Origin of the sequence: Pseudarthrobacter defluvii (assembly GCF_030816725.1) — a bacterium.
Taxonomy (GTDB): domain Bacteria; phylum Actinomycetota; class Actinomycetes; order Actinomycetales; family Micrococcaceae; genus Arthrobacter; species Arthrobacter defluvii_A.
Genome location: NZ_JAUSYG010000001.1, coordinates 2283816 through 2341486, shown reverse-complemented (window position 1 = coordinate 2341486; position 57671 = coordinate 2283816). Strand labels below are relative to the sequence as shown.

48 protein-coding genes and 3 pseudogenes (1 of these 51 only partly in view) are annotated in these 57671 nt (G+C 63.6%); 16 read left to right on the top strand and 35 right to left on the bottom strand.

Translation table 11 applies throughout. From position 1 onward, the window contains the following. Positions 1 to 15: 15 nt before the first annotated feature. Together aceB and aceA are read right to left on the bottom strand one after the other, a co-directional pair. Positions 16 to 1668: a malate synthase A gene (gene aceB, locus QF031_RS11005; RefSeq protein WP_307427763.1), complete on the bottom strand. Its 1653-nt coding sequence runs from the start codon at positions 1666 to 1668 to the stop codon at positions 16 to 18. Between the two features lie 261 nt (positions 1669 to 1929). Next, positions 1930 to 3246 (bottom strand): isocitrate lyase, encoded by a 1317-nt coding sequence (gene aceA, locus QF031_RS11000; RefSeq protein ID WP_307427761.1) that lies wholly within the window; start codon positions 3244 to 3246, stop codon positions 1930 to 1932. A 656-nt stretch (positions 3247 to 3902) separates the two neighbouring features. On the opposite strand from aceA, the gene QF031_RS10995 reads away from it, so the two are divergent. Further along, positions 3903 to 5408: a CoA-acylating methylmalonate-semialdehyde dehydrogenase gene (locus QF031_RS10995; RefSeq protein ID WP_307427759.1), complete on the top strand. Its 1506-nt coding sequence runs from the start codon at positions 3903 to 3905 to the stop codon at positions 5406 to 5408. 53 nt (positions 5409 to 5461) lie between these two features. On the opposite strand, the gene QF031_RS10990 is transcribed toward QF031_RS10995, so the two are convergent. Next, on the bottom strand, positions 5462 to 7051 hold the full coding sequence (locus QF031_RS10990; RefSeq protein WP_307427758.1) for a PucR family transcriptional regulator: 1590 nt from the start codon (positions 7049 to 7051) through the stop codon (positions 5462 to 5464). 123 nt (positions 7052 to 7174) lie between these two features. On the opposite strand from QF031_RS10990, the gene QF031_RS10985 reads away from it, so the two are divergent. Continuing rightward, positions 7175 to 8521 (top strand): aspartate aminotransferase family protein, encoded by a 1347-nt coding sequence (locus QF031_RS10985; protein ID WP_307427756.1) that lies wholly within the window; start codon positions 7175 to 7177, stop codon positions 8519 to 8521. Between the two features lie 90 nt (positions 8522 to 8611). On the opposite strand, the pseudogene QF031_RS10980 reads toward QF031_RS10985, so the two are convergent. From QF031_RS10980 to QF031_RS10970, 3 genes and pseudogenes are all read right to left on the bottom strand, one after another. Further along, positions 8612 to 8803, bottom strand: a pseudogene (locus QF031_RS10980) (flavin reductase family protein); the annotation flags it as partial. Between the two features lie 276 nt (positions 8804 to 9079). Next, positions 9080 to 9733 carry a response regulator transcription factor gene (locus QF031_RS10975; protein ID WP_307427754.1) on the bottom strand — a complete coding sequence of 218 codons (654 nt, stop codon included), beginning with the start codon at positions 9731 to 9733 and terminating at the stop codon, positions 9080 to 9082. Next, positions 9726 to 11063: a sensor histidine kinase gene (locus QF031_RS10970; RefSeq protein WP_307427752.1), complete on the bottom strand. Its 1338-nt coding sequence runs from the start codon at positions 11061 to 11063 to the stop codon at positions 9726 to 9728. The genes QF031_RS10975 and QF031_RS10970 overlap by 8 nt, the downstream gene beginning before the upstream one ends. A 175-nt stretch (positions 11064 to 11238) precedes the next feature. Here QF031_RS10970 and QF031_RS10965 point away from each other — a divergent pair, with 175 nt between their 5' ends. Both QF031_RS10965 and QF031_RS10960 read left to right on the top strand, forming a co-directional pair. After that, on the top strand, positions 11239 to 12372 hold the full coding sequence (locus tag QF031_RS10965; protein ID WP_307427750.1) for an ABC transporter permease: 1134 nt from the start codon (positions 11239 to 11241) through the stop codon (positions 12370 to 12372). Positions 12373 to 12435: 63 nt separating this feature from the next. Beyond that, positions 12436 to 13134, top strand: a complete 699-nt coding sequence (locus QF031_RS10960; protein ID WP_307427748.1) for an ABC transporter ATP-binding protein — start codon at positions 12436 to 12438, stop codon at positions 13132 to 13134. Positions 13135 to 13352: 218 nt separating this feature from the next. On the opposite strand, the gene QF031_RS10955 is transcribed toward QF031_RS10960, so the two are convergent. The 3 genes from QF031_RS10955 to QF031_RS10945 all read right to left on the bottom strand — a co-directional run bounded on the left by QF031_RS10955 (position 13353) and on the right by QF031_RS10945 (position 16702). Next, positions 13353 to 13919: a recombinase family protein gene (locus QF031_RS10955; RefSeq protein WP_307427746.1), complete on the bottom strand. Its 567-nt coding sequence runs from the start codon at positions 13917 to 13919 to the stop codon at positions 13353 to 13355. Between the two features lie 476 nt (positions 13920 to 14395). Next, a complete protein-coding gene (locus tag QF031_RS10950) occupies positions 14396 to 15439 on the bottom strand; it encodes an NAD(P)-dependent alcohol dehydrogenase (protein ID WP_307427744.1) in 1044 nt (347 codons plus the stop codon). Between the two features lie 45 nt (positions 15440 to 15484). Then, positions 15485 to 16702, bottom strand: coding sequence for an MFS transporter (locus QF031_RS10945; RefSeq protein ID WP_307427742.1), 1218 nt, complete (start codon positions 16700 to 16702; stop codon positions 15485 to 15487). A gap of 210 nt (positions 16703 to 16912) precedes the next feature. Here QF031_RS10945 and QF031_RS10940 point away from each other — a divergent pair, with 210 nt between their 5' ends. From QF031_RS10940 to QF031_RS10920, 5 genes are all read left to right on the top strand, one after another. After that, positions 16913 to 17812: a helix-turn-helix domain-containing protein gene (locus QF031_RS10940; protein ID WP_307427740.1), complete on the top strand. Its 900-nt coding sequence runs from the start codon at positions 16913 to 16915 to the stop codon at positions 17810 to 17812. 195 nt (positions 17813 to 18007) lie between these two features. Continuing rightward, positions 18008 to 19879 (top strand): beta-glucoside-specific PTS transporter subunit IIABC, encoded by a 1872-nt coding sequence (locus QF031_RS10935; RefSeq protein ID WP_307427737.1) that lies wholly within the window; start codon positions 18008 to 18010, stop codon positions 19877 to 19879. A gap of 70 nt (positions 19880 to 19949) precedes the next feature. Continuing rightward, entirely contained in the window at positions 19950 to 21359 is a 1410-nt protein-coding gene (locus QF031_RS10930; RefSeq protein WP_307427734.1) for a glycoside hydrolase family 1 protein, read from the top strand. Positions 21360 to 21435: 76 nt separating this feature from the next. Next, on the top strand, positions 21436 to 22278 hold the full coding sequence (locus QF031_RS10925; protein WP_307427731.1) for a PRD domain-containing protein: 843 nt from the start codon (positions 21436 to 21438) through the stop codon (positions 22276 to 22278). Between the two features lie 102 nt (positions 22279 to 22380). Then, positions 22381 to 22662 carry an HPr family phosphocarrier protein gene (locus QF031_RS10920; protein ID WP_307427729.1) on the top strand — a complete coding sequence of 94 codons (282 nt, stop codon included), beginning with the start codon at positions 22381 to 22383 and terminating at the stop codon, positions 22660 to 22662. Between the two features lie 406 nt (positions 22663 to 23068). On the opposite strand, the gene QF031_RS10915 is transcribed toward QF031_RS10920, so the two are convergent. The 13 genes from QF031_RS10915 to QF031_RS10855 all read right to left on the bottom strand — a co-directional run bounded on the left by QF031_RS10915 (position 23069) and on the right by QF031_RS10855 (position 36371). Beyond that, positions 23069 to 24160 (bottom strand): alpha/beta hydrolase fold domain-containing protein, encoded by a 1092-nt coding sequence (locus QF031_RS10915; RefSeq protein ID WP_307427727.1) that lies wholly within the window; start codon positions 24158 to 24160, stop codon positions 23069 to 23071. Between the two features lie 504 nt (positions 24161 to 24664). Further along, on the bottom strand, positions 24665 to 25081 hold the full coding sequence (locus QF031_RS10910; RefSeq protein WP_370874507.1) for a nitroreductase family protein: 417 nt from the start codon (positions 25079 to 25081) through the stop codon (positions 24665 to 24667). A 7-nt stretch (positions 25082 to 25088) separates the two neighbouring features. Continuing rightward, positions 25089 to 25445, bottom strand: coding sequence for a hypothetical protein (locus tag QF031_RS10905; RefSeq protein WP_307427725.1), 357 nt, complete (start codon positions 25443 to 25445; stop codon positions 25089 to 25091). 37 nt (positions 25446 to 25482) lie between these two features. Then, on the bottom strand, positions 25483 to 25686 hold the full coding sequence (locus QF031_RS10900; protein WP_307427723.1) for a DUF6480 family protein: 204 nt from the start codon (positions 25684 to 25686) through the stop codon (positions 25483 to 25485). Positions 25687 to 25816: 130 nt separating this feature from the next. After that, a complete protein-coding gene (locus QF031_RS10895; protein WP_307427721.1) occupies positions 25817 to 27154 on the bottom strand; it encodes an MFS transporter in 1338 nt (445 codons plus the stop codon). Between the two features lie 250 nt (positions 27155 to 27404). Then, the gene (locus QF031_RS10890) at positions 27405 to 29234 is read right to left on the bottom strand and encodes a glycoside hydrolase family 15 protein (protein ID WP_307427719.1); all 1830 of its coding nucleotides are present in this window, start codon (positions 29232 to 29234) and stop codon (positions 27405 to 27407) included. Further along, positions 29234 to 29851 carry a hypothetical protein gene (locus tag QF031_RS10885; protein WP_307427717.1) on the bottom strand — a complete coding sequence of 206 codons (618 nt, stop codon included), beginning with the start codon at positions 29849 to 29851 and terminating at the stop codon, positions 29234 to 29236. Before QF031_RS10885 ends, QF031_RS10890 begins: the two co-directional genes overlap by 1 nt. Positions 29852 to 29872: 21 nt before the next feature. Beyond that, a complete protein-coding gene (locus tag QF031_RS10880; protein WP_307427715.1) occupies positions 29873 to 30628 on the bottom strand; it encodes a ZIP family metal transporter in 756 nt (251 codons plus the stop codon). An 82-nt stretch (positions 30629 to 30710) separates the two neighbouring features. Beyond that, a complete protein-coding gene (locus QF031_RS10875; protein ID WP_307427713.1) occupies positions 30711 to 31817 on the bottom strand; it encodes an enolase C-terminal domain-like protein in 1107 nt (368 codons plus the stop codon). Positions 31818 to 31820: 3 nt separating this feature from the next. Continuing rightward, positions 31821 to 33611 (bottom strand): thiamine pyrophosphate-requiring protein, encoded by a 1791-nt coding sequence (locus tag QF031_RS10870; protein ID WP_307427711.1) that lies wholly within the window; start codon positions 33609 to 33611, stop codon positions 31821 to 31823. 2 nt (positions 33612 to 33613) lie between these two features. Then, positions 33614 to 35269: a GMC family oxidoreductase gene (locus QF031_RS10865; protein ID WP_307427710.1), complete on the bottom strand. Its 1656-nt coding sequence runs from the start codon at positions 35267 to 35269 to the stop codon at positions 33614 to 33616. Then, complete coding sequence (locus tag QF031_RS10860) at positions 35266 to 35907, bottom strand: gluconate 2-dehydrogenase subunit 3 family protein (protein ID WP_307427708.1); 642 nt, start codon at positions 35905 to 35907, stop codon at positions 35266 to 35268. Before QF031_RS10860 ends, QF031_RS10865 begins: the two co-directional genes overlap by 4 nt. Continuing rightward, a complete protein-coding gene (locus QF031_RS10855; protein ID WP_307427706.1) occupies positions 35904 to 36371 on the bottom strand; it encodes a hypothetical protein in 468 nt (155 codons plus the stop codon). Before QF031_RS10855 ends, QF031_RS10860 begins: the two co-directional genes overlap by 4 nt. 85 nt (positions 36372 to 36456) lie before the next feature. Between QF031_RS10855 and QF031_RS10850 the strand changes: the two genes are divergently transcribed. Then, positions 36457 to 36957, top strand: a complete 501-nt coding sequence (locus QF031_RS10850; protein ID WP_307427703.1) for a MarR family winged helix-turn-helix transcriptional regulator — start codon at positions 36457 to 36459, stop codon at positions 36955 to 36957. Between the two features lie 121 nt (positions 36958 to 37078). Here the strand turns inward: QF031_RS10850 and QF031_RS10845 are convergent, their stop codons facing one another. From QF031_RS10845 to QF031_RS10820, 6 genes are all read right to left on the bottom strand, one after another. Then, positions 37079 to 38047, bottom strand: coding sequence for an aldose 1-epimerase family protein (locus QF031_RS10845; protein WP_307427701.1), 969 nt, complete (start codon positions 38045 to 38047; stop codon positions 37079 to 37081). Next, positions 38044 to 39114, bottom strand: a complete 1071-nt coding sequence (locus tag QF031_RS10840) for a glucose 1-dehydrogenase (RefSeq protein WP_307427699.1) — start codon at positions 39112 to 39114, stop codon at positions 38044 to 38046. The genes QF031_RS10845 and QF031_RS10840 overlap by 4 nt, the downstream gene beginning before the upstream one ends. A 104-nt stretch (positions 39115 to 39218) precedes the next feature. Beyond that, a complete protein-coding gene (locus QF031_RS10835) occupies positions 39219 to 39878 on the bottom strand; it encodes a phosphatase PAP2 family protein (RefSeq protein ID WP_307427696.1) in 660 nt (219 codons plus the stop codon). Positions 39879 to 40043: 165 nt separating this feature from the next. After that, complete coding sequence (locus tag QF031_RS10830; RefSeq protein ID WP_307427693.1) at positions 40044 to 40343, bottom strand: DUF4193 domain-containing protein; 300 nt, start codon at positions 40341 to 40343, stop codon at positions 40044 to 40046. 123 nt (positions 40344 to 40466) lie between these two features. Further along, entirely contained in the window at positions 40467 to 40778 is a 312-nt protein-coding gene (locus QF031_RS10825) for a low affinity iron permease family protein (protein ID WP_307427692.1), read from the bottom strand. A gap of 93 nt (positions 40779 to 40871) precedes the next feature. Beyond that, entirely contained in the window at positions 40872 to 42224 is a 1353-nt protein-coding gene (locus QF031_RS10820) for an SDR family oxidoreductase (RefSeq protein ID WP_307427690.1), read from the bottom strand. Between the two features lie 305 nt (positions 42225 to 42529). Between QF031_RS10820 and QF031_RS10815 the strand changes: the two genes are divergently transcribed. Continuing rightward, positions 42530 to 43195 carry a DUF6789 family protein gene (locus tag QF031_RS10815; RefSeq protein WP_307427686.1) on the top strand — a complete coding sequence of 222 codons (666 nt, stop codon included), beginning with the start codon at positions 42530 to 42532 and terminating at the stop codon, positions 43193 to 43195. Between the two features lie 38 nt (positions 43196 to 43233). On the opposite strand, the gene QF031_RS10810 is transcribed toward QF031_RS10815, so the two are convergent. Next, positions 43234 to 45342: a transglycosylase domain-containing protein gene (locus tag QF031_RS10810; protein WP_307427684.1), complete on the bottom strand. Its 2109-nt coding sequence runs from the start codon at positions 45340 to 45342 to the stop codon at positions 43234 to 43236. Between the two features lie 833 nt (positions 45343 to 46175). Between QF031_RS10810 and QF031_RS10805 the strand changes: the two genes are divergently transcribed. Together QF031_RS10805 and QF031_RS10800 are read left to right on the top strand one after the other, a co-directional pair. Beyond that, complete coding sequence (locus QF031_RS10805; protein WP_307427682.1) at positions 46176 to 46646, top strand: hypothetical protein; 471 nt, start codon at positions 46176 to 46178, stop codon at positions 46644 to 46646. 659 nt (positions 46647 to 47305) lie between these two features. Further along, positions 47306 to 48373, top strand: coding sequence for a S1C family serine protease (locus QF031_RS10800; RefSeq protein ID WP_307427680.1), 1068 nt, complete (start codon positions 47306 to 47308; stop codon positions 48371 to 48373). Positions 48374 to 48638: 265 nt separating this feature from the next. On the opposite strand, the gene QF031_RS10795 is transcribed toward QF031_RS10800, so the two are convergent. From QF031_RS10795 to QF031_RS10780, 4 genes are all read right to left on the bottom strand, one after another. Further along, entirely contained in the window at positions 48639 to 49265 is a 627-nt protein-coding gene (locus tag QF031_RS10795) for a TIGR03086 family metal-binding protein (protein WP_307427678.1), read from the bottom strand. Positions 49266 to 49303: 38 nt separating this feature from the next. Next, positions 49304 to 50038 (bottom strand): CPBP family intramembrane glutamic endopeptidase, encoded by a 735-nt coding sequence (locus QF031_RS10790; RefSeq protein ID WP_307427675.1) that lies wholly within the window; start codon positions 50036 to 50038, stop codon positions 49304 to 49306. A 30-nt stretch (positions 50039 to 50068) separates the two neighbouring features. Beyond that, entirely contained in the window at positions 50069 to 50602 is a 534-nt protein-coding gene (locus QF031_RS10785; RefSeq protein WP_307427673.1) for a hypothetical protein, read from the bottom strand. Between the two features lie 139 nt (positions 50603 to 50741). After that, positions 50742 to 51422: a response regulator gene (locus QF031_RS10780; RefSeq protein ID WP_307427671.1), complete on the bottom strand. Its 681-nt coding sequence runs from the start codon at positions 51420 to 51422 to the stop codon at positions 50742 to 50744. Between the two features lie 100 nt (positions 51423 to 51522). Between QF031_RS10780 and QF031_RS10775 the strand changes: the two genes are divergently transcribed. Continuing rightward, positions 51523 to 52662: a sensor histidine kinase gene (locus tag QF031_RS10775; RefSeq protein ID WP_307427668.1), complete on the top strand. Its 1140-nt coding sequence runs from the start codon at positions 51523 to 51525 to the stop codon at positions 52660 to 52662. Between the two features lie 704 nt (positions 52663 to 53366). Here the strand turns inward: QF031_RS10775 and QF031_RS10770 are convergent. Then, on the bottom strand, positions 53367 to 53519 hold the full coding sequence (locus QF031_RS10770; RefSeq protein WP_307427666.1) for a hypothetical protein: 153 nt from the start codon (positions 53517 to 53519) through the stop codon (positions 53367 to 53369). A gap of 21 nt (positions 53520 to 53540) precedes the next feature. Here QF031_RS10770 and QF031_RS21485 point away from each other — a divergent pair. Next, positions 53541 to 54094: pseudogene (locus QF031_RS21485) on the top strand (LysR family substrate-binding domain-containing protein); the annotation flags it as partial. A gap of 45 nt (positions 54095 to 54139) precedes the next feature. Here the strand turns inward: QF031_RS21485 and QF031_RS10755 are convergent. Then, positions 54140 to 54960: pseudogene (locus QF031_RS10755) on the bottom strand (glycoside hydrolase family 15 protein); the annotation flags it as partial. A 335-nt stretch (positions 54961 to 55295) separates the two neighbouring features. Between QF031_RS10755 and QF031_RS10750 the strand changes: the two are divergent. Further along, positions 55296 to 57671 carry the 5' portion of a molybdopterin oxidoreductase family protein gene (locus QF031_RS10750; protein WP_307427659.1) on the top strand. Its footprint extends 114 nt past the window's final position, so the window shows 2376 of its 2490 coding nt (coding positions 1-2376); its start codon is at positions 55296 to 55298; its stop codon lies off the right edge, out of view.

Here is a 57671-nt window from a genome sequence, read left to right as displayed (position 1 = left end):
GGGACGGAAGTCTGGTCACGCCAAGGCGAGCTCTTCCGGGGTGGCCTTTTCCCGGGCTTCGGTGAGGTAGCGGGCGTAGGCGGGCAGGGTGAGGAAAGACGGGAAGTCGCGGGCGAGTGTGACTTCTTCGAAGATGTCGCGGGCGTCTTCGAAGCGGTCGCCGTCGAAGCGTTCGAGCCTTGCGAACTCTTCGTCGAGGAGTTCTTCGATCCAGTGGTGGGTGACGATTTCACCTCGGTCAGTGATGGCCTGGGCGTAGATCCACTGCCAAAGCTGTGAGCGGGAGATTTCTGCGGTGGCGGCGTCCTCCATGAGGTTGTGGATGGCCACTGCGCCGTTGCCGCGGAGCCAGGATTCGATGTAGCGGATCCCTACTTCGATGTTGTTCCGGATCCCTTGTTCGGTGATGGTCCCTTCGGTGGCGGCCACGTTGATCAGGGCCCGGTCGTCGGGGGTGACGTCCTCGCGGGTGCGGTCCAGCTGGTTGGGCTTCTCGCCGAGGATGGAGTCGAACACCTCGCGGGCAACGGGCACGAGGTCGGGGTGGGCCACCCAGGAGCCGTCGAACCCGTCGTTCGCTTCGCGGGTTTTGTCGGCGCGGACCTTGTTGAAGGCGTTGGCGTTCGCTTCGGGGTCTTTGCGGTTGGGGACTGCTGCTGCCATGCCGCCGATGGCCATGGCGCCGCGCTTGTGGCAGGCCCGGACCAGCTGTTCGGTATAGGCGCGCATGAAGGGCTGGGTCATGGTTACCTGGCCCCGGTCGGGGAGGACGAAGCGGGGGCCGCGGGTGCGGAAGTTCTTAATGAGGGAGAAGATGTAGTCCCAGCGGCCGGCGTTCAGGCCGGCGGCGTGGTCGCGCAGTTCGTACAGGATTTCTTCCATTTCGAAGGCTGCGGTGATGGTTTCGATCAGTACGGTGGCGCGGATGGTTCCCTGCGGGATGCCGAGCAGGTCCTGGGCGAGGATGAAGATGTCGTTCCAGAGCCGGGCTTCGAGGTGGTTTTCAATCTTGGGCAGGTAGAAGTAGGGGCCTTTGCCCTGGGCGAGCAGGCGGCGGGCGTTGTGGAAGAAGAACAGGCCAAAGTCCACGATGCCGCCGGCAATCGGGGCGCCGTCGATCAGCATGTGCTTCTCGGGCAGGTGCCAGCCGCGGGGACGGACCACGATGGTGGGCAGTTCGCCGGCGGGGCGAAGCTTGTATTCCTTGCCCTCGGGGGTGGTGAAGTCGATCCGGCGTTCCAGGGCGTCGGTGAGGTTCAGCTGGCCCTTGATCACGTTGCGCCAGGTCGGGGTGGAGGAGTCCTCCATGTCCGCCAGCCACACCTTCGCGCCGGAGTTCAGCGCGTTGATGGTCATCTTCTGATCCACCGGCCCGGTAATTTCCACCCGCCGGTCCTCCAAACCCGGTGCGGGCGGAGCGACCCGCCAGGACGGATCGTTGCGGATGTGCTCGGTCTCCCGCAGGAACCGCGGGTCGGCACCGGCGGCAATGTCGGCGCGGCGGGCCCGCCGTGCCTGCAGCAGCTCCTGCCGGCGGTCAGCAGTAGCCCGGTGCAGCCCGGCAATAAAAGAAAGGGCATCCGGAGTAAGCACCTCGTTTTGCCGGTAAACCGGCTGCGCGTTCAAACTGATGTCATTGACAGTGAAGCTGTCAGTAAAGGAATTCATTTCGTTTGCTCCTTAAAGCAAGAAGAGAAAGTTCGCCGGCGGCTGGTGAGTATGCACAGGCGGCGAACCGGGCATCCGACAGCGTGCGTGAAGGGGGCCCTGCCGCCGGCTTCGTCCTCGCCCAGCGAGGTAAGAAGCTGGCCACAGCGCATAGCACGCAGAGGATGGTCCGGTTCATCGACGAAGGACAACCGCCGTCGCAAGTGGGCCCACGGCCGCCAGGTTCCCTCGCGAGCTTGCGAGTGGAGGGGCGGCCGGGGATCAGTGGAACTGGCCCTCTTCGGTCGATCCGACCAAGGCGAGGGTGGACGCGTTCGGGTTGAGCGCGGTGGAGATGGTGTCGAAGTAGCCGGTGCCGACTTCGCGCTGGTGCTTGGTTGCGGTGTAGCCGCGGGACTCGGAGGCGAATTCCTTTTCCTGGAGCTCGACGTAGGCGCTCATGCCTTCACGGGCGTAGCCGTGGGCGAGGTCGAACATCGAGTAGTTCAGGGCGTGGAAGCCGGCCAGGGTGATGAACTGGAAGGTGAAGCCCATGGCGCCGAGTTCACGCTGGAACTTGGCGATGGTGGCATCGTCCAGGTGCTTGCGCCAGTTAAACGACGGCGAGCAGTTGTAGGAGAGCATCTGGTCCGGGAACTCGGCCTTGACCGCTTCGGCGAACTTGCGGGCCAGCTCCAGGTCCGGCGTGCCGGTTTCCATCCAGATCAGGTCCGAGTAGGGGGCGTAGGCCTTGGCCCGGGCAATGCAGGGCTCGATGCCGTTGCGGACCTTGTAAAAGCCCTCCGCGGTACGCTCACCGGTAATGAATTCCTGGTCCCGTTCGTCCACGTCCGAGGTGATCAGGGTTGCTGCCTCCGCGTCGGTGCGGGCGATAACCACGGTGGGGGTGCCGGCGACGTCCGCCGCGAGGCGGGCGGCGTTCAGGGTCCGGACGTGCTGCTGGGTGGGGATCAGGACCTTGCCGCCCAAGTGGCCGCACTTCTTTTCTGAGGCGAGCTGGTCTTCCCAGTGAACGCCCGAGGCGCCGGCCTGGATCATGGATTTCATGAGCTCGTAGGCGTTCAGCGGCCCGCCAAAGCCGGCCTCGGCGTCGGCGACGATCGGCACCAGCCAGTCCTCCACGCTCTGGACGCCTTCGGCGAACTCGATCTGGTCGGCCCGGAGCAGGGCATTGTTGATCCGGCGCACCACCGTGGGGACCGAGTTGGCCGGGTACAGCGACTGGTCCGGGTAGGTGTGGCCCGAGTTATTGGCGTCCGCGGCGACCTGCCAGCCGGAAAGGTAGATCGCACGGAGACCGGCCTTGACCTGCTGGACTGCCTGGTTGCCGGTCAAGGCGCCCAACGCGTTGGTGTACTTGCCTTCCTTGTGCTCCTCGGTGAGCTGCTTCCACAGCTTCTCGGAGCCGCGGCGGGCCAGGGTGTGCTCTTCGGAGACGCGCCCGCGGAGACGGACGACGTCGGAAGCCGAGTAGTCCCGGGTCACACCTTCCCAGCGGGGGTTGGCGGCCCACTCGAGCTCCAGGGCGGCGGCCAGTTGTTCGGGCGTCTGCTGGGTCAGCTCAAATGCTGCAGTCATCGTCGATCTCCTTAATTGAGCTCCGGTAGTTACTGCCGGGCGGAACTGCTTCTTTGCGGTCCCAATCAGCTGATCCGGTGCGGTGTCCTTTTTCGAATGTTCATTACTTTTCAGTATTTCCAACACCTATTTCCAGTCGCGGCCATTGGAAACACTTGCCTCTTCCGCCTGTGCAAATTTGAACTAAATCAGCACGTCGCTTTAACCTGTGACTCCAGTGCGACAGGGTCCCGGGACCAGCTAGGTCATTGGCTAATTTCGCTGGCACCTAGAGGGAGGGTGAGCCGCCCACTGCTGGCATTACGCTTCCCTGACCCACAAAAAGAAAGTTTGGCCCAGGCCCGGCAAGTTGCTGCTGAACCGACTGCCACCAGCCAGTCTTGGTGCAGTGCTCGCTAGTGCGGACTACGAGGGTCTGCGCCTGAGGTAATCAGGGGACTTGGGCGGGCGTTTTCTCATGGCATTCTCCTCCCTACTAAGTAGCAGATGGCAAAACCGTAGCGCGGTCCATCATCCATTTGGCATATACATATGTTGATGGTCTCCCCACGTTCGGGACAAACGTCGACGCCCTCATATGTTGCCGCCAAACTAGGCTTGCCTTTCAGGCCACTCCCGGCATTGCCGAACGAACAACCCCGAAAGCGAGAAGAAGCGTGTCCGTAAACCAGGAACTTCCCGTGCTGTCCCATTGGATCGGCGGAGCCGAATTCCTCTCATTTGGCGACCGCACCGCCCCCGTCTTCGACCCCGCCCGCGGCATTGAAACCAAGCGCGTGGCACTGGCCAACGCATCTGACATCGAAGCTGCGGTCTCCTCGGCGCAGAAGGCTTTCCCCGCTTGGCGTGATCTCTCCATCACCAAGCGCCAGCAGATCCTTTTCCGCTTCCGCGAGCTCCTGAACGAGCGCAAAAGCGAACTCGCGCAGATCATCACCGCTGAGCACGGCAAGGTGGTGTTAGACGCACTGGGAGAAATCACCCGCGGCCAGGAAGTCGTGGAACTGGCCACCGGGTTTCCGCATCTGATCAAGGGCGAGTACTCCGAGAACGTCTCCAGCGGCGTGGACGTGTACTCCACCAAGTCTGCGCTCGGCGTCGTAGGGATCATCAGCCCGTTCAACTTTCCCGCAATGGTGCCGCTGTGGTTCCTCCCGATCGCCATCGCCGCCGGCAACACTGTCGTCCTCAAGCCCAGCGAAAAGGACCCGACAGCTGCGAACTGGCTCGCTGAACTGTTCACCGAAGCTGGCCTGCCGGACGGTGTCTTCAACGTCCTTCACGGCGACAAGGAAGCCGTCGATGGACTCCTTGAACACAAGGACGTCAAGGCCATCTCGTTCGTTGGCTCCACCCCGATCGCCCAGTACATCTACGAGACCGCCGCACGGAACGGCAAGCGCGTACAGGCCCTCGGCGGCGCAAAAAACCACATGCTGGTCCTGCCCGACGCCGACCTCGACTTGACCGCCGATGCCGCCATTAACGCCGGCTTCGGTTCCGCCGGCGAACGCTGCATGGCCATCAGTGTCATAGTCGCCGTCGAGCCCGTAGCCGACGATCTGATCGAAAAGATCACCTCCCGCATGGCCACGCTGAAAATCGGCGACGGCCGCCGCAACTGCGACATGGGCCCGCTGGTCACCAAGCAGCACCGGGACAAGGTTGCGTCCTACATCGAGGTATCCATCGAGGACGGCGCCAAGGTGGTGGTGGACGGGCGCGGCATCAACGTCGACGGTGACGAGAACGGCTTCTGGCTTGGTCCTACGCTGATCGACGAAGTTCCGGTCACGTCCAGCGTCTACACCGATGAAATCTTCGGCCCGGTCCTGTCTGTCGTCCGCGTCCGCACCTACGAAGAAGGCCTGGACCTGATTAACTCCAGCGCCTACGGCAACGGCACGGCAATTTTCACCAATGACGGCGGCGCGGCCCGCCGCTTCCAGAACGAAGTTGAAGTGGGCATGGTCGGCATCAACGTGCCCATCCCCGTCCCCGTGGCCTACTACTCCTTCGGCGGGTTCAAGGACTCCATCTTCGGCAGCTCCAAGGCCTACGGGCTGCAGGGCTTCCAGTTCTTTACCCGCGAAAAGGCCATCACCTCCCGCTGGCTCGACCCCAGTCACGGTGGCATCAACTTGGGCTTCCCGCAGAACTAGGAACCCATAGCTTTAAAGTGGGCGCCCGGCGGTCACGCCGGGCGCCCCTACCTTTACTTCTGCGCCTCCTCCACGAACTGGACCGCGGCAAAGAGCTCCAACCGGTCCCGCATGCCGTCCAAGTTCAGCCCCAAAATCCGCCCGGCGGCGTCGATCCTGTTGCGAAGCGTATGCCTGTGCACCCCCAAGCGGCGTGCGGTCTTGTCCCAAACGCAGTTGTTGGCAAACCACTCCTGAACTGTCGCCAACAGTTTGGTGTTTTCCGTAGCGTCGTAAGCGATCAGCGGCTGCAACAGTCCCCTGGCCACTGGCCCGGCTTCTTCCTCCCTCAACAGTCCGAGCATCCCGCTGTCGGACAATTCCGAGAATTCGACGACTGCGCTACCGACCTCCGTTGCACGTCGCAAAGCACGCGCAGCTTCTTCGAGTGCATCCGGCAGAGTCTCGGCGGTCGCCTCTCTGGAAACGCCGCAGACTGCTCCGTGGCGCTGCAGGAGTTCCAGGACCTTGTCCTGGTGGGCCTTCCCTGACAGGACAACCAGCAACTCACCGCGCACGGCATAAAATACAGCCCCGCGATGGTCATCAGCCAGCAGTTCCAAGGCTTCAAGCAGGTTCGGCGCAGCGTTTTCCTGCCGCGACGCCGTCACCAGCAGAGGGTCTCGCGGTAACTGGCCCCAAACCTGCCGGGCCGTCCGAAGGGCGACGTCGGTGCTGCCCGCCAGCAGCTGCTCAAAGACACCGGCGCGAAGGTGCCGCCGGGCGGTATCAAGGGTGCGGGCCTGTTCCAAAGCCAGGCTCGCGAGGCCAATGACGCTGTTGACGATGTCCGCCCTGGCAGGGTCCAAAGGCTCGATAGCGCCGAGCACCAACGCGCCGCGTAAACTGCCCTTCCTGCCAAGGGTCTGCAACGTCACCAACTGCCCGCCAACCTCCAGGTGTGACGCCGAGCGCGTGCCCAGGTCCAGAGCACTCCGCACCCGTTGCGCAATTTCTCGGGAAATGCCAGAGGGAACTGGACGGTTGCGAGGCATGCGGACGTAGGTCCCCGAAGCATCGTATAGAGCCACCCAGCTGTGCAACTGCCGCTCAAGCTCCCCAAGGATCGAGGTCAGGCCGTCCGGCCGGAGGGCCGCGCGGGAAATGGCACGCTGCGCCTGTAGCGACCACTCAGCCCTCGCGTGCGCTTCAGTGGCAAGATGATCAGCCACCATCCGGATAATCGCTATGAACGGAGTCCGGTCCGGTACCTCCAGCAACGGCAGATTCTTGTTCCTACATGCCTGTTGCAGCCCGCGAGGCAGTGTCCCGTGGATCACCTGAGTCGCGAAACCTAAACCCACGATGCCGTGATCCACCAGCCGCCGTACGTACTCCTCATAGGCCTGACTGGTTGGAAACTCGGATAACGGGCGCTCTGCACCAGCCTGCGCCGTAGTCGTACCTAATGGCGGCTCTACCGGAAACTGGGTACCGTCTGTGAGAAGAAACTGACCTTGGTCCAAGAAAGGAGTGGGGTCCTCGAGATCGGAGCTGTGAACCCAGCTGATGGGGTCCTCCAGCTGCGGGGCGCCCAGGTCGGGCACCACGAGGCGGAGCTTTAGCGAGCGGCTGCGGATCAAAACATTCAAATTCGGAGGCATAAGGAACCCTGGTATGAAGACGGCGAACTGAGCTGAATTATTTGTACAAATGTATACCGCTCTCTGCACTCAACTAATCGGATGATGGAGGAAGTTACCAATAAGCCATCGAGAGGAACCGCCATGGTCGCAAGCCCGGCAAGCCTGGACGCCGCAGCTATCACTGCAGCCGTCAGCAACGCCGACGTCGTCGCCCTAGACCGCGCCAACGTTTTCCATTCCTGGTCAGCCCAGAAGTCACTGAACCCCGTTGCGATCGCCGGCGGGTCGGGCAGCACCGTGTGGGACCACAACGGCAACACATACTTGGACTTCTCCAGCCAACTGGTCAACACCAACATCGGCCACCAGCACCCCAAAGTCATCGCGGCCATCGCCCAGCAAGCCTCCAGCTTGGCCACCGTTGCACCCGGCGCGGCGAACCACGTGCGCGCCAAAGCAGCAGTCAAGATCCTGTCGCACGCCCCGACCAACATGAAGAAAGTGTTCTTCACCAACGGCGGTGCTGACGCCAACGAAAACGCTATACGCATGGCGCGCCTGCACACCGGCCGCGAGAAGGTCATCTCCCGGTACCGTTCTTACCACGGCAACACCGGGGCGGCGATAGCAGCGACCGGTGACTGGCGCCGCATCCCCAACGAATACTCCCTCGGGCACGTCCATGTCTTCGGCCCCTACCTGTACCGCTCGGATTTCTGGGCTGAAACCCCCGAGCAGGAAACGGAGCGGGCGCTGCACCACCTGCGCCGCGTCATACAAGCCGAAGGTCCCCAGTCGATCGCCGCAGTCCTGATGGAAACGATCCCCGGCACCGCCGGCATCCTTGTCCCCACGCCCGGCTATCTGGAAGGAGTCCGTGTACTGTGCGACGAATACGGCATAGTCATGATCCTTGACGAAGTCATGGCCGGCTTCGGCCGCACCGGCGACTGGTTCGCGCTGGACGCCGTCAACGTCACCCCCGACCTGATCACCTTCGCCAAGGGCGTCAACTCCGGATACGTCCCGGTTGGCGGCGTCATCATTTCCAGCGAGATCGCCGCCACGTTCGACGAAAGAGTCTTCCCAGGGGGCCTGACCTACTCCGGCCACCCGCTCGCTGCCGCCTCCGTGGTTGCCTCAATTGAGGCCTTCGAGGAAGAAGACATTGTCGGCAACGCCGCCCGGATCGGCCGTGACCACCTAGAGCCAGGTCTGCATGCGCTTGCGGAGAAGCACGGCGTCATCGGAGAAGTGCGTGGGCGCGGCGTCTTCTGGGCGCTCGAACTCGTCCAGGACCGTGCCACACGCGTGCTGGTCACGGCTGAGTACATGGGCCGCCTCAAAGCCGAACTCCTGCGTCTGGGCCTGCTGCCCTTCCTCGCCGACAACCGCATCCACGTGGTGCCACCCGCCGTCGTCACCCCTGAAGAAGTAGCGCAAGCACTGGCCATCTACGACCAGGCACTCACAGCCATCCGTCTCTAGGATCTTCACCTAGAGCAGACCAAGAATCCCTGCTCCCCGAAAGCTTGACTGAGGAATTCGTTTCAAATTTCTTGGGAGCAGTTTTATGCGTGCACGTAGTTCAGTGTCCTTCCTCCTGCCGTCCGGGTACTGGTTCGCTGAAAACATCACCATGGGTGGGTCGAATGTCAGGTTCTGCCACTGGCTGTACTGAGCAAGGTTCTGCACGCCATCAGGGCTGACGGAGGAAAGCCAGCCCATGGGCCGCGGGACGGTGCAACTCTTGAAAGGGGGGTACGGCAGCGGGCTGCGCTCGTGCGCGGGATCGTACTTTACAGTGTTTCCTCAGTGGTGATGGTTGCAGCTGCGGGGACGGTGACTGCACTACAACACTGCGCCTTCAGCGCTCCAGTAAGCACATCGGCTTTCGGAAAACCGGGGCGGCAGCGAAACGGTCCGAATCATGCAGCAAAGCAGGGTGCACCGGCAGCTCCATTGGGGAATCAACTGCAGAATCAAGGCAGGGAGCGAGAGGTCTCCACTTACGGAGCTTGGTTTTGAATCTGTTTGGTGCAGTTTCTACTGGCCAGGGGATCGGATAATGCGTCGCTGGGTTGCGGCTGCGATGGCTGCCGTGCGGTTGTCCACACCGAGTTTGGCATAGATGTGCACCAGGTGAGTTTTGACGGTCGCCTCGGAGATAAAGACTTGTTTGGCGATTGCCCGGTTGGACAAACCTGTCGCCAGCAGCTCAAGCAATTGTATTTCCCGCGCCGTGAGAGTGGGGACCGGGTTGCTGATCCGGCCCATGAGCAGGGCGGCAACTCGTGGTGCCAGTGCGGTCTGGCCGGCGGCTGCTGCCAGCACGGCCTGGTGGATCTGTTCCGGTGGGGCATCCTTGAGCATGTAGCCGCTGGCTCCTGCTTCCACGGCGGCCAGGATGTCCGCATCCGTGTCGTACGTTGTCAGGATCAGGACCGGCGGAGCATCGTTCAACAGCCTAATCTGCGCGGTCGCGGCGACTCCGTCCATGCCCGAACCCATCTGCAGGTCCATGAGCACGACATCGACCGGCTCACCCAGGATCTGCAGCCGCCGTAGTTCCGTTAGTGCTGCGTCGCCGTCGGCCGCTTCGGCTGCGACAGAAATGCCCTCGAATTCGGTGAGCATGGCCCGTAACCCGGCCCGGACCACGGGATGGTCATCGACCAGCAGGACCCGGATGTCATTCATTGTTCTTCCCCCCAGGTTCGTCATTCAGCGGCAGACGGACGGCCACTACCGTACCCTCCCCGGGAGCTGATTCGAGTTCAAGAGTGCCTTTGAGTGCCGTCACCCGTTCCTGCAGTGACCGGATCCCGTAACCGCTTCCATCGGTTCGGTCATTCCTATGAGCGGCGGACCCGGTGGGGTCGAAGCCGATACCGTCGTCATAAATGTCCAGGGTGACTTCATTGCCCAGGAATGCGAGGGTCACGACGGCGGTGGCGGCTTTGGCATGGTCTGTGACGTTCGCGAGGCTGGCCTGGGCCGCCCGAAGCAATGTGACCTTGAGCGGTTGCGGCAGATCGAGCGGGTCCCCGTCCATTTCAAACCGGCACCGCAACCCGAGGCCCCGGGCCGCCGCGCTGGTTTCCGTTGTGGCGCAGAGCCTGCGCAGACTTTCCACCAAGGAGGTTTCCTGCAGTTGCGGGGACGTGAGTCCCCGGACGAAATTCCTGGCTTCGGCCAGGTTCTCTGAGGCTGTTTGCTCCACGAGCGCGAAGCGGGCTGCGGCGGTGGCGGTATCTCCGTCTGCCAGCGATTTTTCGGCTGCGCGGGCCATCAGCACGATGCTGGAGAACCCTTGGGCGAGCGTGTCGTGGATTTCCCGGGCAAGCCGTTCGCGCTCGGCCAGGACGCCGGCATCGTGCTGGGATGCTGCCAGTTCCGCCCGGGTCCGGCGGAGTTCATCGGCGGCACGGCGCTGGTTTTCCGCTTCGCGGTAGAGCGCCTGATAGGCCAGCCCGGTAACGACAGAGAACGCGGCACCGAACAGCGGTCCCAGGACTGCCGCCAGATGCGGGACCGGCAGGCCGCTGGCGAGCCACTGGGATGCAATGACCGCGGCCGTCATCAGCGCGATCGTGAGCATCGCAATGCGGCGCGGCAACAGGTGCAGGTGCAGGAAGAACAGAGGGAAGGCCAACCAGGCGAAATCCGAACTTCCGGCCAGCAGGATGGCCCACAGGGCGGTGACGAGTCCCAGCCACAGGGGGCCATAACGGCGCGGATCAAAAGCGGTGCTGCCGCTGGCGAAGCGCTTTTCCAGGATGGTTCCCATGAGGTAGACCCCGGCCAGGACCAGCGCGATTCCGGCCCAGACATATTGCAGGGGGCCCCCGGCACCGGATAGCAGCAACCTCAGCACAGCGACACCGAGCAGGGCGGCGAAACCGACGTGCAGCGTCAGCCGCAGGCCGCGCAGGATCGCAACGGAGGGCGCAGCGTCCAGGCCGCTGAGCGGGTAGGCCTTGTCGAGGCCGGCCTCGGGCAGGGGCCGGAGTGGTTCCGTGGCAGGCATTGGATCAGCTTATGCGCACCCGCCATGGGCAGGATCAACCGAATGGTTGACCGTGGGGTCAACCATTCTTCCACCGCCTATCAACCAACTGCGCGATGGTGCCGGCGCCCGTGCGCGGGAGGCTGAATATAGGGCCTTTTGGCCGCCAGCTTCACCTCATGAAAGAAGAACAGTCGTGTTTCTTGCTATCCGCGATATCCGCTTTGCCAAGGGCCGGTTCGCCCTGATGGGCGGCGTTGTCGCCCTGATCACCCTGCTGTTGGTCATGCTCTCCGGCCTAACTTCCGGCCTGGGCGATCAGTCAACCTCGGCCATTGACAAACTCGGCGCTGTCAACGGCACCGGGGTCGCGTCAAAGGCCGTAGACAGTATCGTTTTCGGCGCCCCCGGAACCAATGAGCCCAAGGCCTCCTACACCGAAAGCGAAGTCACCGCCGCGCAGGTTGACAGCTGGAAATACCGGGACGGGGTTCAAGACGCCGAAGCCCTGGGCATCAGCCAGACCCGGTTCCAGGCTGTGGCCGCCGATACCGGGGCCGGAACCGGCACGACCAATGTCGCCGTCTTCGGCGTCGAACCTGACGGCCACCTGGCGCCCTCCCGTCTCACCCCGGACACCGTCGTGATCGGCAAGACCGTAGCGGAGGCCCTTTCCCTGAGTGCGGGAGACAAGGCAAGCGTCGGAGGGCTCGAACTGACCGTCCGCGCCGTCGTCGAGGACCAGTGGTACTCCCACACCAGCGTCGTATGGACCGCCCTGCCTACTTGGTCGAAGCTGGCGCACCTGACCGACCCGGAGCAGCGCGGAACCGTCGCTGCCGTCACCTACGAGGACGGTGCCAAGGTCGACGAGGCCGCCGCCAACATCGCAGCCCACACCGTCAGCACGTCACGCACCGGGTCCTTTCAGGCCCTGGGCTCCTACAAGAGCGAGAACGGATCCCTGACCCTGATGCAGGCTTTCCTATACGGGATCTCCGCCCTGGTCATCGTCGCCTTTCTGACCGTGTGGACCGTCCAGCGGACCCGCGATATCGCCGTCCTCAAAGCCATGGGTGGATCCAGCACCTACATTCTGCGCGATGCCATTACCCAGGCCGCGATCGTCCTGGTGCTGGGCGCGGGGATCGGCGGCGGAATCGGCGTCCTAGGCGGCTTCTTCGCAGCGCAGGCGGCTCCGTTCCTGGTCAACCCGGCAACAACGCTCCTGCCCGTCTTCGGCATCATCGCCCTTGGTTTGGCCGGAGCGGCGCTGGCCGTCGCTCGCGTTACCAAGGTCGACGCCCTGATCGCCCTCGGCGGGAACTAGACCCTCCGTTACCCGCCGGCCCACCACCCATGTCACATCACCCTGCCATAAGGAAGTACCACCATGTCCTCCATCCACAGTCCGCTGAACCTCGTGAATGTCACCCTCGAATACCCGGACGGGGACGGAACGATAAAAGCCTTGGACGCAGTGAATCTCAGCGTCCAGGCGGGCCAGATGGTCTCGCTCGTGGGTCCCTCCGGGTCCGGTAAATCCAGTCTCCTGGCCGCGGCAGCCACCCTCGTGCGCCCCACCCACGGACTGGTGCTCATCGACGGGACCGACGCCACCGGGCTCGGCGACAAGGACCTCACCGCGCTTCGGCGGGAGAAGGTCGGGATCATCTTCCAGCAGCCGAACCTTCTCGCGTCCCTAACCGCTGTAGAACAGCTCATCATCGGCGATCACCTGCGCGGAAAGCCCCTCAAGACTGCCCGCGCCAAGGCCGCCGAACTCCTCGACGTCGTCGGACTCAGCTCCAGCGCCCACAAACGGCCGCACCAGCTTTCAGGCGGCCAGCGTCAGCGGGTCAACATCGCCCGCGCCCTGATGGGCAACCCCAAGGTCCTGCTCGTGGACGAACCCACCGCGGCCCTGGACCATGAACGCAGTGACTCCATCGTCCGGCTCCTGCGTCGCGTCACCGACGAGTTCATGGTAGCCACCGTCATGGTCACCCACGACACCGAGTTCGTGCCCCTGACCGACTCAGTGGCCACCATGCGCGACGGCAAACTCACCCCCTTGCTGGCAACGGCCTGAAATCCAACACCCCGGCATCGTTCAAGAACCGCGGCCCGGAGGCTTCGGCCTTCACCACATCAAGCCCTGCCGTGAACCAGGCGCTGGCCGGCCAGTTTTGAACCTAGAACGTTTTCTAGCCGCTCCCCGGCCATTTTTTTAAGCGCCGATAACCAGCCTTCCGTCAAGCTACGGCCACGGGGGTTATGGCACAACGACGGCGTCGGTAGGGGAGTGCTTCAGTCCAGCTTGGCGTGGCGCAGGTACTGGCACACGGTCTCCCGGCTGATTCCGTAGTCCCGCGCAAGGACAGCTTTAGGCACACCGTCGCCGGCGCGCTGGGCCAGCTCGGCGGCCCGTTCCGGGGTGAGAGTCTTCTTCCGTCCTTTGTAGGCGCCTCGCTGCTTGGCCAAGGCGATGCCTTCCCTCTGGCGCTCTTTGATGAGTGAGCGTTCGAATTCAGCGAACGCACCCATGACGGAGAGCATGAGGTTGGCCATGGGGGAGTCCTCACCGGTGAAGACCAGGCTCTCCTTGATGAACTCCACCCGCACGCCTTTGCGGGTCAGGCCCTGAACGAGAGCGCGTAAGTCATCGAGGTTGCGCGCGAGCCTGTCCATGCTGTGCACCACCACGGTGTCCCCGTCGCGGGCGAACCGCAGCAGTTCGGTGAGCTCCGGCCTGGCGGTATCCCTGCCCGAGGCCTTGTCGGTGAAAACCCTGTCAAGAACCTGGCCTTCGAGCTGGCGTTTCTCGTTTTGATCCAGCGTGCTCACCCGCACGTACCCGATCCGCTGTCCAGTCATTCGCGCCTCCGACCCTCGTCCTGTCAGATTGAGTTCTAGGCTCGTACCAGAAGAAAGTCAAGGCCCACTGCCCAGGGTCGTCAGGTTCGGGTTGCCCTAACAGTACGACAACTACCGTCAGACATGTTCTCTAGCTGCATAATCGGCCGTTTTAGACCTGGTTGAGCAAACCTAGGTCCTGCAGCTCGTTCAGAAGGCTTTACCCCACAAAGAGCAGAGACCAGAAGGGACGCACGGCCAGTTGGCGGCCGAACGTCCCTTCTAGTAGTACAGCTCATTCTGGCGACGTGCTCCGTATCCACTCGATAGGGTAAGCCGCGCCACACTGTTATTCGTCTTTGTCGGTTCTCATTGGCCTAGCGTGGTGAGCAGGTCGTCATGCAGTTCCATCCAGACGTCGTGATGGAGTCCGACAGGGGGGCTGCCAAAGCCTTGCTGTCGCTGTTGCCTTCCGGGTTGTCCCTAATTGCTCGTACTCAGGCGAACGTCTTCGCGTCTATTACAAAGCGGTACCGAACATCAGATGCAAGTACCCGTTCGTACGCCTCATTGATCTGGGAGGCTTTGATCAGCTCGATCTCGGGGACGATGTTGTGTTCTGCGCAGAAGTCCAGCATCTCCTGGGTGACAGGGATACCGCCGTTGGCCGAACCGGCAATGCTCCGACGGGCTGCAACGAGGGACATTGCATCGACGGAGACCGGTTCGCTGGGGGCACCCAGGATCACTAAGGTGCCGTCAACGGCGAGCAGGTTGACGTACTGGTTGTAGTTCAGCCCCGCCGAGACGGTGTTCAGGATCAGATCGAAGGAGCCTGCCAGTTTTTCGAACGTGGCCGGGTCGCTGGTGGCGTGGTAGTGGTCCGCGCCGAGTTTCAGGCCGTCCTCCTGCTTTGACAAGGTCCGGGACAGCACGGTGACTTCCGCGCCGAGTGCGTGGGCGATCTTCACGCCGACGTGGCCGAGCCCGCCCATTCCGATGATAGCGACTTTCGTGCCTGGTCCGGCTTTCCAGTGCTTGAGCGGGGAGTACAGGGTGACGCCTGCGCAGAGCAGCGGCGCGACCTTCTCGATGTCGAGCGACTCGGGAACGCGGAGTACGAAGTCCTCGTTCACGACGATCGCCTGTGAATATCCGCCTTGGGTGATGGATCCGTCGACATCGACGCCGTTGTAGGTCTGCACATTGCCTTTCAGGCAGTACACCTCTTCGCCTTTGAGGCACTGCTCGCAGCTGCCGCAGGATCCGGACTCGCAGCCAACTCCCACCCTGTCGCCGACCTTGTGCTTGCTGACGGCGGAGCCGACCTCCGTGACGTGGCCGACAATCTCGTGTCCGACGACCTGCGGGTATGTGATCCGGCCCCAGTCACCGCGCACCGTGTGGATGTCGGAGTGGCAGATTCCGGCGTAATCGATGTTGATGAGGACATCGTGCGGGCCAAGGCCCCGGCGCTGGATGGTGGTGGGAATCAGGGGTTCGGTGGCGGAAGTCGCGGCATAGGCGTTGACAGTTAGCATGATTCTCCTTTTGTTGGTTTCGGATGGCTTCAGGTGCCAGATGGTTTAGTTGTCGGCACCAATTTTGGTGAGGTTGTCGACGTCGGCCGCGGTGGTTGCGTCTGCAGGGCTTGTGGTGGGGTCCGGCCGGACCCGGGTGCGCAGCGCAAGCGCTGCGACTGGGATTAAGGTCAGCGTCACGATGACAGTCCCCACCAGAGCGGGTCCTGTGGTTCCGAGGGGTGTAACCAGGGCCAGGCCAGCCAGCCATGATCCGACGGCTGTTCCAACGTTGAAGGCCGAAACACTTAGTGATGATCCGAGCGTCGGTGCTGCGCCGGCGAAGCGAATCGCCAAGGAAATCAATACCGGATTTGCTCCGAGTCCGAAGAGTCCCAGCATCACCACCAGCACTGCGGTCAGCAGTGGCTGTCCTGCGAGCACGCAGATCAGTAACAGGATGCCCGCAGTGGCTGCGGGGGCGAGGAGAGTGATCACGTACGGGTGCCTGTCGCCGAAACGGCCGCCAAGAAGTGAGCCGGCGAGCGATCCGACGCCGAAGCCGGCCAGGGCCAGTGGAACGAGAGCTGAGGGAATGCCGGCCCGGTCAGTCAGTAGCGGAGAGATGTAGGAGTAGGCGGCGAGGACCCCTCCGGTGGTGGCGGCACAGGCGGCAAGTGCCAGCCACAAACGGCCGGAGCGCAGTCCGTACAGTTCTGACCGGATGGACGCCGCCTGTGAAGGCTGCCTGTCATGCGGCACGTAGCGTGCAATCGGCGCTGTGACGAGCAGTGCCAGGGCTGCCAGCGCCCAGAACGTTCCCCTCCATCCGACGAGTTGACCAATGAAGGCGCCCAGCGGCACCCCTATAACGGTTGCCAGCATGCCCCCGGCATTCACCAGTCCCGTTGCCCGGGCTGCCTTTGCCGGGCCCGCCGCTTGGGTTGCGACCACAGCGGCTACCGCCCAGAACGCGCCGGTAGCAAGGGCGGTCAGGAAGCGCGCAACCAGGACCAGGTTGAAGTTGGGCCCAAGGGCTACGATGACGTGCCCGACCGCGAACACCAGAAGCGCAAGAATCAAGGTCAGCCGGCGCGGCAACCGGAGGGTCAGCATGGCCATTAGGGGTGCGCCCAGAACCATTCCTACCGCGAACACGGTGATCAGCAGTCCCGCTTGTGCGACCTCGACCTGAAAATCGGCTGCGATCCCGGGAAGGATTCCGGCCACGACGAACTCCGTGGCAAGCATCAGGAATGTTCCCACTGCCAGGACGTAGACCACCAGCGGAAGCCGGATTGAGCGACTACTGGTCCTTGGGGGCCGAGCCTCCTGCCGAGGGGCTTTCGTGTCCACTGGCATACATGCTCCTTCTTGCCACTGATGTCGTTTCTATCAATGACACCCCCTCCCGCGCACCCGAAGAAGGCTGCGTCTATAGGGGGTACAAACTCTCCCCCCGCTATGGGCAGGTGCCGGGGCTATCGTGGATTCATGACCACCCAGCCCGATAACCGCGCCGACATCCGTGATTTCCTGTCCAGTCGACGCGCCAAGCTCCGCCCTGAGCAGGTCGGTCTGCCCGCCGGGAGCCGGAGGCGGGTTCCGGGCCTGCGCCGGGAGGAAGTTGCCATTCTCGCCGGAGTGAGTCCTGAGTGGTACACGCGGCTGGAGAAAGGCAACATCCGGGGTGTCTCAGAGGACGTGCTCAAGGCTGTCGCTGAGGCATTGCAGTTGAACGAGGAGGAACACACGTACCTTTTCGAACTGGCCCGCGCCGCCCAGCCCCTGCGGCGTACGACTTCCCGCCGCAAGGAAGCGGCACTGGCGGCCCCTGTCCGTTGGTTGATCGAGTCCATGAGCATGTCCGCCGCTTTTGTCCGGAATGGCCGACTCGACGTCATCGCCAGTAACCAGCTCGCCCGTTCCCTGCACGCGCCCATGTTCGCCAGCGACACAACTACCGCCCACGGGCACGCGAACTTCGCGCGCTTCCACTTCCTGGAGCCGGCCTCGCGGGAGTTTTTTGTCGACTGGGAGGCCGGCGCCGCTGCCACTGCGGCTTTGTTGCGCGCCGAAGCCGGCCGCAACCCCAATGACCCACCGCTTCGCGCCCTGATCGGCGAGTTGTCAACGCTTAGCCCGGAGTTCCGTACCCTTTGGGCCTCCCATGACATTCGTTTCCGCCACGAAGGAATCAAACGGCTGCGACACCCCGTGGTCGGCGACGTGGAGCTGGCATATCAATCCCTTGCACTGCAGACCCTCCCGCGGCCAGTCCACGAACTCAGCGTCTACACGGCAGAACCCGGAACAACCCACGAAGAACGGATCAAACTCCTCAACAGCTGGACTGCAACAGCACTCACGGAAGCAACAGGGTCAGCGACCTAATCCACCCCGCCACGATTGGAACACCTGTAATGCGTCAACCCGGTCGTTTGCGTGTGACGGCGACCACGTGTACAGTCTTCTTCGCAGGCGTTTCACGCCTTAAGGATTGTTACCCGTACGGGGCAAGACCTGAGAAGCACCATTGGTGCGGCTCGGGTCTTTTTTTGTGCCCAAAATCTGAGAGAAAGGCCTGATATGGCTACCGTGAATTACCGGTCGTTGGCCGAGGGAATCCTGCAGGAGGTGGGCGGCGAGGACAACATCGTCTCCGCAACCCATTGCGCGACCCGCCTGCGCCTGAAGCTGCGCGATGAGTCCAAAGCGGACAAGGCTGCCGTCGAGAAGCTGCCGGGCGTGATCACGGTGATGAAGGCGGGCGGCCAGTTCCAGGTGGTCGTCGGCAACAATGTGCCCACCGTCTATGCCGAATTGGGCAAGATCACCAAGTTGACCGGTGATGATACTGCAGGTGCCGATGACGGCCCCAAAGGTAGCTTGTTCAATCAGTTCATCGGGCTGATCTCATCAATCTTCTCGCCCATGCTGTGGCCACTGGCCGGAGCAGGCCTGTTCAAGGCCTTCATCACCATGGCCGTCCAGTTCGGCTGGCTCAATGCAGAGTCCCAGACCCGCACCATCCTGGCGGCGGCAGCCGACTCGATTTTCTACTTCCTCCCGATCTTCTTGGCGGTCACCGTCGCACGCCGGTTCAAGACGAACCAGTTCACGTCGATGGCTATCGCCGGTGCGTTGGTCTATCCCACCGTCGTGGGCTTGTCCAGAGCAGGGGAGCCGGTGTCCTTCCTGGGCCTGCCGGTGGTCATGATGAATTACACCAGTTCCGTGATTCCGATCATCGTCGCGGTCTGGCTGCAGGGGTACCTGGAGAGGTTCTTGAACAGGGTCATTCCTTCGGCCTTCCGTAACTTCAGCACCCCGCTGCTGGTCCTGCTCGTCATGGTTCCCTTTATCCTCATGACTGTCGGTCCGGTCACCACCTTTGCTGCACAGTCGGTTTCCAACGGGATCAATTCCATTTTCAGCTTCGCACCGTGGCTGGCAGGAGCCATCGTTGGCGGGTTCTACCAGGTCTTCGTCCTCTTCGGACTGCACTGGGGCCTCGTACCGATCATGGTCAATGACTTCGCCACTCAGGGTTACACCCTGCTGTACGGGCCGCTGTTGCCCTCTGTCCTCGCGCAGGCCGCGGCAACGCTGGCCGTGCTGTTCCGCACCAGCAGCGCGACCCGCCGCGAAGTCGCCGGCCCGGCCGCCCTGTCCGGGTTCCTGGCAGGTATTACCGAACCGGCGATCTATGGTGTGAACCTGCCGCTTAAGAAGCCCTTCTACTTCGGCGGCATCGGCGGTCTGGTAGGCGGCGCAATCGCAGGCGCAGGCGGCAGCGCAGCAACATCCTTCGTGTTCCCTTCCCTGCTATCGCTGCCTGCTTATGGGCAGGTCGGAAACTTCGCTATGCAGCTGATCGGCACAGGTGCTGCCATTGTCATCGGCTTCACCCTCACCTTCTTCTTCGGCCCGAGGGAAGCCCCGGACGCAGTGGCCGCCGCACCAGCTGACGCCGCCACCCTCACCTCCGCCAGTGAAGAAGCAGGCAGCGTGGAGGTCCTCGCTCCCGTCGACGGCCAGGCGGTGGCCCTGGCCGATGTTAGCGACAAGGTCTTCGCGTCCGGCGCCATGGGTAAGGGACTGGGAATCGTTCCCACGGACGGTAACATCTACGCCCCGATCTCCGGCACGGTAAAGGCTGCAATGAAGACCGGACACGCCTACGGCATCAAATCCCCTGAAGGCGTCGAAGTGCTGGTCCACATCGGCATCGACACCGTCCAGCTCGAGGGGCACGGCTTTCAACCCGCCGTCACCCGCGGCGACCAGGTAAATGCCGGCGATCTGCTGGCCGTCGTCGACCTGGACATCGTCGCCAACGCCGGCTACGACCCGACAACCCTGATGCTGATCACCAACACGGCCCAGCTGACCGACGTCGTCCCCGTCGCCGAGGGCACCGTGACTCACGGCCAGCCCGCCGTGACCGTGCAGGTCTAAGCCCGACCGCTGACAGTGAACCACCGCAAATGAATATCGAACGAACGATGACCAAAAAGAGGAGCAGTACATGAGCACGACTTTCCCCGACGGGTTCCTGTGGGGCGGCGCGACCGCCGCCAACCAGATCGAGGGCGCCTACAACGAAGGCGGGAAGGGCCTCTCCATCCAGGACGTCATGCCAAGGGGCATCCTGACCCCTCCCACGGAGGCCGCCACCGAGGACAACCTCAAACTGGAAGCCATTGACTTCTACCACCGCTACGCAGAGGACATCGCCCTGTTCGCCGAAATGGGCTTCAAGGTCTTCCGCTTCTCCATCGCCTGGAGCCGGATCTTTCCCCGGGGCGATGAGGAAACACCGAACGAGGAAGGACTGGCCTTCTACGACCGGGTACTGGATGAACTGGAGCGCCACGGCATCGAGCCGCTGGTGACCATCAGCCACTACGAAACCCCACTTCACCTGGCGCGCGCCTACAACGGCTGGAAGTCCCGGGAACTCATCGGCTTCTACGAGCGGTACTGCCGCGCCCTGTTCGAGCGCTACGGCCAGAGAGTCAAATACTGGCTGACGTTCAACGAAATCAACTCAGTCCTGCACCAGCCCTTCATGTCCGGGGGAATCCCGAACCAAAAAGAAGAACTGAGCGAGAAGGATCTCTACCAGGCCATCCACCACGAACTCGTCGCCTCGGCCCGGGCAACACGCCTGGCCCATGAAATAAGCCCCGGCGCAAAAGTCGGATGCATGCTCATCGCCATGCCGGCCTACCCCCTCACCCCCGACCCCGCCGATGTCGTCGCCGCCATGCACTTCGACCACGACAACTACGCCTTCGGGGACATCCACTGCCGAGGTGAATACCCTGGCTATCTGCTGCGCTTCTTCAGGGAGCACGGCATTGAACTGGATATCACTGACCAGGACCGCGAGGACCTGACCCACACCGTGGACTTCGTGTCCTTCAGCTATTACATGAGTATCTGCCAGACAGCCGACCCTGCCAAGGACATCAAGGGTCCCGGCAACGTCCTGGGCGGTGTGCCCAATCCTCACCTGCAGGCCTCGGAGTGGGGCTGGCAGATCGATCCCCAGGGCCTCCGAGTCGTGCTCAACGATTACTGGGAACGTTGGCAGAAGCCGCTGTTCATCGTGGAAAACGGCATCGGGGCGGTGGATGAGCTCGTGCAGGTTGACGGGACGAAAACCGTGTTGGACGACTACCGCATCTCCTACCTCAACGACCACCTCGTCCAGGCACGCGAGGCGGTCGCCGACGGCGTCCAGCTGCTGGGCTACACCACGTGGGGTTGCATCGACCTGGTCAGCGCCTCAACCGCGCAAATGAGCAAACGCTACGGGTTCATCTACGTGGACCGGAATGATGACGGCTCCGGCACCCTGGAACGGTACCGGAAGAAGTCCTTCGACTGGTACCGCCAGGTCATCGCCACCAACGGCGCAGCCCTGCAGTAAAACCGTTAAAGCACCCGGGGGCACCAGCACGCCCGGTGCCCCCGGGTGCAAACAACGTCAGAGAAAGGAGGGCGAGGTGGAAGTCCTGCGTGTCTTCAACAACAATGTCGTGCTCGCCCGCAACGGGAACGGCGGTGAAGTCATCGCCACCGGTAACGGCCTTGGCTTCCAAGCGAAACCGGGGCAGAAAATCGACCAGGCCAAGGTTGTCCGCGTCTTCGTACCCGACGACGGGCGCGACGCGGACAACTTCGGGGCGCTGGTGGCAGCAATTCCCCCCGAACACCTGCTTCTGGCGGACCAAGCCCTGGAGATCGCCCGGTCCGGCATGGACAGCCCCCTGAGCTCCACGACCGTCGTAGGGCTCGCGGACCACCTCAGCTTCGCCATAAAACGGTTAAGACAGGGCATCGATATCGAATACCCCCTGTGGGCCGAGGTCTCCCACCTCTACCCCGACGAACTCCGAATAGCCCAACGGATCCTCAAGCACGTCAATACCTGTCTTGAACAGCCACTTCCGGATGCAGAAGCAGTCCCGATCGCACTGCATCTGGTGAACGCCGGATTCGCGACCGGCGATCTGGCCTTCACGTATCAAATGACAGGGATCTTCACGCAGCTGTTCGAAGTCCTTGAACAGGCATACGGCCGCTCGTTTGACCGCAACACCATCAACGCAGCCCGCTTCATCACCCACCTCCGCTACTTCTTCGTCCGAGCCCACACCGGCCGACAACTGGACGAAGGCGCCGCGCGGCTCAGCGCTGCAATCCGGGAGTCGTACCCAGAGGCATTTGCCACCGCAATCAAGCTACAGGCTGTCCTGGAACTCAGGCTGGGCGAACCCCTTACCGAGGATGAGGTCACGTACTTGACCCTGCACATCGCCCGGATGGTCGACGACATCCGCGACTAACACCCGCAGACATCGCACACTTTGGCCTTGCTTTCTACCCAGACCAACTGTCCTATGCCACACTCCGGCCGCACCATGAACCAGTGAAAGGATGCCATCGACATGGCAGAACGTACCGCAACCATCGCTTCCAACACCGGCTTGCATGCCCGCCCGGCAGCGGTTTTCGCCGAGGCCGCAAGCCAGTATGAACACCTTGACATCACCATCGCCCCCGAAGGAGAGCCTCAACACAACGCAGTGGACGCCGCATCCATGCTGTCACTGATGAGCCTGGGAGCAGGCCACGGCGAAAGGGTCGTCCTACGGGCTGACGGCCACGGCGCCGACGAAGCTCTCGGCCAGCTGGCCCAAATCCTCGAAACGGACCACGACACCAAATAGCATTCCTGTGCATCAGCAACGCCGACACTAGAGCAACAAGGGGGAGGGAGCCTGGAGGTGCGCTGCCAAGCATGCAGATTGGCAGCGAGGTCAACTCGGTATCGGTTCGGGGTAGGTGACGGATTCGCGGGTCATGCGGTGTACGGGCCCGAATGTGTAGGTGTGCGGCGGGACCGGTTGGGGTAACAGGTACATCTGGGCTGGGATGCGATCAGGTCCACCCCACCGTATGCTTCTTTAGTCTTTACCTTCTGAGCCACCCTGCGGTCCGAATAGCGGCTGGCCTGAAAACTGCCGCCCTTCCCGATTTGGGGCTTGATTTCCCCGGCCGTGTACCGGCTGTGACAAAGCCTACCGGGATGTTGCGGAGTTGCGCGGACTGTGGGCGGCCCCAAGTAGTGAATAATCAGGGCGATCTGACAATCGTGCCGAACAAACGAACTCCTATGAGCGTCCTCCGGACCAGCCATCCGGTGCTGCTGCGAAGCTGTCGGTACTGGGACATGGCTGTATGTCCTGCCGTGGTCATAGGCTGCCTTTCTGCCAAGTGGGTAGGGCGGTCTACGTAGCTACGCCGAAGGCTCCGGTCGTCGAGGCTCGTCGGCTGACGATGACTCCAAACCGGGCATGCGATCGAAGCGATGATCCGTTGCGTTGCAAGGCGGCCTTCGGGAGCGGGAACCAGCGGGTATACGTGCACGGCGCCGGCGCATTCCTGAACGGTCACCGGGGCGCCGCTCTGGGCAGCGATCCGGGCGAAGCGGCGCACGTCGGGAAGGAACAAGTCCCGTGTGCCGATATAGACATCGGTCGGCGGGAGCGCGCTCATGGGACCGTTTATGGGGCTTAGTCTCGGCTGAGTCGGGTCATCGCCGCCGGCCCAGGCCGCGCCTGCCTCGATTAGTCCCGCCCGTGATAGCCACGGGTCGCGCGTATCGGCTTCGGCCACGCCTTGTCCGTTTAGGGTGAGGTCCAACCACGGTGAGATGAGGATCATCCGGGAGGGTGCAGGCAGCCCTGCCTCCGATAGCGACTGCGTCAGGCCAAGAGCCAAAGCGGCACCGGCCGAGTCGCCAGCGATGGCCACTGCGGAGGGGCCGGCAACGGCTACGAGGTCACGGTAGACCTGCGTCAGAAAGGGGTAGGCGTGCCGGTAGGTGTACTGGGGTGCCAGCCCGTAGATCGGCACTTCGACGCGGACGCCGGCATCAGCCATGGCAGAAACCAGTTCCCAGTGCTGCTGCGCGATCTCGGATATGTAAGCGCCGCCGTGCAGGTACATCGCTGCACGGTCGCCACCGGTCCGTGGCGTGACGGTCCAGCACTCGAACCCATTGACCCTGCGGCAGGTGACATTGTGTCGTTCGCGCACCTTCTGCGGGGGAGCGGAGGGCCCCGGCGGCTCGGCCATGCGGCGCCGCGCCCGCTGGGCCGTCACCATCTTCGGCTTCGCGGTCAGCCGCAGATACGCGGCAATTAATCCCATTCTCAGACTCATGCGCGGTATTCCTCCTGTTTTATGCCTGCTGATCGACTCAGGCTCCCCGCGGGGGCCCGGTTTCTGTGGATTGAGGTGAGCCTATCTCGGAGCACGGTCCAGTAATGCGAGGGCGTCAATCGGGCCAGGGCATCGAGTAGGTGCACATCGACGCGGTCTGCGCCTGCTCTCCTGCGGCATCTGCGGATTCACCGGGATCATCAGCCACGAACTTCAGGACACCGGCGTGTCCGTCACAGTGGTCCGTCCTCCAAGGTCAGCGAAAGGGGGCTGCGGCTAGAGTCGAGGCACGACCGCCGCACAGTCATTGGCGAAAAGCCGGTGGACCTGTGAAGACGCCGAGAATGACGACAGAAAACGGCCTCCTCTGCAGACACTCCCCCGGCCATGTGGAGAGCCGATAGTGGAGATTCCGTAAAGCTGAGGACACCAGGCGAAGTGGCGTCTGCAGCAGCGCGGACTGCGCCGCCTGTCAGGTTGGGGGGACCCATCTGCACGGCGACCCTAATTTAGGGGAGGTGCGCACTTTTCGGTCCTGTTGTAGGTGACCGCCAGTGGACCACGGCACCCGCTCTTCCCCGGTCTCGGTCGCCATACTCCTTGAATCCGTTCACGCCCCCGGAGCGTTCCGCTGCGCTGTTCGTCCATCTCTTGTCGACTGAAGCGGAAATACTTCCTGTGACGCTCAAAGAATGTCCCCTCGGCCATGACCTTCGTCATGCTGGCGCCGCTGATTTCAGCGATTCTGTCGATCGTTTCCTGCTCCTCAATGAGCACGAACCGCCACGGCTGGCTGTTGAACTGGGACGGTGCCGCGGCCGCCACCTTCATCAGTAGCTGCTGGTGTTCTTTGCTGACCTTATGTGGCAGGAAGGGTCCGTTAGTGGTTTTGCGATTGAAAACGACTTCGAGAAATTCCATTCAGTACCTACCTCGAGGCAACGAGGACGCTGATCAGAAAGAACGGGGTGGCAGTGACGGCAATCGCGGCGTGCCGGATAAGGCTTGAGGAACCGAGGGCGGGCAGTGCCGCCAGTGGCAAGGCGGCCGGAAGCAGGAACCAGCCGGCAGGACTCGCCGACCACAGCAGGGAACCGGCGCCGACGGCAGCCAGGACGCAGGTGAGCACGAACAGCGCGTGATGGAGCCAACGAAAACCGGCGGTGTCGAACCAGCTCAGCGCGGTGCCGAGACCGAGCGTGCAACTAGCCAGGAAGCTTCCTCCTGCCAACCCGAACCAGAGCTGTATGCCGGCGGCCTGCACCATGCTGTCTCCATCCTTCACCTGGTCTCCTGTGCGCCTTAGCGCCGTCAGGATGGTCTTACGTCTGGCGTCCGCGATCTACCGCTGTCTGCGCTGATGCTGGTGGAGTTTCCCCGGGAGGCACTCCACCCCCAGGTGTCAGTCCGGTAATGGCTTGCTCGGCCGGGTTCGGGTTCACCGTGTCGTATTCTTCTGAAACCCGGTCGTCTTCTCGAAGTTTGCCGGAATTGGAGGGTTCTTTTTCCGGGTGTTGATCGCTCATATTCCTGGACTCCTCTTCGTCTTGAATCGTGTTTGAAGAACATTCCCTGGGCAAGGATCACGTCGGCTACGGCCACGTGGCATCTTCCACGCGTAAACACCTGCAGCGAATTCAAACTTTTTCTAATAAGCTATATTGCTTTTCCGGCATTCTTTCTCCCGGGTTTGTGCTCATGCAAATGGTCGGCTGCAAGGGGCCTGTCCCCGCCGCGACGCAGTGTCAGCATCACCAGGCCGGCAGCCAGCAGGCAGCATGCGAGGAAGATGGACGTGGCAAGGAAGCTGCCGTGGGTGACGTCCTGAAGGTAGCCTCCCACGTAGGGTCCGACGAATCCGCCGAGGTTGCCTACCGCGTTGATCAGTCCCATTGCGGTGCCAGCCACGGCGACCGGCATGGCACGGGACGCGGACGCCCAGAAGGGGCCGTCGTAGGCCAAAGCTCCGGCGACGGCGATGCTTATGAGGGTGACTGCAAGGAACGGAAGGTTGTCCCCGGTTGCCACGGAGATCACCAGGGCAACGGCACCGACGGCCATCGACAGGAGCACATGGGTGGAGTAATGGCCGGAGCGGTCCGCTGCCTTGGCGTTGTACCAGAGTCCGAACATCGCCAGCACGTATGGAATCGCGGTGATCAGGCCAACCTCGACGGAAGAGCCGGAAGTGATCGTCTTGATCACGTGGGGGAGCCAGATGTTGATGCCGTAGAAGCCGATCTGGATGAGGAAGTACACCAACGTCAGCCTCCATACCACTGCGTTGGACAGTACGTGGCGAAGCCCCAGCCTTTCCTGTTGTGGATGTGTTGCTGCGTCAGCAGCAAGTCCCTTCTCGATGTACTCACGTTCCTGGACCGAGCACCACTTGGCTTCACGGGGGTGATCGGCGATGAGGGCCCACCAGAGGGGTGCAGCGATGACGAACGGGAAGATGCCTTCAATGATGAACAGCCAGCGCCAGTCCGAGTAAGAGAGGATCCAGCCGGAGAGGGGCGCTGTGATGATGGAAGCGATGGCGATGTTCATCATCCAGAACGCGTAGGCCCGAGCCCGTTCAGCGGCAGGGAACCAGTGGCTGATCAGGACAAGGATCGCCGGCCAGATCCCGGCCTCGGCAACGCCGAGGAAGAAGCGCACCACGAGTAGTTGGGTGAAGTCCTGGATGAAGCCGGAAAGGACGGCCAGCACACCCCAGATGAGCACCATGATGCCGACGAACTTCTTCGCGCTCCAGTGTTCGGCGAGGTGACCGCCGGGTATCTGCAGGACGAGGTAGCCGATGAAGAAGATGCCGGCGGCCAGTCCCTGCTGGGCGGCGTCGATGCCCAGGTCCTGGTGGAGGCCGTTGAGGGCGAACCCGATATTGGTCCGGTCCATGAACGAGATGATGTAGACGATGATTGCGACGGGAATCAGCCGCTTCCACCGGGCATTTCCCACCGCGGGGGCTGACGTGACGTTGCGTGCCATCGGAAGTACTCCTTGCGCAATATGGCTTATCAGATAGCGCCCCAGCACGCTGATGCTCTCCCGCGGACCCAGACGGGCCAGCTTTCCGCCGCAGGACGGAACGAGCGGGACTTTGCGGGGGAGCCGTCAGCACGGCGGTGGAATCCAACCGCCGCCAACCTGTCGGCGGGCCCTCCCACGCGAACCATGCTCTTATTCAACGGCAATTGTTGCGTATACGCAAGGAATACGTTAGGGCTTTACCGAAGGTTTATCTCCTGTCCCGCTGTCCACGGCCGCCGGAGTGTTGGGGGCTGGGCAGGGGAGTGTTGCTGTGGTGTGAGAGCCCCTGTTCGAGTTGCAGGGCGCAGTGGATGAGGGGAAAGTGGCTGAAAGCCTGGGGTGTGTTTCCGAGTTGCCGATGGTTCCGGGGGTCCCATTCTTCGCTGAGCAGGCCCACGTCGTTGCGGAGTGTGAGCAGGCGCTCGAAGAGTTCGACGGCCTCGTGGCGGCGGCCGATGCCCAGCAGCGCGTCGACGAGCCAGAAGGAGCAGGCCAGGAAGACGCCTTCGGTGCCGGGGAGCCCGTCATTGCTCGCTTCCGGGTGGTAGCGCAGAACGAAGCCGTCTTGGGTGAGGTTTTTTTGGATTGCCTCGACAGTGCCGATGACGCGGGGGTGCTCGTGGGGGAGGAACCCGACGCGTGGGATGAGCAACAAGCTGGCGTCGAGTTCAGCGCTGCCATAGGACTGGACGAAGCTGTTGCTGTTTTCGTCGAAGCCGTGGGTCATGACGTCGTCGTGGATCTGCTTGCGCAGCGCCGCCCAGCGTCTATCCGGTCCGGGAAGTCCGGATTCCTGGACGGCCTTGACCATGCGGTCCGCAGCGACCCAGGCCATGACCTTCGAGTGGGTGAAGTCGCGGCGCGGCCCGCGCATTTCCCAGAGCCCGTTGTCGGGCTTGTCCCAGGCGCCTTCCAGGTACTCCATGAGGGCCACCTGGATGTCCCAGGAATCATCGGTGGTGCCGGGGTCGGCGGCGCGGGTGAGGGCCAGGCCATCGAGCACTTCGCCCCACACATCCAGCTGCAGCTGCGGGGCGGCTGCGTTTCCAGTCCGGACCGGTTTGGAGCCTTCGTATCCGGCCAACCAGGTCAGTTCAGTCTCGGGCAGGCGGCGGGTGCCGTCGAGCCCGTACATGATTTGCAGCTCGGCCGGGTCACCTGCCACGGCGCGGAGCAGCCACTCCCGCCAGGCTGCAGCTTCCGCGGTGTAGCCGCAGGCGAGCAGGGACTGCAGCGTCAAGGTTGCGTCCCGTAGCCAGCAGAACCGGTAGTCCCAGTTGCGGCTGCCGCCCGGGTCTTCGGGCAGCGAGGTGGTGGCCGCGGCGACAAGGCCTCCGGTAGGGGCATAGGTGAGAGCCTTGAGGGTGATCAGAGAGCGCTCCACGGGCTCCTTGTACTTTCCCTCCATCTCGCTGCGCCCGATCCATTGCTCCCAAAATCTCTGGGTGGAGGCCAGGGCGCCTTCGGGGTCGGCCCGGCCCGGGACGGGCTTGTAGCTGTGCGCCCAGTGCAGGACGAACGGGATGCGGTCCCCGGCCTTGACCGTGAACTCGCTGATGGTCCGCATGTCCCGGCCCTCCAGTGGGGCGGGGGTACGGAGGTAGGCGGCGTCCGGGCCGGCGATGGCACTTAAGCCATGCTCGGTGCGGCGGACCCAGGGAATGATGCGGCCATAATCGAAGCGAAGGAGCAGTTCCCCCTGCATGGGGACGCTGCCTTTCAGGCCCTCCACGATACGCACCATGTCCGCGGAGTCATCGCGGGCGGGCATGAAGTCAGTGACCCTGACGCTCCCTTCCGCGGTATCCCATTCTGTCTCCAGGATCAGCGTGCCGGGCCGGTAGCGCCGCCGGGTGCAGTTCCCGGCGCCGGTTGGGGCCAGGAGCCAGCGTCCCGCCTCGGGGGAGTCCAGCAGGGCCGCAAAGCAGGCCGGCGAGTCAAAATTCGGCATGCACATCCAGTCAACGGAGCCGCTGCGGGCCACCAGGGCTGCCGTATGCAGATCGCCCAGCATCGCATAGTCACTGATCTCAGCCATCAGACACCTTCCCCTCTCATACCCTGATCCAGCTGTCGGTGTGTGCGCCGGCGTCTGAGCGCCTGGGCTACCAAAACGGCGACCCCGATAAGAACAGCAGCGAGCATGGCGCCCGGGCCCTTGGACCTGATCATGGCCCGGGAGCGCCAACTGTGGTGCGTGCCGTGGGCATTGGCGTTGGTTGCGTGGTGGGCCGGGATGTCCCAGTCAGTTGGGGAAGGGAAAATCCCCGCCGGAAGCTTTTCCTGCCGCAGGCGGCGCCGGAGGGAAAGCCTCCGGCGCACCTCTTCGTTGGGGGCAGGCATGGTGTTGTCGGCGGCAACCGCCGCCGGAAGGTCAACGATGTACGGCTCCCCATGGAAAGCGGAGGACGCCACGGACTCCAGCCACGTACCTGGTGGGCATTCAACTCCACGGGCGGCGAAGGCTGAACGCAGCATGGCCTGAATTTCGTCCAGGCTTTTGCCCCGGGCGTCCGGGGTCACTTCAAAGATCGCCAGTTGCAGTTGGAGCTTTTCGTTCACCATGGGGTCGATGGCATCCGGGTCCTGCCCGGTCGGGTCCGCGCTCAGCGGCTCTGTCCCGGCGGGTTTCCTGCTGCTCGCAGTGGTGCTCATGTGGTTCCTTTCAGTCATGGTTCAGCCGCCTACCTGGTCCACTGTGAAGGCGGCCAGGAAGCCGACGGCGGCGATCAGGCCGGTGAGGATGTGGTGTTCCTCGAAGGCTTCGGGGATCATCGTGTCCGCGAGCATGGCCAGGATCGCCCCGGCGGCCACGGCCGTGATGAAGGCGACGACCTCGGCTGGTGCGTCCTGCAGGACCAGGAATCCGATCAGGGCCGCGAGGCCTGACACCACGGCGATGCCGACCCACACGCCGAACACGTACTTGGCGCTGCGCCCTGCTTTCTTCATTCCTGCTGTGCTGGAGAGGCCTTCGGGCACGTTGGAGATGAAGACGGCGGCCAGCATGGCTGGGCTGACTGCGCCAGCTGTTACCAGCCCGACCCCCAGAACCACCGATTCCGGGATGCCGTCCAAAAGGGCCCCTATGGCGATGGCGGTCCCGCTGCCTGGCTTCTGCTGTTCTGACGGCTGTTTCCCGCCCGAACGCTTGCGGTGTTTGGCGCCTTTGAAGGCGAGGACGGCGTTAGCGGCCACATAGACCACGGCACCGGTGGCAAAGCCGCCGATGGTCGGCCAGAGGCCTCCCCCGTTGACGGCCTCCTGCACCAGTCCAAAGGCGAGGGCCGAGATCAGCACGCCTGCGCCGAAGGACATGACGGAGGACACCACCTTGGAGGGGATCTTCCATTTCCAGGCCAAACCGCAGCCCACCACCAGGGCGCCTCCGGCGATGGTGCCCCACATCCAGGCCTGTAACCATTCGGGCATCATTCACGACCCTCTGTCGGTCGCCGGCCTGCACCAGGGCACAGGTTTGTCATCTGCCAGTCCTTTCGTTTCCCACGTGCGTTCACTGGACCCGGTATTGGCGGGCGTCGGTGCTGCGGAAGGCCAGCCCGTTGCCGGGAGCATCCGCTGGCCGGACAGACCCGCCGCTGGGGTCAAGGGTCCCGTCAAAGAAGAGGTTTTCGATGCGGACGTGGTCGTGGAACCATTCCAGGTGCCGGAAGTTGGGGGTAGCGGCGGCGACGGCGGCGCTCAGGTGGGGTGCGCAGTGCCCGGAGAGCTCAAGGCCGTGCGCGGCGGCGACGGCGGCGACGCGCAGCCACTCGCTGATCCCGCCGCACCTGCTGACGTCCGCCTGCAGGCAGTCGACGGCTTCCGCGCTGCACATCCGCCAGAAGTACTGCAGACCCGTGCCATATTCCCCTGCCGCCACATCGGCGTCGACAGCGGCACGTACCGCGCGCAGTCCGGGGAGGTCATCGCTGGAGACCGGTTCTTCGAACCAGGTCACGTTCTCCTCGGCAACCTGGTGCATCACCCGGATGGCCTGCTTGGCGGTGTAGGCACCGTTGGCGTCCACGAACAGTTCGGTGCCGGGCCCCACGGCGGCACGCGCCTGGCGGATGCGGTCCAGGTCCCGCGGGACGTTGGTTCCCCCGTCCTGGCCAATCTTGATCTTCACCCGCGGAATCCCCTGACCGTGGGCCCAGCCCTGGAGCTGGGCCTGCAGCTGGTGTTCGGTATAGGTGGTGAACCCGCCGCTGCCGTAGACCGCCACCGTGTCCCGGACTGCGCCGAGGAGCTTGTGCAGCGGCAGCTCCAGCAGCCCTGCCTTCAGGTCCCAGAGGGCGCAGTCGACGGCGGACACGGCGTAGGACGCCAGACCGGTCCGGCCCGGGTTTCGCACCGCCCGGGCCATCGCCGCGGCCGCGGCCGGCACGTCCAGGACCTCAACGTCCTGCACGGCCGGGCCCAACAGGTCTTCCACCAGGGCAGCTACCGGTGCCGGGGCGTAGGTCCAGCCCAGCCCTGTCGTCCCGCCGCCGTCCGCTTCCACCAAGACCAGGGTGGTGGAGTTCCAGCTGTAGGTGCCGTCCGCTTCGGGCGCGTCGGTGGGGACCGTGTAGGCGGATGCCCGGACTGCGGTGACCGGGGTGGCGGCGGCGGGCATGGTTCAGCCCTCCTTGTGCGGCAGGAATTCCTGGATCTTGGTCTTGACCCCCTCCTTCACCACGCCCCAGGCACTGTCGTCACCCTTGACCATGGCTTCGGCCGTCTTCCGCGCCTGCTCGAAGGTGGCGTGCGGCGGGATCGGCGGAATGTCGGGGTCGGTGCGGACGTCAAAGACGGTGGGCCGGTCCGCGGCGAGGGCCTTCTCCCAGGCCGGCCCCACGTCGTCGGGATCCTCAACGTGGATCCCCTGCAGCCCCAGGCTTTCGGCGAAACCGGCGTAGTCGACGTCGGGCAGGGCCTGGGACTCGCGGAAGGCGGGCACGCCGCCCATGGCGCGCATTTCCCAGGTGACCTGGTTGAGGTCGTTGTTGTGCAGGACGGCCACCACCAGCCGCGGGTCATCCCATTCGCGCCAGTAGTGCTTGATGGTGATGAGCTCGGCGAGCCCGTTCATCTGCATGGCGCCGTCGCCGGCGAAGGCGATGGCGGGCCGGTCCGGGTGGGCAAACTTGGCGCCGATGGCGTAGGGGACGCCCGGTCCCATGGTGGCCAGGTTGCCCGAGAGCGAGCCGCGGACGCCGTCGCGGAACTTCAGCTGCCGCGCGTACCAGTTCGCTGACGAGCCGGAGTCGGCGCTGAGCATGGCGTTCCCGGGCAGCCGGGTGGAGAGTTCGGCGAACAGCCGCATGGGGTTGACGGGGTTGGCACTGACCATTGCTTCGTCGTGCATGGTTTCCCACCAGCGGCTGATATTTGACTGCAGGTTTTCCTGCCAGGAGCGGTCCTGCTTGCGTGCCAGGTAGGGGATCAGGGCGCGCAGGGCGGTGGCGGCGTCGGCGATGATGTTGAATTCGTTGGTGTAGCGCAGCCCGATCATTTTCGGGTCCACGTCGATCTGCACGCCCCGGGCCTGGCCGGGTTCGGGCAGGAACTGCGTGTACGGGAAGCTCGAGCCGACGGTCAGCAGGGTGTCGCAGTCGCGCATCATCTCGTAGCTGGGCCGGGTGCCCAGCAGCCCGATGGAGCCGGTGACGTACGGCAGGTCGTCCGGCAGTGAGTCCTTGCCCAGCAGCGCCTTGGCCACCCCGGCTCCGAGCAGTTCGGCCACCTCCCGGACCTCGGCGGCCGCGCCGCGCGCGCCCTGGCCGATCAGGATGGCGACCTTGGAGCCCTCGTTCAGCAGCTGGGCCGCACCCCGGATGGCCTCATTGTCGGGCTGGATGTCGGGCCAGCGGAAACCGACGCTGGAGGGCACCATCTTGAATTCGTGGGTGGGGGCGGCGTATTCGAGTTCCTGCACGTCGGCCGGGATGATCACGGCGGTGGGAGCGCGCTGGGTCTCGGCGATGCGGATGGCGCGGTCGATCACGTTGGGCAGCTGTTGGGGAACGGTGACCATCTGGACGTAATCGGACGCTACGTCCTTGAACAGGGTCAGCAGGTCCACTTCCTGCTGGTAGGACCCGCCCATGGCGCTGCGGGCCGTTTGCCCTACGATGGCCACCACGGGTACGTGGTCCAGTTTGGCGTCGTAGAGGCCATTGAGCAGATGGATTGCCCCCGGACCGGAGGTGGCCATGCAGATTGCCGGCTGCCCGCTGAACTTGGCGTAGCCCACGGCCTCGAACGCGGCCATCTCTTCGTGCCTGGCCTGGATGAATTTCGGCTGGTTGTTTGCCTTGCCGAAGGCGGCGAGGATGCCGTTGATGCCGTCTCCGGGGAACCCGAAGACCTTGTCCACGCCCCACTCACCCAGGCGGGAGAGCAGGTAGTCAGCCACTGTCGTTGCCATGATCAGTCTTCCTTCGTGTTCATCGGGGCGCCACGGCGGGCGCCTTGGACCAGGACACTGGCGGCGCGGGCCGCCAGCGCCATGATGGTCAGGGCCGGGTTGGCGCTGCCCTGGGTGGGCAGGACGCTGCCGTCGGTGACCAGGAGGTTGGGGACTGCGAAAGTGCGCAGGTTCCTGTCCACTACGCCGGTATCCTCGGTGGCTGCCATCCGGGCGCCGCCCACCAGATGCGCGTAGCGGTTGATGGTGATGACCTCCTGTGCCCCGGCAGCGGTCAGGATCTGCTCCATGACCTGCTGGGCGGCGGACATCAGCTGCCGGTCGTTGTCGCACTGGCTGTAGCTGAAGCAGGCCACGGGGATGCCGTGGCGGTCGGTTTCCTCCGCCAGTGTCACCCGGTTGCCCTCGAGGGGGAGGAACTCGCACAGGGCGCCCAGGCAGGCCCAGTGCGGGTAGTCGCTCATGTACCGGCGGAGGGTCGGGCCCCAGTGCCCCTGCGCGGCAACATGCTCGGCCCAGGTAATCGGCAGCGGGGACACGCACTGGATGGAGAACCCGCGCTTATAGGGTTTGGTGGAGTCGGTCTCGTAGAAGTCCTCGGTGCTGGCTTCCGGGGGAGGGGCCTTCCACATCCGCACTTCGGCCTGGAACCGGCCCGCGGTTTGGGGAGCGCCCTGGACCATCAGGTACCGGCCTACCTGGTCGAAGTCGTTGCACATCCCTTCCGGAAAGCGCGGTGACACGGAGTTCAGCAGCAACCGCGGGGTCTCAATCGAGTAACCGGCCACGGCCACCATCCGGGCCCGCTGGAATCTTTGGACGCCGCCGTGGACGTATTCGACGCCGGTCGCCAGCCCGGTGCGTTCGTCGAATCCGATCCGGGTCGCCATCGAGTCGGGCCGGATTTCAGCGCCGTGTGCCAGCGCGTCCGGGACATGCGTGATCAGCGGGGATGCCTTGGCGTTGACCTTGCAGCCCTGAAGGCAGAAGCCGCGGTAGATGCAGTGCGGCCGGTTCCCGAACCGCCCGTTGGCAATGGCCACCGGCCCCACCTTTGCCGTGATGCCGCAGGCGTTGGCACCGCGCAGGAACAGCTCACCGTTGCCGGACACCGGATGCGGGCGGTGGGGGTAGCCGTGCGGGTCGCCCCAGGGCCAGTGTTCGCCGGAGACGGGCAGTTCGGCTTCGATGTCTTCGTAGTACGGCCGCAGGTCCCCGTACTCCAGCGGCCAGTCTGCGCCCACACCGTCCGCAGTGAAGGTCCGGAAGTCGCTGGGGTGGAAACGCGGTGTGTAGCCGGCGAAGTGGACCATGGATCCGCCCACCCCGCGGCCGGAATTGTTCGACCCCAATGGCACGGGGTCCGTCCCGGTGATGACCCGGGGTTCGGTCCAGTACAGGTGGTGGGACCCCGCTTCATCGCTGACCCAGTCCCGGTCCGGTTCCCAGAACGGTCCTGCGTCCAGGGCCACGGCACGCCAGCCCGCGCGTGACAGGCGCTGCAGCAGTGTGGCGCCACCTGCTCCGCAGCCCACGATGACAATGTCCACCTCATCCGTTTCGCCGTAGCGGCGCATGTCCTCCCGCAGCCGCAGGTTGCTGCCCGGCCCGGCAGGGAGCAGCCAGGCCGATTCGTTGCGTTCGCGGACCCGGTTCACCGGTCTGCCCCGTGGGTTGGGTCCGCGTCAGGGCGGACGTCGCGCACCTCGAACGGTTCCAGCCGGTCCACGCCCAGGTTCTTATAGCCCCGCGGGTACGCCGGGCCGGCAAAGCCGATCTCGTCCCACGCCAGCGGATGGGAGTAAAACGCGGTGCAGGCGTACCGCGTCCACAGGCTCCACACCCGGTCCGCCGGCAAGCCGTGCCAGAGCTCCCGGTCCAGGTCGCAGATGTCCTGGAGCAGTTCGGCCTGCTGATCCGGATCCAGCAGCGCGAAGGTACAGCTGCCCCGGGTGCCGGCTTCGCTGTCCAGCGCCGCGAGCGTAACCCGCCACGCCTCGCCGTCGCGCGGCATGTTGTCATAGTGCCAGCCATCGGTTTGCTCCTCCGCCAGCCGGGCGCCCACCATGTTCACCACCGGCACGCGCGGTTCGCCGTGCTGGTCCAGCAACAGCTCGAACAGGGCGCGGGCGGCGGCCTCTTCCACTGGCGTGAAGAAACGGATGTCCGGTGGCATGCCCAGGCGTGATTCGACGACGGCGGCAGTGGCCTGGTCCCAATGCCCCGCCTGGGCAAGGGTGCTGAAGCCCGGGTAGCGTCCGCCGCCGTCAGACACTTCCAAGGGCAGCCCGGTCATGGTTCCCGCCTGAGGACTGAGGCCAGCACACCCATCCCACCCACCATGGTGACCAGCAGCGGTGCGAACAGGGGCGGACCCATCTCCAGGTTGTAACGCAGGTTGGACAGACCGCCGGGCTTCTGCCGGATGCCCTGCAGATGCAGCCATGTGCCCTGCAGGCCATTGGCGATGATGGCCGCACTGGCCAGCGGGAGGGCCGTCTTGGCCATGCGGCGGCTGAACACGCCGGCCACTCCCGCGGCGGCACCCACCGGGCCCAGGGCCACCGGGACCCACATCCACTTGTTGCCAAAGCTGGCCTTGTCATGTTCAAGGTAGATTTCCGCGGCCGTGACCAGGGCCCCGGCCGCCGTCAAGCCTGACAATGAGCGTTCAAACCGGCCGGTCTGCACGTTGCGGATCAACCGGTCGATGCCGTTGACCGTGCTGCTGACCGGATCTGCCGGATGTTGCGTCTTCATGATTCTCCTTCATGCCGGCTGACCAACAGGTGAGGGAAGCGGGCAAACTTTGCGGGGTAGCAACTATTGGAGGAAACTGGTGCTCATGGATGCATCTGCCGGATCTGTGCCGGTCCCTGAGCCCCTAAGCCGTGAAGTCGAAGCCGTGATGGGCGCCGCCGACACTCTGATGCGTGTGGTGGCCCGCTCTGTTGCTGAGGTTGAGGACATCGTAAATACCCCGCAGCTGCGGGTGCTGGTCCTTATCCATACCCACGGACCCCAGAATCTCGGCGGTGTGGCCGCAGAGCTTGGCGTGCACGCCTCGAATGCCACCCGCATCTGCGACCGGCTGGTAGCAGCTGGCCTGGTGCAGCGGCGTGAGGATCCCGCTGACCGCCGGTACATCCGGCTGGAGTTGACCAAGGAGGGCAAGGAGCTGGTCGATACTGTGCTGGGGCACCGGCGGCAGGCCATCGCCGAGGTGATTTCCAGGATGCCTGCCGGCCGCCGTCCGGCACTGGCCGCCGCCCTCGAGGCCTTCGCAGCCGCCGCCGGCGGCCAAGGTACCTCCGACGGTCGCTTTACGTTGGGAACCGGCACGTGACGTGACCGGATCCTGGTGCGGCAAGCCATGCCTCCATTGAACTCCAATGCTTGCGTATTCGCAATAGTTGGCGATGGCCGAGGCGGATATTCTTCTGGATCGGATTGGCGCAGGGAGTCGTTCAGAGCGGCGTGATGCCCCATTGTCCGGAGTGGGATTGCCCAGGCTCGAGGGTGATTAGGCCGTCGCCCGAATTGAAGGCGTCAGGGGCGCAGGTCATGGGCTCCACGCCCAGTCCGGTCCGACGGCGGTCCGGCTGGGGGAGCGTATCGCCGGTGAAGATCTCCAGGTAGGGGTATGTCTCGTCCACCCACAACTCCACTCCTGCCGAGCCGTTGGCCCGGACCAGTTTCACCCGCGCCCGCCCGTCCGCGTCACGAATGAGGTCCGTGTAGGCCACATCGATGCGCCGGCTGCCAAGCTGTCGAAGTTCCCGCAGGTCGTACTCTGTGCCGTCCACCGGTTCGTGGCCGGTGGGGATGCCACGGTCATCCACGGGCAGGAAGGTGCGTCCGGGCACCTGGACCAAACCCGGGTCGATGACCTGGCCCCGCAGCCCCAGGCTGAGGTAGGGGTGCGCACCTGTCCCGAAGGGGCACGGCTCCGGGCTGCGGTTGGTGACCGTGGTCCGCACGCTCAGGCCGCCGTCGTCGAGCGTGTAGTCCAGGCGGCAGTCAAGTACCCATGGCCAGCCCTGGCAGGCATGCAGGGTGTAAGTGAAGGAGATTTTGTTGTTCTCATGCTCCACCACAGGGACGTTCCAGTTCCGCCACCGGGTCAGACCATGGATTGCCGCGCCCTTGTCCGGCTCACTTAGGTCGAGCTGCAACTGCTGGCCACCCCACTCGTAGCGTCCGCCTTTGACCCGGTTCGGCCACGGGATCAGCGAATGTCCCCGCGCGCCGGTGCACATTTCCTCAGGCCCGTAGCCGTCCAGCAGGGGGCGGCCGTCCAGCAGGTAGTCCCGTAACGCCCCGCCAACTTCTGTCAGGTGTACAGACTGCCGGCCATGCCGGATCCCGTATTGGCAGCCTGACGGGACTCCGTAACCGTTGTTGGCCTCCAGTGGCGGTTCCTGCCCCGAACTCATGACTGCCGCGTTCCGTCGTCGGCGGCCTGCAGGTCCAGGACAACTTTGACATCATGGGGGCGGTGGTCGAAGGCTTCGGCGAAGTCTTCAAGGGGTACCCGGCGGCTGATGAGCCGGCGCAACCAGTCCTTGTCGGTGGCGGCCAGAGCCTTGGCGCCGGCGTCGTAGTGGCGGCGGTTGGCGTTGACGCTGCCGAACACCACCCCGTTCATGAGCACTTCCTCGCGGTTGAGGGCGCCCACATCCACTCCCGTTTGCTTTCCAGTGCCGGAGACGCCGGTGAGGCAGGTGATGGCGTCCTGGGCGCGGCAGCGCAATGCCTCCAGCACCACGGACGTCACCCCTGTGCACTCGACCAGGACGTCCGGTTTGAGACCGGAATCGGGCAGGGACTCGCTGTGGTAGCTGGCCCCAAGGTCGTGGACCAGCTCCGGCTTCGGCCCGTCCTTGACGACGTCGAAGACGTGCACCTCCAAGCCCTGCTGCGTACCCAGAAGGGCCGCGAGCATGCCCACAGGCCCGGCCCCGGTCACGACGGCGATATGGGGGTCGAAGAACGCCCGCTGCCCGATCCGGCTGATCTGTTCCCACGCTTTGGCCACGATGGTGGTGGGCTCCAGGAGCACTCCCACGTCTTCCAGTCCTGGATCCAGTTTCACCATCGCCTGCGGGTCTGCGCGCCACTGCTCCCGGGCGAACCCGTCCAGGCCTTTGATGCCGTGCTCGGTGTACTTGCCGTTCAGGCACATGTCCCATTCCCCGGCGGCGCACGCTTTGCACGGTTCGGGATCCGGGCGGCGGACGATGCCGACCACCAGGTCACCCTCGGCCAGACCGGAACCGTCCGGAGCCTCCCGGACACGGCCCAGGTTTTCATGGCCCAGAACCAGGTAGTCCTGGCCGGGCGGAGCCTCGCCGTACTCTGCCGCGATGATCTCGATATCGGTGCCGCACAGGCCCACCGCCAGCGCCTCAACCAGCACCGGCCCCTGGCTGGCCGACGGCTCAGGAATCCCGCGAAGGCTCAGTGAGTCCTTTTTCCCGGGGGTAACTGTCAACGCTTGCATTGCCTCTCCTTAAACGCAGGGCTACGTATCGCCAGTTTCCAACGATATTTGCGTTAGCGCAACGGCACCCTCAGGACCGTCAAGACCATTCCTGTCGCCGCTGGTCACCTTTGAAGGCAGCCGTTCAGGGCCGAGGGCTCTCTTTTTGGTTCCCTCGGGGTCTGCTTGCCGCGGGTGACGTCCAGCGTGATGACGAAGGCGAGGATGACCATGGAGATCGAGGCGGAAGCCAGGGTGTCGGTAAACCAGTGGTAGCCCAGGTAGATGCGGCTTGTCGCCTCCAATATGACACCTGTGGCAGCAGCACTGAATGCAGCCGGCGGGGAAATTGCCGTGGATCGGGAAAAGACCAGATATGCCCCGACCAGCAAAAAGTTCGCTGCACCGACGACATGGCCGGAAGGGAACGATGAAGTGGGGTCGGCACCAAGCATCATCAGGGTCGAGGGCGGCCGGGGGCGGCCTACGGCGTGGGCGGTCGCCTCTGTGACGATTACTCCTGTGACCATTGCTCCGGCGAGCAGTAACGGGCGCCACAGACATCGGGTCAGCAGAGCCCAGGCGGTGGTGGCGAGCAGTGTAATCACCGGAAGCGCGACTGGGCCGAAAACGAACGCGAAGGCTGTCAGGACGGCGGTGGTGAAGCCGTTTCGGTGATCCACGAACCATGCTGTTACTGGCCCGTCGGCGGTGGCGATCCCTTGCCCATCGAGCACTTGGCCGAGAGTCAGTACGAACGTAGCCGTACCGGCCAGGGCCAGCATGAGGGACAGTGCACAAAGGACCAGGAAATGGCCGGGGGACACCACGTACCCGTCGCCCAACCGGACATGTCCCTTTCGCCTGTTTGTCGTGGGCCAGCTGTCGTCCCGGCATTTGTTCGGGTGTGGCTGCGGCGTCGATACGGACCTCGCCCGGCCCGGCACTGCTCATCCCTCACATTCGATGCAGTAGGCGTGGCCGTCTTTTTCCCTGGCCATTTGGGAGCGGTGGCGGACCAGGAAACAGGACCAGCAGGTGAATTCATCCTCCTTCTGGGGGACGACTTCCACGACGAGTTCTTCGGCGATGAAGTCGCCAGGCAGGTCGACGCCGTCGACCGTATCGGCTTCGTCGAGTTCCCTAACGACGCTGCGGGGATCCGGAGTATTCTCCGTGCGCAGCGCCTCCAGTGAACTTTCCTGCGATTCCTTAACCTCGGGTCGGACTTCGTCGTAATCGCTTGCCACAGCACGTTCTCATTTCTTCTCTCTGGCGGGCAGCTCTTCTTCTCTCTGGCGGGCAGCTCTCCGGAGGGTGCCTCCAGGGACTTGCGCTGGTGCTCGCATTCCTCTTCGCCCTCGTCTTCAGCCTCATAGAGCGTGGAGTGGGGTGACGTGAAGCTCTTGCATCAGGGCGTCGAGCTTGAGGTGCAACGCTGGGGAGTCCCGGTTTTGGGTGCTTTGGATGATGAACACCATCGCGAATGTGACGATCGTCGTGCCGGTGTTGATGACGCGCTGCCAGCTGTTGGAGAAACCCAGAAGCGGTCCCGTACATGCCCAGAGGACGAGAGCGGCGACTGCCGCGGCGAACACCCTGGCGTGCCCCAGAATCTTCGCTGTCCTGGAAGTGAACTTCGTGAAGAAGCCAGTTTTGTCACCGCTGGTCTTATTGGCCCTCATGTCCTCTCCTGATGGCTGCTCACTGTGGTCTGAATGCTCATCCTTCGTTTGCCGGGCACTTCAGCCCCCGGGGTGCGTGACGGCATTTAGGCCCTACCTGGCGCTGAGGCTGCCGCATCGAACTTCCCCTGCCGCGAAGGCCAGGGCGATGGCTGCGCTGGCGACGGCGGCGTGTCGCCGTCGCCGGTCCAAACCTGCCAGCGCAAGCATGGTCAGGGCGTGCAGCGCGTCAACTCCACCGCCCAGGCGGTGCAGAACAGTCCCGCCGCGGTTGCTCACAGTGGCCTGCAGCACATGTCGTGCCCCCAGAACCCGGATAAAGGTGCGGGCATGTGAATCAGGGGCCTGACCGATCAGAAAGCCCTCGACAGCCCCGGGGCTGAGGAGCTCGGCGGTGCCGTAAGCGGCCCGGAATACTTCCAGGAGGCTCATCCATGGTCCTTCCTGGCGAGAAAGACAGTGGCCAGCACGGCCGTCGAAAGGGCTGCCCCGAGCGCGGCCGCGATGGGGCCGTGATGTTGGGAGGCAACGAGCTGGTAGCTGCGCCGAAGCCTCGCTGTCAAAGATCCCGTGGGTGCCGAAGTCGTGGGTGCAATCGGCGGCCTTCCAAAGGTTTGCCGGCTGGTCTGGACTGCGGGGCTTGGAGGTCTGCTGGGACGTGAAACCAGTCTTGGAGAGGTACCGGTCTAAAAGGCCGGGCATGATCGCGTTCACGATGAGGGTCGCGGCGGTGCTGGCGCCTACCCAGTACTCGCGGCGTCCGGGGTGTGCCGCTGCGTAGACCACGCCTCGGGCCGCGACTTCGGGTTGATAGATCGGCGGTACCGGCTGCGCCTGGTGGGGGAGCCGGGAGAGGACCCAGGAGAATTGGGGAGTGTTCACGGCCGGCATCTGAACCATCGTGTTCCTGATACCGCTGTGTTCGTGCAGCAGTTCGGTTCGAAGTGCTTCGTTGAAGCCCTGGATGGCGTGCTTCGCTCCGCAGTATGCGCTTTGAAGTGGAATCCCCCGGTAGGCGAGGGCTGACCCGACCTGAACTATCGTTCCCCGGTTCCGTGGGCGCATGCACTTCAGAGCAGTCATTGTCCCGTAGACGTAGCCCAGGTAGCTGACTTCCGTGACACGTTTGAACTCCTCGGGCCTAATCTCCTCGAAGCGGGAAAAGACCGACGTAAAGGCCACATTCACCCAGACATCGATGGGACCAAGCTCCCGCTCGACCCGCTCAGCGGCGGCGTCGAGAACGTGGGGGTCAGCGACATCAACCGGCACCGGCAAGGCCTTCCCACCGGCCGCTTCAACCTCGGCGGCCGCCCCGGCAAGCCCTGCCTCACCCCGGGCCAGCAGGGCAACGGCGTCACCCTGCCTTCCAAAAGCGATAGCGGAAGCCCGGCCTATCCCCGCACTGGCGCCGGTGACCACCACTACCCTGCGTGCTGTTTCCATCTGGATCTCTCCTTTGGCCCTCAGCGGAAGCAATATGAGGATAGTGCAATAGTTGTAGATGCGCAATGGTCTTGAACCTTGTTTCCTCATTCCGGCTATGGGTTTTGCTCTTCCGCGGTGGCCCTATAGCAGTAACTTCTCTCGTCAGGAAGTTCCGCCAGCTGCGCGATTGACCCTTTCTGAGTGAAGGGGCCGTTTACAATTTACCCCGCTAAGCGCTTGCGATTACACACGTATTCCGCTTCCATGAAGAGACGGATGCGGAACGCCGTAAGCACACCCTCATTACGTTTGCCGATGGAGGCGTGGCGGGCTTGGCCGCTACCGGTGCCATGAGTGTTCTGCTCGTGGCCGCTGACGTCACCGGGGTGATGGACTACGAGCCTCCCCGGAAAATCATCGATAAGTTCTTTCCCCGGCTTCCGCTGCCGCTAAGGAACACCGCTGCCATCGTCGCCCATTTTGGCTACGGGATCGCCGGTGGAAGTCTCTTCGCCCTCGCACGCTGGAAGCGGCCAACCGTCGGCACGGGTCTGGCTTATGGTGCTGTTGTATGGGCTGCAGGATATGAGGGATGGCTGCCTGCCATGGGAATACTGCCCCCTGCACACCGCGACAAGCCGGGACGGGCCGTGACGGTGCTGGTCGCTCACTTGCTCTACGGCGCCGTCCTGGGCAAGGCCCTCGACAGGCTGACACCGGCTATCCCAGACGGTGGTGGACCAGAGGGGGAAGGCAACCCCTTGGAGGAAGCGGTCGGAAAGCGTTCTATGTCGCAAAGTCTGCCTGATTCCTACGTTCGGTATCTGGCAGATAAGGACCCTGTATTCATAGCTGCCGTTCTGCCGGTATTAGAGCAATCGGCCGCAACGCAGGACCATGGTGTCCACGTGCGATACCTTCCTGGAGGGATCCAGGCCCTCACGGACCAGGCCGTTCCCTATCCTGAGGTCACCGAAGGGGTTGACTAGCTCTCTTCGGCGGTGGCTGGAATTGATATGCGTTACCCCTACCGGAGCATCGAGGGCGGTGGGGCAGGAAAGTGCACTCCTGGATATTTCGGTTCTGCGGCGTTCATGAGGTGGGCCCACTGGGTGCCGGCGATGTTGGCTCCATCCAGTCCCGCGTAGTACGTACCGTTGATGGTAATGTGCTCATTCGCCCATTGGGGACCAAATCCTTTATAGCTTCCGAACCATGAAGCGGTGGCGATGCCCGTTGTGGCTCCTACCGTCCACGTCTGGGTGTGTCCGTCGGTGGTGCCGGTTTTAGCGAAAATATCCTGCTCCTTGTTCACTGGGATGTTGTAGCCCGAGCCCTTGGTCAGCACGGGCTTGAGGGCGTAAGTGACGCCGGCAGCCACGTCCGGGGCGATGGTTTGCTCGCAACCGGCCGAAGTCACCGGATAGTTGTGATCATTGGGGCCCGTGACGGATTCAACGGCGATCGGGTTGCAGTGGATACCGCCTGCTGCGAAGGTCGCGTATGCGGTAGCCATGTCCAGTGGGGCAATGTCCTGCGTGCCGATCAGGCTTGCGATGCTGGAGAGGTCGTAGGGCTTGTTGGTATGGCCGTTCTTGACTCCGGCGGCCGTGGCCATTTTTTGGATTTTGCAGAAGTCCAGCTGCGTCGCTGACTGGAAAGTGATGGTGTTGATGGAGTGGTAGAGGCCCTTCAGGACGCTCATCCGGTAGTAGTGGTAGGGATCATCGTTTGGCAATGGGGTTTGACCCAGCGCGGGGTCGTAGGAGCCGGTAGTCGTGCCGCAGGAGTTTTTCCAGGGGTAGTCGGCTTTGTAGGTGCGGATAGAGCCGTCCAGTTCAGTGGCCATTGACCGGCCGGAGTTAAGCCACTCGGCGAAAACGAACGGTTTCATGGTGGAGCCGATCTGGAAGCCGCCTGCTCCGTGAAGGGGATTGCCGTTGCTGTCCTTCTCGGGAAGGGTGAGATTGCCTGTGTAGTGTCCGGGTCCTGTGGTCGGGTCGTAGATGGTGTTTTGGGCCATGGTCAGGATTTTGCCGGTGCCGGGCTCAACGCTGACAAGGGCGGCACCGCGTTGCAGGGGGTCTGTTGCAGGCAGTGAGGCATTCACCTGCTCCTGGGCGGTCTTTTGCAGGCCCGGGTCCAAGGTCGTGCGGATGGTCAGCCCGCCTTGGTAGAGGAGCTTGTGCCGGGCGGCCTCGTCCGCTCCAAAGGCGGGATCGTTGAGGATCAGCCGCTGGATGTAGTCGCAGAAATATGGTGCGGTGGCAGCGGCGCAGCCCTGCGGGCTGTGTTGGACATCCAGGGCCAAGGGGGATTCGGCGGCTTTGTCGTGCAGCATGGGGGAGATGTATCCCTGCTGGAGCATTTTGTCCAGGACTTCATTCCGGCGGGCCACCACATGGTCTGGCTGGGTGAGGGGATCGTAGTAGGCCGGCCTGTTCACTACTCCTGCCAGTGCTGCGGCCTGGGGAAGGCTCAGGGCGCTAGCGGCCACACCGAAGTATGTTTTCGCTGCCGCCTGGATGCCGTAGGCCCCGTTGCCGAAATAGACGAGGTTCAGGTAACCCTGCAGGATCTGGTCTTTGGAGTATTTTTCCTCCAACCCAACGGCAAGCTTCATTTCCCGCAGCTTGTCGCCGATGCTTCGGGCGGCGGTGGTCATGGCCTCCTCTGCGCTGCTGCCGCCGTTTTCCGCTGACAGGATGAGGACGTTCTTGATGTACTGCTGGGTGATCGTCGATGCGCCCTGCCGGCCGCCCTGGGCGTTCACGTAGAGCGCGCGGAGGATACCGGTGGGATCGATCCCGCCGTGGTCGTAGAAGCGTGCGTCCTCGATCGCCACGATCCCGTCGCGGATGAAGGGCGACATCTGTTCCAGGTCCACCGGGACCCGGTTCTGGGCGTAGAAAGTGGCGATGACCGACTCGTCTTTCGCCAGGACCCGCGATTTCCTGGCCGGTGGCTCCAGGTTCAGGTTAGAGGGGAGTTGATCCAAGAACCTGATGGATGCCCCGGCTGCCGTCGATCCCAACGCCGCGGCCGGGGCCAGAAGTCCGGCGACCAGGAAGCCGCCGATAACGCCGGCTGCGATGAAGGCCCCCGCTTTCCTCAACAGGATGTCTTTGATCAGCATGCAGAACTTCCTTTGTTCGTGCCGCGCACCAAGGGTCACCCATCAAGCCCTGCAGGGGCATGCCAAGAAGGCGGCCGAAACGCGGCCGCTGTTACGGACGGCGACTCGAATAGTTAGCAATAAGCAAACAACCTTATCGCCCCCATTCCCGCCCCGGGGCCGTGAGGGGTTACAGGAGTACAACAATCCTGCCAACGGGTGGCCGGAAAACGAGCAATTCATTGCTTTTGCGCAACCGATGCGCCAGACTTGGGTGAAGGCCTCTCAGCGGAACGGAACGGCCTGGACGAGTCAGTAAAGCTGCTGCCAGTCGGCATGGCGGGCAGTACGCACGGGGCAGAAACCTCGGGAAGGCAACGGCCACTCAGGCCGGTCACTGTACAGGGAATAGCGGCAGTTGCTAGGCCGATCCATCCATTAGACCCAAGCGCCGGGTAGTGATCGGTGATTGCCCTCGCCTGGGTAATTACTTGATCCGCTCCTTGACAGGCCAGGCCTCTAGGGGCGAAGAGGGGCGGCACCCACCACGGACAACTCATGGAGAGAGGCCAGTATGAATACCAAATTCACCACCGGCACCGAGGTCAAAACAGGCCGTGGCCAGTGATGAAACAACACCGGCCGGAAGACGTCAAAGCACTGTCACCCGATCCACAGCTTCTGCGAATGCTCACAACACACACCCACTGCGGTGGGCCCATGACGATCTTACGCCTGGGGTCCGTTGCCGAAAGCCGCACCAGCAGCGTCGACGGCGTCATCACTTACAGCTGCGCCTGCGGCTTCAGGTTTGATCAACCAACCAGTTCACAGCACCGCAATAAGGACCTCCCATGAAACCCACGGACAGCACCGCAAAGTACTTTCGCCTGATCCCAGCCCTGGCGATATCATCGGTTCTCCTAACTGGCTGCTACAACCACTCTGAAGGAGACCACGACCCCGTTGCCCTCGGCGCGGACCTGAATTTCTCGGGACTGCAATTGCGGAGCGTCCTGATCCTGACGTCCGGCCAAAACGAACCCGGGCGCGTCCTGGGAACGATCTTCAACACCACTGCTACCGACATACACATGGTTCTGGCCGACTCCGACGAACAACTTCCAGTCAAGATCCCCGCTCTGGGACACATCGAGTTTGACCAGTCACTTGTGATCTTCAACAGCACCCAGGAGCCGCCCGGTGCCCGCACCGATCTACAGGTAACAGTGAAAGGGCAACAGGCCTCAATCAACGTGCCCATCCAGAACGGAACCTTTGACCAGTACCGGCCATACATTCCATCTCCAAGCCCATCCAGCTGACCCCAAAGACCAGTACCAGACCACGCGCACGCGACTCATCGACGCGGCGGCGCCGCGGATTCCGGCATCGCGAACAACCCGTCACCAAGATGTGAACCTCAGAAAAGCAGAACTTCCACGGCCTTACGAGTGGCCGAGTCTTCATCCTGGGGTCAGTGCTTCAGCCAGCTGTCAGGCAGGGGCTGCTGTTCGTGCCTGCCCCACACAGAAGCGGCCGCCCAAGCCCAAGTGCTTCACTGGCCTCCACGCCCGTGGACTGACACGACGGACCTCAGGCGGCGAGATGATGAGCAGAGACGAAAAAGAACTGCGGGTCATCCGGTACTGAACATCACCATCAGCTTCTCTGGGATCTCCGGCGGGTCAGCTCTGGCCGCGGTTCCATCAGCCCTAGCCGGGGAAAGCCGTCTCTACAACGTCGATGAGGCAGGCCGCGGGAACTTCATTCCCAAACCCACATCAATAACCGTCATTACCGTTGCGCTTGCGCAATTAGTGCGGTTAAATAAAACCACCGTGCGATAGTTGTTCCCGGCTGCCCCGGCAAAAGCCAGGCGGCCGAGGTAACGCCTCGCACCAGGCAGCTCGGTGCGGGGCGGAACAGTTTCAGAGGCGCAAGGGGCCCGCTTCCTTGGAGGCTCTCAAGAAGGAGTAACCCCATGAAATACTTCAGGATTTACCCGGCAGCTGCAGCGACGGCAGCAGCACTCGCTCTGGCTGGCTGCACCGGGAATTCCGCGCCAGGATCCAGCGCCTCCGCAGCATCACCGGCGGTTTCCGTTCCAGCGGCTAGCCAGGCCGCAGGTGGGGGACTGCCCGCGGTTCCGGGCGTGGTCAAGGAAGTCGAGCCGTCAGTCGTGACGATCCGGACAGATATTGGGCTCGGCAGCGGAGTCATATACCACACGGACGGATCCATAGTCACCGACGCCCACGTCATTGAGAACGAGCAAAAACAGCCCTTCAAGAACGTTCAGGTCCAGTTCGCCGACGGCTCACAGTCCCAGGGAACCGTTCTGGGCGTGGACGACGTCACGGACGTTGGCGTCATTAAGGTCGACCGCAAGGGCCTTCCCGCCGCAAAATTCGCTTCTTCCGATCCGGAAGTGGGCTCGATGACCGTCGTCATCGGAAGCCCCTTGGGTTTGGAAGAAACAGTCACCGCAGGAATCGTATCCAGCATGCACCGCAACATGCCCCCTTCCCAGGAATCACCTCACGGCGCCATCGACCTGCTGCAAACCGATGCCCCCATCTCTCCCGGTAACTCCGGCGGCGCAGTAGCAGACTCCACCGGACAGGTCATCGGACTGTCCGAGGCCTACCTGCCACCCAGCTCCGGAGCGGTTGCAATCGGGTTCGTCACCCCATCTTCGACGGTTACCAACGTTGCCGACCAACTCCTGGCCAGCGGAGCGGTCAAACACGCAGCACTCGGTGTCGTCCCCACCGATATCACACCGCAACTAGCTCAACGGTTCTCTCTACCCGTCACGGCCGGAGCATTGATCGTCAACGTTTCCCAAGGCAGCCCAGCTGACAATGCCGGCATGGAAGCAGGTGACATCATCACCAAATTCGCCCAAACCCAGATAGGAAACGTTACAGACCTGCTTGTGGCACTCAGGAAACAGGACCCCGGACAGCAGGTCGACATCGTGGTGCAGCGCGGCTCAACACCGCAGAACCTGCATGTCACCCTCGGAAACCTGTCCACAACCCCCTAATGCTGGCCTTGCCGCAACGGGCACCCGGCCTTACGCAGGCGCACCATTTCGAAGCCGAAATGATCCCCGCCAGCTGACCGATCGTGCAACATAGAGGCGCGACGGAAAAGGCAGATAAAGGGTCTTTCGTCAAGCATTGCGGCGCTATCCACGGCCCGTCGGCCGTGAGCAGGTACTGTCGGGTGCCGGATCCAACTTCCCTCCCCGGCATTCACCCCCATCTGGACAATTGCGGCTGGGCGGGCACCGAAGACGTCCACGCCAATTACCGGCGCTTCAATATCTGGACTGCCGGCCTGTAAGCCCAGGCCCGGGCCGCTGGCTGCCAGTTGGCGTCCCGGCCGAGGAAGGCCATGAGTCGCCGGTGTGCCGGGGCGTCGGACGGGGCGGGCAGTTCTGGCTGGAAGATGCCTTGGACACGGAACTGTCCCATGATGCCCATCTGGTGCATGGTGGTCAGCAGGTCTTCTGCCGATCCGTCGTCGATCAGCTGTTCCTGGGAGGTGGCGACGGCAAGGTCGATGCCGTGAACGATGACTTCGGTCAGGTGGATCAGGGCGGCGATCTGTCCCGGGACCGGGCCGACAGAGATCGTCAGGGTCCGTTCCAGGACATCCGGAGCGCGCCAGGCTGTGAGGACGTCGGTGGCGGCGTTGGTGTATTCGGTGACCGGGTCAGTTCCGAGCCAGTCGGCTTCGAAGTCCATCCCGTCTCCGGTCCCGGTAATGGCGGCGTGGAACAGTCTGTAGCCGCCGACCATGTGGTTGGCCAGCGTGCGGACGTCCCAGTCCGTGCAAGGGGTGGGCAGGGCCCATTGGTCGTGGCGAATTCCCTTGAAGATGATTTCCGTGGCTGTGTGGGCTTTCTCGATTCGGCCCTGCAGTGCTTCCATGTCCGCTCCCTTTTCTTGTGTGGTTGTCAGTGGGTGGGTTAGACCATTGGCCAGAGGTGGTCTTCGCCGGTGGGGCTCGCTTTGCGGAGGATCCGAAGCCCGTAGGCGAGCAGGATGATGTCACCGCCAATCATGAGGATCCAACGCCAGGTACTGGTCACGTCTCCGACCTGGAGCGCAATGTCTGTCAGGGCGTGGATGATGATGAGCGGCCAGAGTGATACTCCGCGGAGCCTCAGGGCTGCCAGGCCGATCCCGAAACAGGTGGCGCCGATGACCTGGGCGGCGGTGATCGCTGGGTTCGCGCCGAAGGCGATGTTCGACAAGTGGGTGAGGCCGAATAGGGTCGAGGACACCAGTGCCGCCTTCACGGGGGTCCATTGGGCGAGGCTGTTCAGGACCAGCCCCCGGAACCAGAGCTCTTCGTAGACTCCGGTGGCGAGGTAGCCGATGACGACCGTGGTGCCGGCCTGCGGGCTGATGTCTTTGATGCCGCCGGCAAACGGTGCGAGGCTGACCAGCAGCGGGAGGATGAGCAGGACCGGGTGGAGCCGGCCGGAGGTCAGGAGGTCCCGGCGGGTCACGGCGACGGTGATGACGGCGAAGGCGGCCAGGGCGAGGACGGCGATGAACCGTTGCTGCATGGGTTCCATGCCGGGGGCCAGCCATTGGATGACCAGGGCCGCGGCGATGGTGAGTCCGGCGGTGATCCCGGTGAGGGTGAGGGCGGCTTTCAGTGGGCGCGCCGGGGCAGCGGTCTGGGTTTCAATCATGGTTTTTCCTTGGGTCGTGGCGCGGACGGGTCAGTGGCCGCGGACGGGTTGGGGTGTGCCGGCGTCAACGCGGGCGGGCAGGGCGCGGTAGCGGATGTAGGTGGTGATGACGCGGGCGGCCACCATGGTCAGGGCCATGATGATGAAGGCCGCTGTCCAGGCATCGGCGCCGGTGATGGCGTTGCTGATGGAGAAGTCCCGGATCCCGGCTGCTGCCCAGCCGTTGGCTGATTCGGCGAAGGTGACCCGGCCGCCGATGACCAGAAGCCACAGCAGGGCGTAGGGGGCGCCAGCGGTGCTGGTGGCCTGGCCGGCGGGGTTGCGTTCGACCCGCATCAGGAGGGCCGCGAGGATGCCGAGGGCGATCCCGGCGCCGGCGCCGATGTAGTCCAGGGCGAGGTCGTTGCCCCCGGTGGGGATGTTGGAGAGCAGCAGGATCCCCGCGACGGCAGCCAGGATGATCGGCAGGATCAGTCGGCGGCGGGTGACCGGGCGGGTGCCCAGGTTCGTTGCGAGGATGAAGATCAGGAGGCCGGCGTTAAGCAGCCATTGGGTGGTGGTCATGTGGTTCTCCGGTGCGTTCTGAGGGCTGGTGGGGAGCCCGTCGGGGTGCTTTCTTCAAAGCTACGCAGCGGAGGCGGCGGCCGATTCGGCGCGTGGGTGGATTCGCGTTTGCGGTTTCTCCACCCTGGGGTGGAGACGGTCAGCCGGTGACCAGGCGGTGGCGGTACGCGTAGGCGACGAGCTGGGCCCGGTCGCGCATGCCGGTCTTGGCCAGCAGATGGTTGATGTGGGTTTTGATCGTGGAATCCGAAACGAACAACCGGTCGGCGATCTCCTTGTTGGACAGGCCTTCCGCTATCAGGACCAGGACCTCGGTTTCCCTGGCGGTCAGGGCGTTACCGCCGTCTGAACGGACGTCGGCAGGCTCGGGAGCGAGGGCTGTGTGGTCCCCGCGCCGCAGCGCCTCGAGGAGCCGGCGCTGGACGGTGGGATCGAGCTGGGCTTCACCGGCGGCGACGCTGAGCAGTGCATGCCGGATCTCTTCTGCGCCGGCGTCCTTGGTCAGGAACCCGCGCGCCCCGGCCCGGAGAGCTGCGAACACCCATTGGTCATCGGCGTAGGTGGTCAGCACGAGCACCTTGACCGCCGGCATTTCCCTGCTGAGGACTTCCGTGGCTTCCGCGCCGTTCATCACCGGCATGTTGAGATCCATGACGATGACGTCCGGCTGCAATGCCCTGGCCTGGCGGACGGCGTCGGCCCCGTCAACAGCGGTCCCGATGACGGTGATGCCCTCCAGCAGGCCCATGATCATCGACAAGCCGTCCCGGACGATCTTCTGGTCATCAGCGATCAGTACCCTGACCTCGGGTGCGTCCATGATGTTCCCCCGTTCGGTTCAGCGGCAATTCCGGGGAAGGCGCTGAGCCTGCGTTTACTCGGTGGCGCCAAACGGCTCCGGCTTGTGGAAGTATTCCACCATGAATCCAACCCGCCAATGGCTTACTCCACTAGGCCTGGCCATGGTTGCCCTCGTGGTCATTACCTCCGCCTTCGGCGGCCCCGGGTTCGCCGACGTGGGGGACGGTTTGCTGAACCTGATCTCGGCCCTGGTTTTCGCCGGCGCGGCCGTGCCCTTCCTGATCAAGGAACGCCTGCCCCCGGCGGTCTTCCTGCAGTTGACGGTGCTCATGGGCCTGGGGGTGCTGGGCATGCGCCTTGCCGATCCCACCGGCGAAGTCCTGGCCCTGTTCCTGCTCGCGGCGTTCGCACCCCTGCGCCCGCCGCGCCCGGCCCTGGCCGCGGTGACCCTGCTCGCGGCACTGGCGTTCAATGTCCTGCAGCTGAGCACGGGACACTCGGCTCTGACGCTGATCCTCGCCACCGACGCCGGAGCCGCGTTCTTCTTCCTGGTCGGCACGCTGCTGCGAAGGGAAAAGGAGCAGCGACTCCAGATCGCCGGGCTGCTCCACGAACTCGAGGCCAGCCGGGAGGCCGAGCGTGCTGCTTCCGTTGCCGCTGAACGCGGCCGGATGGCTCGGGAAGTCCACGACGTCCTGGCCCACACCCTCTCAGGACTCGTCCTGCATCTGGAAGGCGCACGCCTGCTTGCGTCAAGCACCGGCGCCGACGAAAGACTGCTCAAAGCCGTCACGCGTGCCCACAGTCTTTCCAAGTCTGGCCTGACAGAAGCCCGCCAAGCGGTGCAAGCCCTCCGCGGGGACACGGCGCCGGGGCCGGAGATGATCCGTTCCCTCATCGAGCAGCACAAGCTCGCCTCGGCGGGGGAGACGCGCTACACCGTCCACGGCGCGCCCGTTCCGTTGTCCGATGAGGCGGCTGTGGCGCTCTACAGAACGGTGCAGGAAGCGCTCTCGAATGTTCGGAAGCATGCGTCAGGGGCAGACGTCGACGCCGACCTTACCTGGGGAGAGGACCGGGTGGACCTGAAGATCAGCAACGCCGTGACCATCGGAAGATCATCACATTCCGGACGTGGCTTCGGTCTGAAAGGAATGGTTGAGCGGGCCGAGCTGGCCGGCGGAACCGCTGAAACCAGCCTCACCGACGACCGCTTCCACGTCTCGCTATCCCTCCCTATTAAGGCTGGGGCCCGATAATTCGTCCGACCCGCTGCTACGGTAGGAGTGGCTGCCGAATGCCAATAGGTGAGCGTAACAACCGCCTAATACGGGCCGCGCTCTGCGGTGCGCCCGGTTGAGTCGTTATCTATCCTTCGCGACTTGTAGACTTCCGGCGGCGTATGCCTTCTAGCCGGTGAGCTGCCAAAACCGCCGCTCAACTTGTTGGCCCATTAGGCCAGGATGGGGGCCCAAAGAAACAGTTGAGTTTGCCGACGACCTCGGAGTGGTTCTTTGTCACCCAGATTTGATTTTTAGCTAGCTAGGTCAGTTCTACGTGTTGTAGGGACGGAATTAGCGGGCCCCGGCTTCCTTGACTTCGTCGGGGTGAGTTGAGCCGTGAGTCCAGCAGGCCTGCCGCGACTGCGGGAGCGAGCCCGGGTGCGAGCGGGAGGCGGGGCCATCGGCCGCGGCGCTCTAGCATTAGTGGATGGAAGACGATCGGGAATACTCAGCGGAAGAGCGTCGAAGCTACACGGCCGTCTGTCCGTTCTGCGGTGAGACGGCATACCCGACCTGGCAGCGCGTCTACGATGAAACCGACCCCGGGTCAGCCGAGAAGTGGAAACTGGCGTTACTTGAGTGCCTTACCCCTGGATGCCCGGACTCCCGTTATGACGCATAGCCATCCGAGCAATGGCCCCGTCGACCTCCACGCGGGTCCTGTCTCTTTTTCCAAGGCATTACCGCACGCTAATGGAGCCAGGATGTGCCCACTCCTGGAGGGCCCCAAGGTGTTCGCGCAGGCCCGGGTATGCGCTGTCGGCCAGAAACTTTTCAAAGTCCTTCCGGGCCAGTGACTTCTTGGCCTCATCGAGGTACGTGACGGAGGACATACCTTTTGTCCATAATTTGGGATGGGCGTCTCATTAGGAGCTCCCGGGAGGGCGAAATCGGACGTCCGTCTCGGGTTCGTGTCATCGGCAGCCATTTCAGCTCTGCCGCCCGTGGTGCGGGAACTCCTCTCGCAATGGCCTGGCATTGACCTGGAACTCCGGGAGGAAACCACCGACGCCCAGATTCAACTCATTGCCGCCGGAGCCCTCGATGCCGGAATCGCCAGGGAAGTCCGAAACGTGGCGGGCCTCAGTTCGACGCTCCTGCAAAATGAACGCCTCGTCGTGGCCGTCCCGACAGACCACCCCTGGCCCACCGGACCTCAGTCGGGCTCGCCGAACTGAAGGGGGAGAGGTTCATTGCCTTCCCGCGCGACCGGATCTCGCGGCTTTTCGACCACATCGCTGCGCTGCTTCATGCCGCCGACGTCGACTTCGACCTCTCGCAGCAAGCCGTCCAGTTCCCGACCATCCTCGGACTGGTGGCCGCCCACTTGGGCATCGCAGTTGTCCCGGAATCCCTCCGCGCCTTCGCCATCCCCGGCCTTGCGTACCTGGACATCCAGGACGCCAGCGCCGTATCCCGCGTCAGCCTGATCTACAGCAACGACATGACCGACTCACCCCCGCATCGCCAAAGTCAGACAAGCCTGCCGACAGACAATGGGAACCCCAAAGTTGGCCCCGCTGAACGCTGGATAACTGGCGTGCTTGGTCACTTCGGCGCACGGGGAAACGTGTTGAAGCCCGAAGGCACTGCTGATGAGGGCGAAGTGGCTGAAGGCTTTCGGCGTGTTTCCGAGCTGCCACGCCGCCTGGCCGTCCCATTCCTCGCTGAGCAGGCCAAGGTCGTTGCGAAGCGCCAGGAGCCGTTCGACGAGTTCGGTTGCTTCGGTGCTCCGGCCTGCCCCGAGGATGGCATCGACGAGCCAGAAGGAGCAGGCCAGAAAGACGCCCTCCCCGCCGGGCAATCCGTCGTTGCTGCGCTCTGGCTTGTACCGCAGCACGAACCCGTCCTGAGTCAGGTTGCGCTGGATGCCGTCGACGGTGCCCAGCGCGTGGGGTGGCACGGGGGGCGGGAACCGGACGCGGGGGATCAACAGCATGCTCGCGTCCAATCCCTTGCTGCCATGGGACTGGACGAATGAATTCAATTCTGAATCGAAGCGCTGTTGCATGAATCGCGGTGGATGCTGTCAAGTAGGTCTTCCCAGCGTTCCGCTGGGCCCGGGAGGTGGAAGTCACGGGGGCCTTTTGCCATCCTGTCTACCGCCACCCAGGCCATGACTTTGGAGTGGGTGAAATGGCGGCGGGGTCGCCGCATCTCCCAGTGCCCGTTGTCGGGCTGTTGCCAGACTCCCTCGAGGTGGTCTATCAGGGCGATCCGGATGTCCCAGGAATCGTCAGGGGAGTGCAGCAACGCGTTGCGGGTGAGGGAGAGCCGGATTGCTGAGACAACCTGCGGCGGTATTTGGCCGTGCCGCCTTCGGCCAAGCTTTCCGCAAGTTGGCCAGTAGATAAATGGTGCGGCCGGAACAGTTCATCACGCATGGAAGCACGAAGGGCTGAGCGGCAGCTGCGACAGTACCGATGCCGCGGACTGTTGCCTTAACGCAAGTAACAGGGCTAGCGTATCGTCACATAATCCCAGGCGGGGAGTGATGCTGTCTGTCATGCAGCCCGGTTGAAGCACCGTCGGACACACGGCAGCCAAATTCGCCCTCGAAGGGTTCCTCGCGCCACCGGGCCACAAGCCCCTGCATGGAAGGAACGGCCATGGTCGATCGTATTGCTCAGATTTGGGGGACCCGCACTCCGTATGCACGGGATGAGCGGTGGCCGGTCCGGGTGGACCAGGTCCTTGCCGAGGGTGTGAACGAAGCTGAGGTGGAGCGGTGGGTGCAGTCGGCATGCGTGCTGTGCAGCAACGGATGCGGCATCGATATCGCAGTGAAGGACGGGGCCATGGTCGGGGTCCGCGGCAGGTCTGTGGACACCGTCAACCATGGCCGTCTTGGACCGAAGGGCCTGTTCGCGAGCTGGCAGGGGGTGAGCAACCAGGACCGCATCACCAAGCCCCTGGTCCGTGAAAACGGGGTGCTGGTCGAGTCGGACTGGGATACGGCGATGGACCGCATCGTCGCCCGCAGCAGGAGACTGCTGGATGAAAAGGGCCCTCTCTCGCACGGTTTTTACACGAGCGGGCAGTTGTTCCTTGAGGAGTACTACGCTCAGGCCATCGTCGGCAAAGCGGGGATCGGCACGCCTCACATGGACGGCAATACGAGGCTTTGCACCGCGACCGCGGCGGCGGCCATGAAGGAATCCTTTGGCTCTGACGGCCAGCCCGGCAGTTATGTCGACATAGATGAATGTGATGCCATGTTCCTGTTTGGGCATAACATGGCCGAAAGCCAGACCGTCCTGTGGATGCGTGTCCTGGACCGGATTGCCGGCCCGGACAAGCCCAGAGTTGTGTGCGTGGACCCCCGCGACACCGAAGTCGCCCGCAACGCAGAAGTCCACTTGCCGGTCCGGCCCGGCACCAATCTGGCCTTGATGCACGGGCTGGTACGGGAACTGTTCATCAGCGGTTGGATCGACCAGGACTACATCGACCGGCACACAATGAACGTCGATGAGCTTCGGAGAACGGTTGAACCGTGGACTCCCGAGGCGGTGGCACAAACCTGCGGCGTCGATGCGGAGGATGTTCGCCGGGCGGCGGAAATCTTTGGGACCTCGGACCGGGTGCTGTCCACGGTCTTGCAGGGCTTCTACCAATCGTCCCAAGCCACGGCATCCTCCTGCGCGGTGAACAACCTGCACCTGCTCAGGGGGCTTTTAGGCAAGCCGGGCTGCGGGATACTGCAAATGAACGGCCAGCCAACAGCCCAGAACAACCGCGAATGCGGGGCCGATGGGGACCTGTCCGGGTTCCGGAACTGGGAAAACCCCGAGCACGTCCAAGAACTTGCCGATTTGTGGAACGTCGACGCCGCAATCATCCCGCACTGGGCTCCACCTACCCACGCCATGCAGATCTTCCGGTACGTCGAGCAGGGATCGATTGAATTCCTGTGGATCTCAGCAACCAACCCGGCCGTGTCGATGCCGCAGCTGCCACGGATCCGGGAGATCCTCAACGCTGACAGCCTGTTCCTGGTCGTGCAGGACCTCTACCTGACCGAGACCGCCCAATACGCCGATGTGGTGCTGCCGGCGGCGGCGTGGGGAGAGAAAACCGGGACGTTCACCAACGTGAACCGCACAGTGCACCTGTCGGAGAAAGCGGTGGAACCTCCGGGACAGGCCCGCAGCGACCTGGATACATTCCTGGACTACTCCCGGCGCATGGGCTTCACGCAGCGTGACGGATCGCCCCTGCTGGACTGGAAAGGGCCGGAGGACGCGTTCACCGCTTGGAAGGAATGTACGCGCGGGCGTCCCTGTGACTACACCGGCATCACCTACGACAAACTCCGCGGCGGCAGCGGCGTCCCCTGGCCGTGCAACGAGGACCATCCAGATGGCACAGTGCGTATGTACCGTGACGGAGTGTTCGCCACCGACCCCGACTACTGCGAAACCTACGGCCATGACCTGCTGACCGGAGCCACGGTCGGCCCGGCAGCCTACAAGGCAATGAACCCGGCAGGGCGGGCCATCTTCAAAACTGCCCCCTACCAGCCGGCGCACGAGACCCCGGATGAGGACTACCCCTTCCGGTATACGACCGGGCGCACTGTGTACCACTTCCACACGCGCACGAAGACGGCCAGATCCCCCCAGCTGAACCAGGCAGCGCCCGACGCATGGGTGGAGATGTCCGTTAACGACGCCCAGTCCGCGGGGCTGGTGGAAGGCGACCTTGTCCAGGTCGAATCACGCCGGGGACATATCACCGCCCCGGTACGGGTCAGCGGGATCCGGGATGGCAGCATCTTCGCCCCGTTCCACTACGGGTACTGGGACGAGGGGGGAACACCAAACAGCAGGCACCGGGCCGCGAACGAACTGACCATCACTGAATGGGATCCCGTCTCCAAACAGCCCGTCCTGAAGAACGCAGCGGTCCGCGTCACAAAGATCGCCGACGGTGTGGGACCAGCCCTTGCCCCAACCACCACAGCCTCGCGCCCCGCGACCCAA

Coding starts and splice junctions, on each gene's coding strand:
- QF031_RS10920 (WP_307427729.1), top strand. CDS start 22,381: ATGGCAGAACGTACCGCAACCATCGCTTCCAACACCGGCTTGCATGCC.
- QF031_RS10770 (WP_307427666.1), bottom strand. CDS start 53,519: ATGTCCTCCGTCACGTACCTCGATGAGGCCAAGAAGTCACTGGCCCGG.
- QF031_RS10950 (WP_307427744.1), bottom strand. CDS start 15,439: ATGCTAACTGTCAACGCCTATGCCGCGACTTCCGCCACCGAACCCCTG.
- QF031_RS10790 (WP_307427675.1), bottom strand. CDS start 50,038: ATGATTGAAACCCAGACCGCTGCCCCGGCGCGCCCACTGAAAGCCGCC.
- QF031_RS10840 (WP_307427699.1), bottom strand. CDS start 39,114: ATGCAAGCGTTGACAGTTACCCCCGGGAAAAAGGACTCACTGAGCCTT.
- QF031_RS10860 (WP_307427708.1), bottom strand. CDS start 35,907: ATGACCGGGCTGCCCTTGGAAGTGTCTGACGGCGGCGGACGCTACCCG.
- QF031_RS10835 (WP_307427696.1), bottom strand. CDS start 39,878: ATGCTGGCCCTGGCCGGTACGGCTACGTTCGTACTGACTCTCGGCCAA.
- QF031_RS10970 (WP_307427752.1), bottom strand. CDS start 11,063: ATGCCTGCCACGGAACCACTCCGGCCCCTGCCCGAGGCCGGCCTCGAC.
- QF031_RS10955 (WP_307427746.1), bottom strand. CDS start 13,919: ATGACTGGACAGCGGATCGGGTACGTGCGGGTGAGCACGCTGGATCAA.
- QF031_RS10935 (WP_307427737.1), top strand. CDS start 18,008: ATGGCTACCGTGAATTACCGGTCGTTGGCCGAGGGAATCCTGCAGGAG.
- QF031_RS10810 (WP_307427684.1), bottom strand. CDS start 45,342: ATGCTGATCAAAGACATCCTGTTGAGGAAAGCGGGGGCCTTCATCGCA.
- QF031_RS10855 (WP_307427706.1), bottom strand. CDS start 36,371: ATGAAGACGCAACATCCGGCAGATCCGGTCAGCAGCACGGTCAACGGC.
- aceB (WP_307427763.1), bottom strand. CDS start 1,668: ATGAATTCCTTTACTGACAGCTTCACTGTCAATGACATCAGTTTGAAC.
- QF031_RS10875 (WP_307427713.1), bottom strand. CDS start 31,817: ATGCCCGCCGCCGCCACCCCGGTCACCGCAGTCCGGGCATCCGCCTAC.
- QF031_RS10900 (WP_307427723.1), bottom strand. CDS start 25,686: ATGAGCGATCAACACCCGGAAAAAGAACCCTCCAATTCCGGCAAACTT.
- QF031_RS10845 (WP_307427701.1), bottom strand. CDS start 38,047: ATGAGTTCGGGGCAGGAACCGCCACTGGAGGCCAACAACGGTTACGGA.
- QF031_RS10930 (WP_307427734.1), top strand. CDS start 19,950: ATGAGCACGACTTTCCCCGACGGGTTCCTGTGGGGCGGCGCGACCGCC.
- QF031_RS10880 (WP_307427715.1), bottom strand. CDS start 30,628: ATGCCCGAATGGTTACAGGCCTGGATGTGGGGCACCATCGCCGGAGGC.
- QF031_RS10960 (WP_307427748.1), top strand. CDS start 12,436: ATGTCCTCCATCCACAGTCCGCTGAACCTCGTGAATGTCACCCTCGAA.
- QF031_RS10785 (WP_307427673.1), bottom strand. CDS start 50,602: ATGACCACCACCCAATGGCTGCTTAACGCCGGCCTCCTGATCTTCATC.
- QF031_RS10870 (WP_307427711.1), bottom strand. CDS start 33,611: ATGGCAACGACAGTGGCTGACTACCTGCTCTCCCGCCTGGGTGAGTGG.
- QF031_RS10985 (WP_307427756.1), top strand. CDS start 7,175: ATGGTCGCAAGCCCGGCAAGCCTGGACGCCGCAGCTATCACTGCAGCC.
- QF031_RS10825 (WP_307427692.1), bottom strand. CDS start 40,778: ATGAGGGCCAATAAGACCAGCGGTGACAAAACTGGCTTCTTCACGAAG.
- QF031_RS10850 (WP_307427703.1), top strand. CDS start 36,457: ATGGATGCATCTGCCGGATCTGTGCCGGTCCCTGAGCCCCTAAGCCGT.
- aceA (WP_307427761.1), bottom strand. CDS start 3,246: ATGACTGCAGCATTTGAGCTGACCCAGCAGACGCCCGAACAACTGGCC.
- QF031_RS10910 (WP_370874507.1), bottom strand. CDS start 25,081: ATGGAATTTCTCGAAGTCGTTTTCAATCGCAAAACCACTAACGGACCC.
- QF031_RS10805 (WP_307427682.1), top strand. CDS start 46,176: ATGAAACCCACGGACAGCACCGCAAAGTACTTTCGCCTGATCCCAGCC.
- QF031_RS10820 (WP_307427690.1), bottom strand. CDS start 42,224: ATGGAAACAGCACGCAGGGTAGTGGTGGTCACCGGCGCCAGTGCGGGG.
- QF031_RS10895 (WP_307427721.1), bottom strand. CDS start 27,154: ATGGCACGCAACGTCACGTCAGCCCCCGCGGTGGGAAATGCCCGGTGG.
- QF031_RS10890 (WP_307427719.1), bottom strand. CDS start 29,234: ATGGCTGAGATCAGTGACTATGCGATGCTGGGCGATCTGCATACGGCA.
- QF031_RS10915 (WP_307427727.1), bottom strand. CDS start 24,160: ATGAGTCTGAGAATGGGATTAATTGCCGCGTATCTGCGGCTGACCGCG.
- QF031_RS10795 (WP_307427678.1), bottom strand. CDS start 49,265: ATGGAAGCACTGCAGGGCCGAATCGAGAAAGCCCACACAGCCACGGAA.
- QF031_RS10800 (WP_307427680.1), top strand. CDS start 47,306: ATGAAATACTTCAGGATTTACCCGGCAGCTGCAGCGACGGCAGCAGCA.
- QF031_RS10940 (WP_307427740.1), top strand. CDS start 16,913: ATGACCACCCAGCCCGATAACCGCGCCGACATCCGTGATTTCCTGTCC.
- QF031_RS10780 (WP_307427671.1), bottom strand. CDS start 51,422: ATGGACGCACCCGAGGTCAGGGTACTGATCGCTGATGACCAGAAGATC.
- QF031_RS10990 (WP_307427758.1), bottom strand. CDS start 7,051: ATGCCTCCGAATTTGAATGTTTTGATCCGCAGCCGCTCGCTAAAGCTC.
- QF031_RS10775 (WP_307427668.1), top strand. CDS start 51,523: ATGAATCCAACCCGCCAATGGCTTACTCCACTAGGCCTGGCCATGGTT.
- QF031_RS10975 (WP_307427754.1), bottom strand. CDS start 9,733: ATGAATGACATCCGGGTCCTGCTGGTCGATGACCATCCCGTGGTCCGG.
- QF031_RS10885 (WP_307427717.1), bottom strand. CDS start 29,851: ATGAGCACCACTGCGAGCAGCAGGAAACCCGCCGGGACAGAGCCGCTG.